The following is a 57671-nucleotide window of genomic DNA, read 5'->3' as shown; positions in this document are numbered from 1 at the left end:
CTGGAAGGCCCGTTCGATGTCCTTGCGCAACGCGGCGAATTCGCGCTGCAGGCCGGCCGTCATCTGATGGCGCAGTTCCTCGCGCAGGCCACGCAATTCGCCGGCGATCTTGCCGACCACGGCGACGCTGTCTTCCTGGCCGCGCACGCGGTCGATGTCGCGCGCGATCGCCTGATAGTTCTGGTCGAAGCCGGCCGTCACAGGGCTTTTCGGCCGCGGCGCGGGCTGCGGGTCCTCGTACCAGCGCGGCGGCGGGGCGTAGGGCTGGGCACTTGCGTAGCGCGGCTCCGGAGCGGGCCGGCGCGGATCGAAGCGCTCGGCGGCGTCCTCGCGCTTGCGCTCCAGCCGCTGCTCCAGCGTTTCCAGCGAGCGGTTCAATTCATCAAGTGTGGTGTTCGGCCTGCGCGGCCTGCCGGCGTTGAGTGTATCGAGATAGGACCGCTTGCTGTTCATCGGTGCGTCCGTTTTTCAGAATGGCCGGCTTGCTGCCAGTTTCCCAAGTCCTTGTCGGGAACGAAGGCGGCCGCGCGGCACTGCTGCGGCGGAAGACGAGCTTCCCGGGCCAGGCCCGCTCTCCGAAAACCGTGAAAAATTCGCTACAGGATAAACACGGGTGACCGACATCCGCACATTTCACCCATCGTGGTAAACAAGGTGTTAACCAAGCTTAAGAAGTTACGGCATTGCTGAAATACAGGCGGTGCCCGTTCGGACCCGGCGCCGGGGGTGCGGCATAAGGTTTCGCAATCCCAGAACGCCCTTGCGTCATGCGGCGGCTATCGATATAGAATTGACGTAAACGTAAGAGGGGCGCCGTTCGTGCCTTTTGCGATGAATTAGTTGAAACCACGACTGGAAGCATGCCCCCGCTTCCACTCAGGCGTTGCAAGGTCCGAGACCGCGATGCCACGACAGGGGAAAGCCAGTGACTATGAAACTTGTTTCGCCCGGCGAAGCCGCGGCCAACACCAACAATATGTCTGCCGAAGCCAGTGAGGAGCTCGTGCGCATCGGCGAGATGGCCAAGAAATACGGCGTGACGCTGCGCACGCTGCGTTTCTATGAAGACAAGGGCCTGCTCAATCCGAAACGCGATGGGGCAACGCGCCTCTACACGCGCCGCGACAAGGCGCGGCTGAAGCTGATCCTGCTCGGCCGCAAGGTCGGGTTCTCGCTGCGCGACGTCAAGCAGATGATGGATCTCTACGATCCCACGGGATCCAACACCAAGCAATTGCGGCTGGCTCTCGACAAGTCGGAGAAGCAGCTAGCCCGCCTGCAGAAGCAGCGCGCGCTGATCGACGACGCCATCAACGAGCTGAGCGGCTCGATGTCGGCCGTGCGCCAGATGCTGTCCGAGCGTTCGGCCCCGGCCAGCGCCGCCAGCTGATTTTGCTCCGCAGCTCCCGGCGAAAGCTTTGAACTTAAGAGCCGCGCGGCCGCCCGCGCGGCTCTTTTTGTTTGACCCCCCTCGCTTTGCACAAAGCCATGCACCGCTCGTGCCGATAGGCTGGCATAGGTAAATTTTGTCCCGGCGACAAAATTGACGTTTACGCAAACGTCAATTTTTGCTATCCCGCTTTCAACATTGGCCCGCATGCCGCCCCAACCTCATGTTTCGGGGCCCGATCTCGCGGCCAAGACCCGCATGGTGGAGGAAACACATGCCGATCTACAGGGCGCCGGTCCAGGACACGCTGTTCGTGCTCAACGAGGTGCTGGGTTATCAGCGCTACTCTAACCTTCCCGGATTTGCCGACGCGACGCCCGACGTTGTCGAGGCGATCCTCGCCGAAGGCGCCAAGCTTGCCGAAAACGTTATGCATCCTCTGAACCGCGTCGGTGACATCGAAGGCTGCGTGCGCCATGAGGACGGCTCGGTGATTACGCCGAAGGGCTTCAAGGAAGCCTACGACCAGTATCGCGAAGGCGGCTGGATGGGACTGGCGGCGCCCGTCGAGTTCGGCGGCCAGGGGCTGCCCTATGCCGTGCACACCGCGGTTGCCGAATACATGGTTTCGGCCAACATGGCGCTGATGATGTATCCCGGCCTGACTCAAGGCGCTATCGCTGCGATCATCACACACGGTACCGACGAGCAGAAGGCGACATGGCTGCCGAAGCTGGTCGAGGGGTCCTGGACCGGTACCATGAACCTGACCGAGCCGCATTGCGGCACCGATCTCGGCCTGCTGCGCACCAAGGCGGTGCCGAACGGCAACGGCACCTACAAGATCTCAGGCCAGAAGATCTTCATCTCGGCCGGCGAGCACGACATGTCGGAAAACATCGTCCATCTCGTGTTGGCCCGCATCGAAGGCGCGCCGGCAGGCGTGAAGGGCATCTCGCTGTTCATCGTGCCAAAGCTGAAGCTCGATGCCTCGGGCAATCCGGGCGAGAAGAACACGCTCTCCTGCGGGTCGATCGAGGAGAAGATGGGCATACACGGCAATTCGACTTGCGTCATGAATTATGACGAGGCCGAAGGCACGCTGCTCGGTGAGGCCAATGGCGGCCTGAAGGCGATGTTCACGATGATGAACGAAGCCCGCCTCGGCGTCGGCCTGCAGGGCCTGTCGCTGTCCGAGATCGCCTACCAGAACGCGGTCTCCTACGCCAAGGACCGGCTGCAGGGCCGCTCGCTGTCTGGCGCCAAGGCGCCGGACAGACAAGCCGATCCGATCATCGTCCATCCCGACATCCGCCGCTCGCTGATGACCATGAAGGCCTTCAATGAGGCCGGCCGCGCGCTGGCGCTGTGGACGGCGATCAAGTCCGACATCGCCCACCGCTCCGCCGACGACAAGGATCGCCAGGCGGCCGACGACTATACCGGCCTGCTGACGCCGGTGATCAAGGGCGTGCTCACCGACAAGGGTTTTGACCATGCAGTCATGGCGCAGCAGGTGTTCGGGGGCCACGGCTACATCGAAGAGCACGGCATGAGCCAGTTCGTGCGCGATGCCCGCATCGCCATGATCTATGAAGGCGCCAACGGCATCCAGGCGCTCGACCTCGTCGGCCGCAAGCTTGGTCTGAATGGCGGCCGCGCCGTGCAGGCCTTCTTCAAGGACGTCGGCGAGTTCTGCGAGGAGAACCGCGCCGACGAGAAGCTGGCGCCTTTCACCAAGGCGCTGAAGAAGGGCCTCAACGATCTGCAGGCGGCGACCATGTGGCTGGTGCAGAACGGCATGGCCAAGCCCGACAATGCCGGCGCCGCGTCGACCGATTATATGCATCTCTTCGGCCTGGTCGCGCTGGGCTATATGTGGGCGCAGATGGCCAAGGCCGCGCTCGGTAAGACCGGGGCCAATGGCTCCCAATCTGTCCACGAAAATGGGGCTTTTTACGATAACAAGATGGTGACGGCGCGCTTCTTCATGGAGCGGATCATGCCCGAGACATCGGCACATCTCGCCCGCATTTCCAGTGGTGCGGACACGCTAATGGCGCTGCCTGCGGAAGCGTTCTAGAAATGGCTGGCGTCCCCCTCCCCCTTGAGGGGAGGGTGGCCCGAAGGGCCGGGAGGGGTCCTTGCGTGCAGTGCGCCGGCTGGTTGGCGCTTTGGTAGGAGATGAGCGCAATGCCCCAAACCCGCGTCAATTCCGAAGATAAGGTCGAGCACGTCATCGGCGACCCCACCCGACCGCTTCGCGGCCACCCTCCCCTCGAGGGGGAGGGGGACGTTGGCGCGGGAGAAACGGCATGACAAATCCAGCCGAAGTGCTCTCTTTGCCGAAGCCCGCCTGGGCGGCGGACGAGGTCGGCATGCTCTACGACATGGCGCACCGCTTCATGTCGGAAGAGATCGCGCCGCGTTACGACGAGTTCGAGAAGAACGAGATGGTCGACCGCGAGAGCTGGCGCAAGGCGGGTTCCGCCGGCCTGCTCTGCGCCTCTATGCCGGAGGAGTATGGCGGCTCCGGCGGCACCTTCGCGCATGAGAGCGCCATCATCGAGGCGATCGGCCATGTCGGCGTCGACGGTTTCGGCATCGGCCTGCACAATGCGATCGTTGCCCCTTACATCCTTCATTACGGCTCGGAAGAGCAGAAGAAGAAATGGCTGCCGAAACTGGCGACCGGCGAACTGATCGGCGCCATCGCCATGACCGAGCCGGGCGCCGGCTCCGACCTGCAAGGCGTCAAGACGCGGGCCGAGAAGGACGGCAACCAGTACAAGATCAACGGTTCCAAGACCTTCATAACCAACGGCCAGCTGGCCAATTTCATCATCGTCGTCACCAAGACCGATCCGGCCAAAGGCGCCAAGGGCACCTCGCTGATCGTCGTCGAGACCGACGAGGCCGAAGGCTTCGAACGCGGCCGCAACCTCGACAAGATCGGCCTGAAGGCCAACGACACGTCGGAGCTGTTCTTCAATGATCTGCGCGTGCCGACCTCGAACCTGCTTGGCCACGAAGAGGGACAGGGCTTCATCCAGCTGATGCAGCAATTGCCGCAGGAGCGCCTGCAGATCGGCACCGGCGCGATCGCCATGATCGAACGCGCCCTGGCGCTGACCATCGACTACGTCAAGGATCGCAAGGCCTTCGGCAAAGCGATCATCGAGTTCCAGAACACCCAGTTCAAGCTCGCCGAACTGAAGACCGAGGCCACCATCGGCCGCGTCTTCTACAATGATTGCGTCACCCGCCACATCAATGGCGGGCTGGATCCGGTGACGGCGTCGATGGCGAAATACTGGCTCTCGGACCTGCAGGGAAAAGTCGTCGACGAATGCCTTCAATTGCATGGCGGCTATGGCTACATGAATGAATATCCGATCGCCCGCATGTTCCGCGACGCCCGCGTCCAGCGCATCTACGGCGGCACCAACGAGATCATGAAATTGCTGATCGGCCGCTCTCTCTGAGAGCGACGTCGGCAAAGCAAGGAGCAAGCAAATGGCTGAAGCTTATGTCTATGACGCCGTGCGCACACCGCGCGGCAAGGGCAAGAAGGATGGCTCGCTGCACGAGGTGCCGGCGGTGCGGCTTGCGGCCAGGACGCTTGAAGCGTTGCGCGACCGCAACGGCCTCGACACTGCAAACGTCGACGACATCATCTTCGGCTGCGTCGATCCGGTCGGCGAAGCCGGCTCCGTCATTCCGCGTGCCGCCGCCTTCGAGGCCGGCTACGACAACAAGGCGCCGGGCATGCAGATCTCGCGCTTCTGCGCCTCAGGCCTCGACGCCATCAATTTCGGCGCCGCCAAGATCGCTCAAGGCGCCGACGAGATCGTCATTGCAGGCGGCGTGGAATCGATGTCGCGCGTCGGCATGGGCGCCTCGGGCGGCGCCTGGTTCATGGACCCGTCCGTCGGCCTGCCCGGCTGGTTCGTGCCGCAAGGCATATCGGCCGATTTGATCGCCACCAAATATGGTTTTTCGCGCGACGACGTCGATGCCTATGCGGTCGAGAGCCAGAAGCGCGCCGGCAAGGCCTGGGCCGATGGCCGTTTCAAGAACTCCGTCATACCGATCAAGGACCAGAACGGCCTCACCATCCTCGATCATGACGAGCATATGCGGCCGTCGACCGACATGCAGTCGCTGGCCTCGCTCAACCCGTCCTTCGTCATGCCTGGCGAAATGGGCGGCTTCGACGCGGTCGCCGTACAGAAGCATCCGGAAGTCGAAGAGGTCAACCACGTCCACCATGCCGGCAACTCGTCCGGCATCGTCGATGGTGCGGCCGCCGTACTGCTCGGCTCGAAGAAGGCCGGCAAGACGATGGGCCTGAAGCCACGCGCCCGCATCCGCGCCTTTGCCAACATCGGCTCCGAGCCGGTGCTGATGCTTACCGGTCCGGTCGACGTCACCGAAAAGCTTCTGAAGCGCGCCAAGATGAAGCTGTCGGATATCGACCTGTTCGAGCTTAACGAGGCCTTCGCCTCGGTGGTGCTGCGCTACATGCAGGCATTCGAAATCCCGCACGACAAGATCAACGTCAATGGCGGCGCCATCGCCATGGGCCATCCGCTCGGTGCCACCGGCGCGATGATCCTGGGCACGGTGCTGGACGAGCTCGAGCGCCGCGATTTGAACACCGCTCTGGTGACGCTCTGCATCGGCGCCGGCATGGGCACCGCAACGATTATCGAACGCGTCTGATTTTCGGCCGGAAGGAGAGAGACATGACTTATACAAACTTCACGGTCGACACCGACGCAGACGGCATCGCGCTGGTCACCTGGAACATGCCGGACCGCTCGATGAACGTCTTCACCGAAGAGGTGATGAACGAGCTCGACAAGATCATCGACCAGGTGGTGGCCGACGCCGCCATCAAGGGCGCGGTGATCACCTCGGGAAAGGACAGCTTCTCCGGCGGCGCCGACCTGACCATGCTGCAGAAGATGCTGGCCGTATTCGCCAAGGAGAAGACCAAGGACCCGGAGAAGGCGGCACAGCTTCTGTTCGACAATGCCGGCCGCATGGGGGGCCTGTGGCGCAAGCTCGAAACGTCGGGCAAGCCCTGGGTCTCGGCGATCAACGGTACCTGCATGGGCGGCGCGTTCGAGCTGTCGCTGGCCTGTCATGGCCGCGTTGCCGCTGACTCCGAAAAGGTCAAGATGGCCTTGCCGGAAGTCAAGGTCGGCATCTTCCCCGGCGCCGGTGGCACCCAACGCGTGCCGCGCCTGACCGACCAGCAGCAGGCGTTGCAGATGCTGACCACCGGCCAGACGCTGTCGCCGCAGAAAGCCAAGGCGATGGGGCTGATCCACGAGATCGCCGAACCCGGCAAGCTGATCGAGACCGCCAAAGCGATGATCAGGAACGGCCTGAAAGCCGTCCAGCCCTGGGACGAGAAGGGCTTCAAGCTGCCCGGCGGCCTGATCTATTCGCCCGCCGGCTTCAATCTGTGGCCGCCGGCCATCGCCATCCTGCGCCGCGAGACCTACGGCAACTATCCGGCCGCCGCGGCCATCCTGAAATGCGTCTATGAGGGCCTGCTGGTGCCGTTCGACACCGGTCTGCGGATCGAACAGCGCTATTTCACCGAAATCATGCAGTCGAAGGAAGCAGCAGCGATGATCCGCTCGCTGTTCGTCTCGCTGCAGGAGCTCAACAAGGGCGCCCGCCGCCCGGCCGGCGTGCCGGAGACCAAGTTCAAGAAGATCGGTATTCTCGGCGCCGGCTTCATGGGCGCCGGCATCGCCTTTGTCACCGCCAAGGCCGGCATCCCGGTCGTCCTGCTCGACCGCGACATGGCGTCGGCCGAAAAGGGCAAGACGCATTCCGACAGCCTGATCTCCGATCAGGTCAAGAAGGGCCGCGTCAAGCCCGAGGAGAAGGACAGACTTCTGTCGCTGATCACGCCGTCGGCCGACTATGCCGATCTCGCCGGCTGCGATCTGGTGGTCGAGGCGGTGTTCGAGGATTCGGCCGTCAAGAAGGCTGCCACCGAGCAGGCCGAAGCCGTGCTGAAATCGTCGGCGATCTTCGCCTCCAACACCTCGACCATCCCGATCACCGCACTGGCCAAGAATTCGGCGCGGCCGAAGAATTTCGTCGGCATCCACTTCTTCTCGCCGGTCGACAAGATGATGCTGGTCGAGATCATTTTGGGCAAGAAGACCGGCGACAAGGCGCTGGCCACCGCGATCGATTTCGTGCGCGCCATCAAGAAGACGCCGATCGTCGTCAACGACACGCGCGGCTTCTACGTCAACCGCTGCGTGCTGCGCTACATGTCGGAAGCCTACAAGATGCTGATCGAAGGCGTTCCGGCGCCGATGATCGAGAACGCCGCCAAGGCCGCCGGCATGCCGGTCGGCCCGCTGGCGCTGACCGACGAGACGGCGATCGACCTTGCCCAGAAGATCATGAAGCAGACCATCAGGGACCTCGGCGACAAGGCCGTCGACCCCAGGCAGATGGCGTTGATCAACACGCTGGTCGACACCCATGGCCGCTTCGGCCGCAAAAACGGCAAGGGTTTTTACGACTATCCCGCCAAGCCCGCCAGGAAGAAGCTGTGGCCGGGCCTGAAGGATCTCTATCCGCAGCTGGAGGCCGAGAAGGTCGATTATGAGGAACTGCAGCAGCGCCTGCTGGTCACCATTGCGCTGGAAGCGGCCCGGGTGATGGAGGAAGGCATCGTCACCGATCCGCGCGAGGCCGATCTCGGGTCGATCCTCGCCTTTGGTTTCGCGCCATTCACCGGCGGCGCGCTGTCCTATATTGACGGCATCGGCGCCAGGGAGTTCGTCAGAATAGCCAAAGGCCTGCAGAAGAAATACGGCGCCGAGTTCAAGGCGCCAAAGCTGCTGCTCGACCTGGCCGAGAAGGGCGAGACCTTCTACCAGCGCTTCGATCCCTATGCGAAAGGCGAGGTGAAGAAGGCCGCTTGAGCTAGCGCCCCATGTACGTCTGGGGGCGCCTTGCGCGCATGATGGCCACGGCAAGGCGCCGTGGCCTTATGCGGTCGGTAGCGAAAGCCGACTGGCTTTTCGCTGCCTGCCGACCGAGATCGACTTCAACCTCCATCTCAACAACGCCCGCTACATGATGCTCGCCGACCTCGCGCATGACCCCGAAAATCGGAATCGATTTTCGGGGTCATGCGCCAAATCAAAATGCTACAGCGTCCTTGGCGCGTCCAACAGTACGCTTGCCCGCTCCGTTCAACCGCGACCGCCGACCTAGGCCGAGCGGGGTTTCATGAGCTCCGACCAGGGATTGCGCAGCCTTGCCAAGGCAGTTTGAGGCATCCATGACGACTTCGCCGCACACAGCTTTTTAGGGGATCGGGCCGCGCGCCGGTGGACAATCGGATGACCGCGCGTTAGAAGGAAAAGGTATTTTTTCCTGTTTTGAGGAGAGCGAATTGCTCTCGCATGACCGAGTTTGGGCAGCCATCGACGCTCTCGCCGAGCGCTATTCGTTGTCGGCCTCCGGCCTGGCCCGGCGAGCCGGTCTGGACTCCACCGCTTTCAACAAATCGAAGCGGCTGTCCTCGGATGGACGGCCGCGCTGGCCGTCGACCGAATCGCTGGCGAAGATCATCGAGGCGACCGGCGCCTCGCTCGACGAATTCACCGGGCTGGTCGAAGGCCGTGCCAAGGCCGCTTCGGGCTCGGTAGCCGCGCAGCGTTCGGCGGTGCCGCTGCTCGGCTTTGCCCAGGCCGGCGCCGGCGGCTTCTTCGATGATGCCGGCTATCCCTCAGGCCAGGGCTGGGACCTTGTCGAGCTTCCGGCACGGGCGACCGAAACCTCTTATGCGTTGAAGGTGCAGGGCGATTCCATGCTGCCGCTGTACCGCAATGGCGATGTGCTGATCGTCGAGCCGGGCGCCGCTACCCGCAAGGGCGACCGCGTCGTCGTCAAGACCAATGCCGGCGAAGTCATGGCCAAGGTGCTCGACCGCCAGACGACGAAATCGATCGTGCTGATTTCGCTCAACCCCGACCACCCGGACCGCGACATCGCGATGCGCGATGTCGAATGGGTGGCGCGGATCGTCTGGGCAAGCCAGTAGGTCTCGCGGTGCGTCTGCTTCAAATCCTCATAGCCCTCCTGGCGATCCCGGTGATGGTCGCCATTGTCGTCGCCGGCGGTCGCGCGCTGCATCGCGAAAGCACCGCCATCACCGTCGACCAGATCGACCCGGACACCGAGGCCGTGCCCGAGGAGCCGGCGACGTCGGCGATCCCCGAGGTCCGGCCCGTCAAGCCTCCGATGCACTCGCCTCAGGTGCATTCGAGGGCGATCGATCCCGAGGCCATCGCTCCGCCGCCGCTGCCGGTAGAAGAACTTGAACGGGTTGAGCCACGCGCGCCGCTGAGCGACCTGGCGCTGGCCGGGCCGCCCAAGCCGCGTGGGCGCAGAGCGGTCGACGACTGGGGAGGAACAAAACTGTTCCAGCCGGTCGCGGCCGCCGCCGGCCTGATCGAAGCCAATGGTTATTCCGTGACGGTCTCCGGCATCGACATCGTCAGGCAAGACGAGACCTGCACCGAGGGCGGCAAGTCCTGGGCTTGCGGTATCAGGGCGCGCACCGCGTTCCGGTCTTTCCTGCGCGGCCGGGCCGTTGCCTGCAAGGTGCCGCCGGAGGCCGACCGTGCGCTGATCGCCGCCGAATGCCGCATCGGCAAGCTGGATGTCGGCCAGTGGCTGGTCGAAAACGGCTGGGCGCGCGCCACGGCAGCCGGCCCCTATGTCGAAGCGGGCGACAAGGCGCGCGCCGCCAAGAAGGGCGTCTTCGGCGCCGCGACCGATCTTGGCGGCCTGCCACCGGCGCCAACGCCTGTTGTGGCACCGACGGCGTCGCAACCGATCCTCGATGCCCCGGCGATAGACACGCCGCTGGCCGGGACGGAAATTACGCCGCCAGCTGACCAGCCAGCGCCCGCTCAATGAGCGCGCGGGTTTCGGCGATGCCGTAGAGGGCTGCGAACGAACCGAAGCGCGGTCCGCGTTCCTGGCCGATCAGCACCTGGTAGATCATCTGGAAGAAAGCGCCCGAGACACCAGGGCCGCCGTCCGGGCTCTTCTTCGAATGGTCCTGATAGCGTTCGATCTTGCGCGCCACGTTGAGCGAAGCGTTCTGGATCGCTTCGCCGTCGGCGCCGGCCGGCAGGCCAGCAAGCGCGTTGCCAAGCGCTTCCAGCGCGACGCGTTCGACATCGTCGGCCGGCCGGAAGGTCTTCGTCGGCTTCACGAAATCGTCGAAGTAGCGGATGGCGAAACCGACCAGCTGGTCGAGTTCGGGATGCGTCGCCGGCGTCACGCCAGATGCATGGCGCGAGATGAAGCCCCACAGCACATCCTTGTTTTGCGCGTTGGAGGCGCTGACCAGGTTGAGCAGCAGCGAGAACGGCACCGGCATGTCGATGGAAGGCGGCTTGCCGTCATGCATGTGCCAGACCGGATTGCCCAGCCGNCAGCCGCTCCTTCCAGTCCTGGCGCGGATAGGCGTTGAGGAAGGTGTAGTACTCGTCGACGGCGCGTGGGATGACGTCGAAATAGAGCTTTTTCGCCTGCCTTGGCCGCTGATACATATAGAGGCCGAGGCTTTCGGTCGGCGCGTAGCGCAGCCATTCGTCGATGGTCAGCCCGTTGCCCTTCGACTTCGAGATCTTCTGGCCGTTCTCGTCCAGGAACAGTTCGTAGACGAAATGCTCGGGCGCGCGCCCGCCGAGAATGTTGCAGATGCGGTCGTAGATCACCGCGTTCGTCTGGTGGTCCTTGCCGAACATTTCGAAATCGACGCCGAGCGCTGCCCAGCGCATGCCGAAATCCGGCTTCCACTGCAGCTTGACCTTCCCGCCGGTCACCGAAAGCGTGGTCTCGGTGCCCTCATCGTCGAAGGTGATGTTGCCGGCCTTGGCGTCGACATGCTTCATCGGCACGTAGAGCACGCGCCCGCTCTTCGGCGAGATCGGCAGGAACGGGCTGTAGGTTGCCTGCCGCTCCGGCCCCAGCGTCGGCAGCATCACCGCCATGATCTGCTCATAGCGCTCGGCGGCGCGCACCAGCATCGCATCGAAGCGGCCGGCCTTGTAGTACTGCGTGGCGCTGGCGAATTCGTAGTCGAAGCCGAACGTGTCGAGGAAGCGGCACAGCATCGCGTTGTTGTGGTCGCCAAAGCTCGGATAGTCGCCGCCGAACGGATTGGGCACCGCCGACAGGGGCATATGCAGATAGGGCTCGAGCGCTGCGCGATCCGGCACATTGTCGGGGATTTTGCGCATGCCGTCCATATCGTCGGAGAAGCAGAGCAGCTTGGTCTTGACCTTGTTCCCGGTCAGCACGTGAAAGGCATGGCGCACCATCGAGGTGCGCGCGACCTCGCCGAACGTGCCGATATGCGGCAGGCCCGACGGGCCGTAGCCGGTCTCGAACAGGACGATCTCCGGGAAGTCGCCGCCCTTGTAGCGCTCGATGATCTTTTTGGCTTCCTCGAACGGCCAGGCCTTGCTTTCGGCGGCTGCCGCAAGCATTTCGGGGTTGAGATCGGCGATGTTTGATCCCGTCATGTCAAAGTTCCAGTCATGGCCGGCTTTCGCGGCTGGTAAGATTTTTCAACCGGGTCTCTAGGCGCGACAGGGCGGAGCGTCAACGATATCAGGCGTTTTCGTTGCGACGGCGCCGTGGCGTCCCTACCTTCGACCCTCACTATCAAGGAGTTTTGAATGCCGTTGCCGTCCACCCATGAAGCCCTGATCTACCTGATGGTCATCACCTCGGCTTCCGATCGCGACATGACCGATATCGAACTGGCGCGCATCGGCGACGTCGTCCGCAGCTGGCCGGTGTTCGAGGATTTCAAGCAGGACAGGCTGATCGCCATTGCGCAGGACTGCCAGAAGATGCTGCATGAAAAGGATGGGTTGGAAGGCGTGCTCGAGCGTGTCGCCGAGACTTTGCCCGAACGGCTGCACGACACCGCCTATGCCGCGGCCTTCGAGGTTGCCGCCGTCGATCTAGAAATGCGCATGGAGGAATTGCGGGTGCTGCAGTTGATCCGGCGTGAGCTCGATCTCGACACGCTGACCGCCGCAGCCATCGCGCGCGGGGCGAAGGCCCGCCTGCGCACGCTGACCTGATCCAGCCCCTAAAGGAAGCTGACCGGGACCGGATCAGAAAAAGCTGACCGGGAACCGGATCAGAAGAAACTGACCGGGAAATAGCGCAGGTAGAATTCGGCGAAGGTGCCTTTCACCGATATCTCCTGCAGCGCGTAGTCCATGGCTGCGGCCAGCGCTGGGTCGCTGGCCCGGGTGGCAATGGTCATGCCGGACCCCAGATATTCCGGCGCCAGGTAGGGTCCACCGGCGAAGCGGCAGCAACCGGCGGCGTCCGTGCCGCCCAGCCAGAAGGAAAAGCGCATGCCGTCGCCGAAGGCGGCATCGATCTTGGCGCTCTTCAAGTCGCTGTAGAGGTCTTCCGGCCGTTGAAAGCGGATGATCTGCACGGTGCCGAAATAATCGCGCAGCATCTTTTCATGCGCCGAGCCGGCCAGCACGCCGACCCGCTTCGAGCGCAATTTGTCGAGGATCGGCTCGGCGAAGGCCTTGGTCTTCGGCATGATGAAGCGCGCCGGAAACTGTAGATAGGAGCGCGAAAAGCTGTACTTCGCCCGCGTCTCCGGCGTTGCGGCGATGCCGGCGATGATCGCCTCGCCTTCGCCCTTCTGCAACGCGTCGTCGAGTTCGGCCCAGGGCAGCGCCTGGATCTGGCATTTGTCGGCGATGTCGAGTTCGGCGCAAATCGCCCGCGCCAGGTCGATGTGGAAGCCGGACAGTCGGCCCGTGCCGTCGAGAAAATTGAAGGGCGGGAAATCGGTTGTGGTGAGGAACCTGAGCCTCGGCAGCGCCGCAAGGTCCGGCTTCGGCAGCCGCTCCTTGGCATCCCAAAGCACCGGCACCTGCGGTTCCGCTGCCCGCACAGCGCCGGCAAACGGCTGCACTCCGATCAGCATCGACAGCAAGGCGATGGTTATCCAGCGTGATGTCACAAAAAACTCCGCCCGTCTTGGCCGTTGGCTTGTGATACGAAAACGGCGCAGGCACAATTGTTTTTGATTTCAAAGGGCAAATTTCGGGTTATGCTTTGGCGAGGTTGCAAATAGCCGCACAGAGTCGGCCCGGGGTTGGCGGTCGCTGGCGTTAGAAAAGCTAAGGATGTGGCTTTGCAATCCGGGGTTGATGGCTAAGTGCGGGGCAGGCACGTAGCATCGGTCTCAAGAGCGGTAGGCAACATGGGGTAGATGTTGCGATGGGTTATTTTGACCGGACACTTGAATATATTGACCGGGTGCAGCGTGCCGACACGTCGGCTGCGGTGTGCGAGCAGCTACTTAGTGTCACCTCGAATTTCGGATTGACGGCCCTGATAGCCGCAACGGTGCCGCAGCCCGGTACACCAAGCAGCCAGACGAAGGACCATGTGCTGCTCTGCGATTGGCCTAGCGAATGGCTGGAGCGTTACTTATCGCGCAACTACGTCGACCACGATCCGGTCGTCAGCCATTTGAAGCAGTTTCGGGCGCCATTCCAATGGCGCGATGCCGTTCAAAGCATGCCCGCCGACAAGAGCAGCGCCGAGGTAATGCGCGACGCCCGCCAGTTCAAGCTGCGTGACGGCCTCGCCTTCCCGCTGATCACGCTCGAAGGCCAGATCGCGCTGGTCTCGCTGGGCGGTGAGGCGGTCGAACTGTCCGAAGCCGAATTCGCAATGGTCTCGCTGGCCTCCACCTATGCCATCGGCCGCGCCATGCAGCTTCAAACGACGGCCGGCAAATCTATCGATCACATTGAATTGACGCCGCGCGAGCGCGAATGCCTGCAATGGGCGGCGGTCGGAAAATCCGAGTGGGAGATTTCGCAGATCCTCGGCATCTCGGAGCATACCTCTGAGAAACACCTTCTCAACGCCAAGAGCAAACTAGGCGCCGCCAACCGTGTGCAGGCAGTCGCCGAAGCAGTCAGGCACGGCTATATCAGCTAGGCCGGTTCTGGCGGCCCGAAATTTATGGCCGCATTGTTGGCGTCATATCTTCAGAAAAGACCGGCCCCTGTCGTCCTCTTGAGACGGCTAATGCTTTCTTAACGCCAAAAGCAGACTCGGCGTCGCCAACAGGGTGCACGCCATCGCGGAGGCGTTTAGACGCAGCTATATTAGCCATGTCGGCTGTGGCAGCCTGGAAATCCTTGCCAACACCTTCGCGCAATTTTTTCGGGAAAGCCCGGCCGTATCTTCCTCTTAAGCCCAGGAGACGGCTAATGCTATTTTCCCTTACCACTCAACAACTGATGGAACGTCCCGACCTATGGGAGGCCGTCCATCGCCTGCGTTACAAGGTCTTCGTCGATGAGATGCGGTGGACCGATCTCGATCGCCCGGACGGCCTCGAAATCGATCAATTCGACCATGATGAGGCCGAACACCACCTTGTCATACGCAATGGCGAGCTTGCAGGCTATCATCGGATGCTGCCGACCACACGGCCGCATCTCCTTAGCGATGTGATGCCGGAACTCTGCGAGGGAAAGCGCCCTTCGGGACCGAATGTCTGGGAGCTAACCCGTTACGCGGTGGCGCCAGGCTTTCGCGATGGCAAGCGCGGCGTGTCTACGGTCGGCACCGAACTGATCGCCGGCTTCGTCGAATGGGGCCTTGCTCGCAATGTCGATCAGGTCATTATCGAGGTCGAGCCGGTGTGGGTGCTGCGGACGCTGCAGTTGCACTTCCTGGCGACGCCGCTCGGGTACCAGCGCACCTATGGCAACCAGCAGGTCGTCGCCACACTGCTGACCTTCAACGAGCATACGCTGGATGTCGTGCGTTCGCGCCGCAACCATCACGCCCCGGTGTTGGCCAGAGGCACCCCCCACATGCTCGGCATGCGGCAGGCGTCGTGAGACTGTCTTCACCCGACGCGCTTTAATGCATGTCGCTCAAAGTGGCCCCGGTTTTGAGAGAACGACATGCATGAAACAAAGACCTAAAGCGCGTCGCGTGAATCCGTTCAAATGCGATGCGCTTTAGACAATGGCCACAGAGCCCACCTCCGTGTGGGGGTGGGCTCTGTAATTTCAGCCTCTGCCTATCGAGGCCAGTCTCTACTTCTCGAGAAACGACGGCCCTTCGCCGACGATCTTTTTGTCTTCCTTGCCGATGGCGTCGAGATCGCGCCCATCATAGGGCAGCGACAACAGGATGCGCCGCATGACGGCCAGCCGCGAGCGCCGCTTGTCATTGGCCCGCACGATGATCCAGGGCGCGAACTGCTTGTGCGTGCACTCGACCATCTGGTCGCGCGCCTTGGTGTAGTCGTCCCATTTGGTAATGCCGGCAATATCGATCGGCGAGAACTTCCAGTTCTTCAGCGGAGACCAGCGGCGGTCGTGAAACCGTTCGAGCTGGGTTTCGCGGCCGATGTTGAGCCAGAATTTGAAGAAATAGATGCCGTCGTTGGAGATCATCCGCTCGAAATGCGGCGTCTCGTCGAGGAATTTTGCATGCTGTTCCGGTGTGCAGAATCCCATCACCGGCTCGACGCCGCCGCGGTTGTACCAGGACCGGTCGAAGGTGACGAATTCGCCCGATGTCGGGAAATGGGCGACGTAGCGCTGGTAGTACCATTGCCCGACTTCGGTTGGGGTCGGCTTGGTCAGCGCCACATTGCGCGCGGTTCGAGGATTGAGATACTGGCGCAGCACCGAGATGGTGCCGCCCTTGCCGGCGGCATCGCGCCCCTCGAACAGCGACATCACTCTGCTGCCGGTCGCCCGGAGCCAGGCCTGCGCCTTGACCAGTTCGATCTGCAGCCGCTCCAGCGTCTCGTCATACTCCTCGCTCTTCATTTTCTTGTCGTAGGGGTAGTCGCCTGCGGTCAGTTTGTGGTCCTCGATCCAGCTGGGAAGCTCAGGGTTTTCGATGTCGAACTCCCGCTCCTTGCCGTCCACCTTGATCTTCAGCGGCCCCTTTGCCGGCTCTGCGGCGGGACTTTCCTTGGCTTTTTTCATCGAGACGAACCTTTCCAGCTTGCGGACTCATGCTATGGGGGGCCTCAAACCCGGTCCAGCGGAAGTTTCGGCGAGACCGGCACAGAAGCACGGAAAGCACGAATGGCTGACACCGGCGCAGAGCGGACAACCACGGGGCAAGCCGTCGCCGGCCGGCTGTGGAACAGCCGATGGCTGCTTGCCGCCGGTGCGATCGCCATCATGGCCGTTTATGGGTTTGCCGGTATCTCCGCCTATGTGGTCATGGCTGCGTTGACGGTGCTGCTGGCCGCCGCGCTTCTGCCAACCGGTGGCGCCAGCCGGTCCGCTGAGACCATTGCCACGATCGAGGCGAGTGGGCTGCAGCGGCTTTCCGGCGAATATCTTGCGGCTGCCGTTGCCGATCCGCTGATCATCTTCGACCGCACCGCCACCATCGTCCACGCCAATGCCGCCGCCTTTGCCGCCTTTGTCGGTATCGCGCCCGGCCTGTCGCTGTCGCTAAAATTCCGCGCGCCGGAAATGCAGGCCTTGCTGGACGGCGTGCTGTCGGGAACCGTCGCCTCCGATGCCGTCGACTACACCGAGAAGCTGCCGGTGGAACGGGCCTACCGGGTCAGCGCGTCCTCGGTCGGCCACGCCACCGATCTCTATGTGCTGGTATTCAAGGACCAGAGTGAGACGCGCCGCATCGACCGCATGCGCGCTGACTTCATAGCCAATGCCAGCCACGAGTTGCGCACCCCGCTTGCTTCAATCTCGGGCTTCGTCGAGACGTTGCGCGGCCCGGCCCGCAACGATCCGGCGGCGCGCGAGCAGTTCCTGCAGATCATGCAGAACCAGACCGGCCGCATGGCGCGCCTCATCGACGATCTCCTGTCGCTGTCGAGGCTTGAAATGAAGCCTTACCTGAGGCCGGGAACCGAGGTCGATCTGCGCCAGACCATCGACAGCGTCATCGATTCACTAGGCCCGCTCGCCAGCGAGAACGGCGTCGTCATCGAACGCGACTACGCCGAGGGGCCGCTCGACGTGCCCGGAGACCGCGACGAGCTGTTCCAGGTGTTCGAGAATCTCTTGGAAAACGCCTGCAAATACGGCCAGCCTGGCGGACGCGTCACGGTGTCGATCGCGCGGGGCGAGGCCGGCCCGGAACCGGGCATCGATGTAACCATCAGGGACTACGGCCCGGGCATCCCGGAAGAGCACATACCGCGCATTACCGAGCGCTTCTATCGCGTCGACGTGGAGAGCAGCCGCACGCAGAAAGGCACCGGTCTTGGCCTGTCCATCGTCAAGCATATTCTGACGCGCCACAACGCCCGGCTTTCGATCAAGTCGGAGGTTGGCAAGGGCGCGGCGTTCACGGTCCATTTGCCGGCAGGCTGAGGCGGTACTATCTGCTAACTGCCTGTTTCTTCTTTCTGTCATCCGGCTAGCGTATCAGCACAGGGGTCGAGGAAACGACTCAAAAGGCCAAAGATTTAAGGAAGGCATTTCGCCCATGCAGTCCGTACACATTGTCAGCGCCTATGACGAAGAGCTGAAATACCTGGCGAAGCGCATCGCTGCGACGGGCGGCCATGCCGAGCGCATGGTCGAGCAGGCGATCCAGGCGCTGGTCAATGCCGATCCCGGCCTCGCCCAGAAGGTCATCCGCGACGACATCGTGCTTGACGAGGGCCAGCGCGAAATCGACGACAAAGCCATCGTCATCATCGCCAAGCGCCAGCCCATGGCGACCGATCTGCGCGAGATCGTCGGCGCCATCCGCATTTCGGCCGACCTCGAACGGGTCGGTGACCTCGCCAAGAACGTCGCCAAGCGTGTGGTCAGCGTCATTGATGGCCGCCAGCCGACCAGCCTGTTTCGCGGCCTCGAGGCGCTGGCCGAACTCGCTTTGACCCAGCTCAAGGAAGTGCTCGACGTCTATGCCTCGCGCTCGGTCGAGAAAATAGGCTTCGTTCGCGACCGCGACGACCAGATCGATGCCATGTACACCTCGCTGTTTCGCGAGCTTTTGACCTACATGATGGAAGATCCGCGCAACATCACGCCGTGCACGCATCTGCTGTTTTGCGCCAAGAACATCGAGCGCATCGGCGACCACGCCACCAACATTGCCGAGACGATCTACTACATCGTCACCGGCGAGCAGTTGCCGGCCGAGCGTCCAAAGGGCGACAAGACCGACAAGATTGCCCTTCCGGCGCTGCCGGTGAAGTGATCGCGCGCCCCTCGAACGCTTAATCATATTGCGCTAAACTACCCGGATGTTAGCGTCTCGGTTCCTGGCCAAGGCCAGGCGCTCAGGAGGCTGCGATGGAATATGTCCGAGAGTTCAAGCCGGCGCCGGCATCGTCCGGCATCATCGCGTCGAGCGTCTACACCGCCGGCAAGCGCATCGCCGACATTCCGATCGAGGAAGCCGGTGAATGGGCCAAGAAGTCGGGCCATGTCGTCTGGATCGGGCTGCTCGAACCCGACCGCGAGCTTCTGCTGCGCGTCAAGGCGCAATTCCATTTGCATGAGCTGGCGATTGAAGACGCCGAACATCCGCACCAGCGGCCGAAGATCGAGCAATATGGCGATGCGCTGTTCATCGTTGCCCGCACTGCACAGCTGATCGACGGACGCGTCACCTTCGGCGAGACGCATCTGTTCGTCGGCTCAGGCTATATCGTCAGCGTCAGGCATGGTCCCTCGACCTCATACGCCGCCGTGCGCCAGCACTGGGAAAGCTGTCCGCACTCACTGGCCAAGGGCGAGGATTTCGTCCTCTACGCCATTCTCGACTTCATCGTCGACAACTACATGCCGGTGCTCGAGCAGATCGAGGACGAGGTCGAGGCGATCGAGGACAGGGTGCTGCTGAAGCCGATGACCGGTCCCGACATCGAGCGGCTCTATATGCTGCGCCGCGATCTGTTGCGCCTGCGCAATGCGGCGCTGCCGCTGGTCGAGGTCTGCCGCCGGCTGACCAGCGCCGACCTGCCGCAGATCCATACCGCCATGCATCCGCTGTTTCGCGATGTCACCGATCATATCCGCACCGTGCAGGAAAAGATCGACAGCCTGCGCGAGGTTCTGGCCTTCGCTTTCGAAGCCAGCCTGCTGGTCGGCCAGAGCCAGGAAACCGCGAACACCAAGAAGCTGGCCTCATGGGCCGCGATCCTGGCGGTGCCGACGGCGCTCGCCGGCATTTACGGCATGAATTTCGACGACATGCCGGAGCTGAAGATGCAATACGGCTATCCCGTCGTATTGGTCTCGATCGCGCTGATCTGCTCGTTTTTGTATTGGCGATTTCGGAAGAGTGGGTGGCTGTGATGGTAGGCAGTAGGCAGTAGGCAGTAGGCAGTAGGCAGTAGGCAGTAGGCAGTAGGCAGTAGGCAGAATAAGGTAGCGCCTCACGAGCGCTACCCCATTCCCTACTGCCCAGTCCCCAATCCCTATTCCTAACTACCGGCTTCTGCGCCGCTCTGAAGCCGGCTGGAACGCCACCCTTGCGTGGTACTTGCAGTAAGGTCCGGTTTCGGCCGCCTCGTTGCCGCAGAAGTTGAAGTCTTCCGACAGCGGGTCGCCATTCGGCCATTTGCAGGTGCGCTCGGTGAGATCGGTGAGCTGCAGATGCCGCGAGATCGGCACGACGACGTTTTCGACCGGGCGGATGTAGTGGCGCGCCACTGGCTCGGCGTCGAACTGCGCCTGCAGCGCGTTCGCCCCGATCGACGTCGTGACATGGCGCTGCGTGGTTGCGGCGCGCGGCACCGATTTCTGGATCGAAGATCCCTGCGTTGTCTTCTTCTGACGCGCCGGCGTCGCGGTCGAGCGTCCGCGGCCCGACAGCTTCAGCCGGTGCACCTTGCCGATGACCGCGTTGCGGCTGACCCCGCCGAGTTGTGCGGCGATCTGGCTTGCGCTCAAGCCCTCCGACCACAGTTTCCTGAGAAGTTCGACCCGCTCGTCAGTCCAGTTCATGAGACCGCGCTCCTGCTAAGTGTGCGGCAGCCGGAATCCGTTCCCGACCCGGCAATCTTTGCCGGGGCAGACACCACATATATTAGGTGATTAGGTCCGCCGCACGAAATCTAGTTATTTCCCGACTACAATTACCTCATGTGTTGACTCGGTGACAAGAGTCCCAGGTGCAACACGAATCGGTTTTTTAGGTTTTCCCCAACTTGCCCGGTCGCTTATGAGCCGGCGTCTCGTCGGGAGCTGGCCACGCGCCTCTGCACGACGTTTTCGTTGACTTCATGGCCGAAAAACACGATAAGCCGCAAAGGCCGCCGCTTTGGCGGCTTTTTTGATTTTTCCGGTACCGGAGACGCATATAATGAGCGGTTCGGCGCTTTACGAGACCTTTGCCCGCGCCCCTTTGGCCTTCGATCATGGCGAAGGCACCTGGCTGGTTACCGACAAGGGCGAGCGATATCTCGATTTCGCTGGCGGCATCGCGGTCAATTCGTTGGGCCACAGCCATCCGCATCTGGTCTCGGCGCTGACCGAACAGGCGGCCAAGCTCTGGCACGTCTCCAATCTCTACGAGATCCCGGGGCAGACCCGGCTCGGCGAGCGGCTGGCTGACGCCACCTTCGCCGACAAGGTGTTCTTCACCAATTCCGGCGCCGAGGCGCTCGAATGCGCGATCAAGACGGCGCGGCGCTACCAGTTCGTCAAGGGCCATCCCGAGCGCTTCCGGGTCGTCACCTTCGAAGGCGCCTTCCACGGCCGCACGCTGGCGACCATCGCCGCCGGCGGCCAGTACAAATATCTCGAAGGTTTTGGGCCCAAGGTCGAAGGCTTCGACCAGGTCGGCTTCGACGACATCGACGCCGCCGAGAAGGCGATCACACCAGAGACCGCCGCGATCCTGATCGAACCGGTGCAAGGCGAGGGCGGCATCCGCCCGGTGCCGACGCAATCCTTGAAACGGCTGCGGCAGCTCTGCGACCAGCACGGCCTGCTGCTGATCTTCGATGAGGTCCAGTGCGGTATCGGTCGCACCGGAAAGCTGTTCGCGCATGAATGGACCGGCGTGACGCCCGACATCATGGCGATTGCCAAGGGCATTGGCGGCGGCTTCCCGATGGGCGCGTGCCTCGCCACCGACGACGCTGTCGTCGGCATGACGGCAGGCGTGCATGGCACCACTTTCGGCGGCAATCCGCTGGCCATGGCGGTCGGCAACGCTGTGCTCGACGTCGTGCTGGAAGACGGCTTCCTCGAAGACGTCCAGCGCAAGGCATTGCTGATGAAGCAGGGCCTGGCGGCGGTTGCCGACGAATTTCCCGATGTCATCGAAGGCATCAGGGGCAGCGGCCTGATGCTTGGCCTGAAATGCGCCATGCCCAACACCAAGGTCAACATGGCGCTGCGCGACCAGCATCTGCTGGCGGTGCCGGCAGGCGACAACGTCATTCGTCTGCTGCCGCCGCTGACCGTCACCGACGCCGAGATCGGCGAAGCGCTCGATCGCATCCGCGCCGGCGCCAAGGGCCTGACCGACGCCATCGCCGCGGCCGCCGCGAAGTAATCCCGAGAACCATTCCCGATGAGCCTTCGCCATTTCACCGATCTTTCCGCCGTTTCCGAAGGCGATCTGCGCCTGATGCTGGACGATGCGGTTGTGCGCAAGGCGCGCCTCAAGGCCGGCGAACGGACCAAACCGCTCGAAGGCAAGGTGCTGGCCATGATCTTCGACAAGCCGTCGACGCGCACGCGCGTGTCCTTCGACGTCGGCATGCGACAGCTCGGCGGCGAGACCATCATGCTGACCGGCACCGAAATGCAGCTCGGCCGCTCCGAGACCATTGCCGACACCGCCAAGGTGCTGTCGCGCTATGTCGACGCCATCATGATCCGCACCACGTCGCATGAGCGGCTGCTCGAGCTGACCGAGAATGCCACGATTCCGGTCATCAACGGGCTGACCGACGACACCCATCCCTGTCAGCTGATGGCCGACATCATGACCTTCGAGGAGCATCGCGGTCCGGTTGCCGGCAAGACCATCGCCTGGACCGGCGACGGCAACAACGTGCTGCATTCGCTGCTCGAAGCTTCGGCGCGGTTCCGCTTCAACCTGAACGTCGCAGTGCCGGAAGGCAGCGAGCCGGCGCAAAAGCATATCGACTGGTCGAAGAGCAATGGCGGCAAGCTGCACTTCACCCGCTCGCCCGAGGAAGCCGTCGACCAAGCCGACTGCATCGTCACCGACTGCTGGGTGTCGATGGGCCAGGAACACCGCGCCCGCGGCCACAATGTCTTCTCGCCCTATCAGGTCAATGCGGCGCTGATGGCGAGGGCCAAGCCCGACGCCCTGTTCATGCACTGCCTGCCGGCGCATCGCGGCGAGGAAGTCACCGACGAGGTCATCGACGGTCCGCATTCGGTTGTCTTCGACGAAGCCGAGAACCGGCTCCACGCCCAGAAGGCGGTTTTGGCCTGGTGTCTGGGCGCTTGATCTCCAGGCGCTTGATCTCCAAGCGCTTGATCCGGGGCGGCGCGATGCCTATTTGCGCCCCATCACGCAAATCAAGCGCGTTTGGACGCATGCACCCCTCCGGGCCGCATGGCCGCGCCCTGGAGCTTTGTCATGTTGGAAACGCATCAAGTGACTGAACATCACCCCAAACTCGGCGAGTTCGGCTATGCCGGCGACGATCATGTCGTGCCCTTCGAGGTAGGCCCGCTCGACGTGCGCGGCCGCACCGTGCAGCTCGGGCCGATGCTCGACGCCATCCTCAACCGTCATGACTATCCCGAGCCGGTCGCCCGCCTGCTGGCGGAAGCCTGTGTGCTGACGGTGCTGCTCGGCACCTCGCTCAAATTCGAGGGCAAGTTCATCCTGCAGACCCGCACCGACGGGCCTGTCGACATGCTGGTCGCGGATTTCTCCACGCCCTCGGCATTGCGCGCCTATGCGCGCTTCGATGCCGACCGGCTGGAGGCCCTGGTGGCCGCAGGCCAGACCTCGCAGCAGACGCTGCTGGGCAGCGGCGTTTTGGCGCTGACCATCGACCAGGGGGCGCACACGCAGCGCTATCAGGGCATCGTCCAGCTCGACGGCGAGACGCTGGAAGACGCCGCGCGCACCTATTTCCGCCAGTCGGAGCAGATCCCGACCGACCTCAGGCTGTCGGTGGCCAAGCTGCTGACGCCCGGCCCCGGCGGTGCGCGCGAGCAGTGGCGCGCCGGCGGTATCCTGGCGCAGTTCCTGCCGCAGTCGCCCGAGCGCATGCGCGTGCCCGACATTTCGGGGGGCGACGGCGATCCGCGCGACGTGATGAACGAGCCGGCCGACAATTCTTGGCGCGAGCTGGTGGCGCTGCTCGGCACCATCGAGCCGACCGAGCTGATCGACCCGACCATCGGCGCCGAGCGGCTGCTCTACAGGCTGTTCCACGAACATGGCGTGCGCGTCTTCGGCGGCGTGCCGGTTGCCGACCAATGTTCCTGCTCAAGGGACAAGATACGCGGCATCCTCGAGGGGTTTTCCGCGCAGGAAATCAAGGACAGCACCGAAGATGGCGGCATCCACGTCGCCTGCGAGTTCTGCTCGAAGCAGTACGACTTCGACCCGGCGGAGTTTGCAGCTCAGTAGCATCTCTACCTTCTCCCCGTTCACGGGGAGAAGGTACCCGAAGGGCGGATGAGGGGCAGCGCGAACTTTGGTGAATGGCCGCGCATAGCCTAGGTCATGTGCGTGGAAGATAACCTCATGAGTCTGGCGCTGCCCCTCATTGCCCTGCCGGGCATTTCTCCCCGTATAGTGACGGGGAGAAAACCCCTAATTCACCGTCAGTCGGGTCCCCGGCAGATCCAGCGAAAACGCGGGAATAGCGACGTCGAACGTCTCGCCCTTTTTGTTGCGCATGGTGTAGTGGTCGACCATGAAGCCGGACGGCGTCGATAGCGGGCAGCCTGACGTGTATTGATAGCTGTCGCCGGGATTGAGCTCAGGCTGGTCGCCGACCACGCCGGCGCCGCGCACTTCCTCGACCCGGCCGCTGCCGTCGGTGATGTGCCAGTAACGCGACATAAGCTGCACGAAATCGTCCGACTGGTTGTCGATCGTCACCTGGTAGCCCCAGACATAACGGTTCTCCGCCGGGTCCGAGCGGTCCTCCAGGTAAAACGGTCTGACCTGCACTTCGATGTTGCGCGTGACGGCGCGGTACATGGGCTGCTCCGGTTGCGCGGCAGGGAACATTTGTCGCGCCATGCGGTTTGATACGCGCAGAGCGGCATGTCCTGCCAGCCTCAAAGCGCAGGTGCCGACAAACAATGTCATTTAAGTGACACATGACAATGTTGGTGTGCGCAAACCTTGCCGGCGACTCAAGGCCCATCTGTCGACTGACAAAGCAGCCGCGAGCGGCCTTTCCGGAGTGACCAGATCTCGATGGAACCAGCTCTCACAGCCGCCTTCGCTTCCTCCGCTTTGCTTCTTTCCAATCTCGCCAGCATCCTGCTTGCATCGTCGAAGCTGAAAGCGCGCCGTCTCATCCCTCCGCCGTCCAACGAGCAGCCGCCGGTCTCGATCGTCGTGCCGTCGCGCGGCGTGGAGCCGTTCACACAAGAGACGCTGCAGCGAGCTTTCTCGCTTGACTGGCCGATCTACGAACTGATCTTCTGCGTCGCTCACGCCGACGACCCGGTCGTCGAACTGATAAACAGGGCGATCGTCCTGTTTCCCAACGTGCCGACCCGGCTGCTGATCGGCGACGACCGCGTCAGCAGCAACCCGAAGCTCAACAACTGCGTCAAGGGCTGGGAAGCGGCGCGCTATCATTGGGTTATTCTGGCGGATTCCAACGTGCTGATGCCTAGGGATTACGTCCAGCACCTGATGGCGGCCTGGCGGACCAATACCGGGCTTATCTGCTCGACGCCGATCGGCTCGCGGCCGGATGGCTTCTGGGCCGAGGTCGAATGCGCGTTCCTCAACACGCTGCAGGCGCGCTGGCAATATGCCGGCGAGGCGCTCGGTCTCGGCTTTGCCCAAGGCAAGAGCATGCTGTGGAACAAGCCGATGCTCGATACCAGTGGCGGTATCCGCGCGCTGGCCGCCGAGATCGCCGAGGATGCTGCTGCAACCAAGCTGGTCAACGGACTGGGCCTGCACGTCAATCTCGTTGCCTCGCCTTTCGAGCAACCACTGGGGCAGCGCCGACTTGCCGACATCTGGTCGCGCCAGGCGCGCTGGGCGCGGTTGCGCCGCGTCACTTTCCCGCTGTTTTTCGCACCCGAGATCCTGACCGGCGTCGCCGTGCCGCTGGCGTTGGCGCTGGTGGCGGCCGCAAGTGCCGGCATCAGCCTGCCGGCCACGGTGTTGGCCGTGCTGACGGCGGCCTACATTCCCGAATGCGCGCTGGCCGCGGCCAAGGGCTGGCACCTGTCGCTGCGCATGGTCCCGGCGATGATGGTGCGCGACATGATGCTTCCCGCCATCTGGGCGCGCGGCTGGCTGAGCGGCGCCGTCGACTGGCGCGGCAACATCATGACCATCGGCACCAAGACGGCCGAACTGGAAGAGGTTTCGTCGGGAGCGTGACGCCTCGCGGCCTATCCGGCTGCCTTCAGCGCCTGCGCAACGTCCTCCAGCAGATCGTCCGTATCCTCAAGACCGACCGACAGCCTGAGCGTTCCCGGCCCGATGCCAAGCTCGGCGCGAGCTTCGTCGCTGAGGTTCTTGTGCGTGGTGGTCGCCGGATGGGTGATCAGGCTCTTGGCGTCGCCGAGATTGTTGGAGATCAGCACGATGTCGAGCGCGTTCTGCAAGGCGAAGGCCGCCTGCTTGCCGCCCTTGATGTCGAGGCAGATCAGCGTCGATCCGCCTGTCATCTGCTTCTTGACGATGTCGGCCTGCGGGTGGTCGGCGCGGCCGGGATAGATGACGCGGGCGATTTCCGGCCGTCCTGCCAGGAAATCCGCGATCTTGGCCGCGCTTTCAGTCTGCTGGCGCACCCGAACCGGCAGCGTCTCCAGGCCCTTGAGCAGCGTCCAGGCGTTGAACGGCGACAGGCTCGGGCCGGTGTGGCGGAAATAGTCGTGCAAATTCTCGTCGATCCATTTCTTGTCCGACAGGATGATGCCGCCGAGACAGCGTCCCTGGCCGTCAATGTGCTTGGTCGCGGAGTAGACGACGATATGGGCGCCGAGCTGCAAGGGCTTCTGCTGCAAGGGCGTGGCGAAGACATTGTCGACGATCAGCCTGGCGCCGATCGAGGTGGCGAGCGCCGCCACCGCTGCGATGTCGACCACTTCCAGCGTCGGATTGGTCGGGCTTTCCAAGAAGAACAGTTTCGTGTTCGGCCGCACCGCCTTTTCCCAGTTGGCGATGTCGGTGCCGTCGACCAGCGTTGCCTCGATGCCGTATTTCGGCGCCAGCGTCTCCACCACCCAGCGGCAGGAGCCGAACAGCGCGCGCGCCGCAACGATATGGTCGCCGGCCTTGGCGCTGCACAGGAGCGCTGCCGTCACCGCCGCCATGCCGGACGCCGTGGCGCGCGCATCTTCGGCACCCTCCAGCGCGCACATGCGCTTTTCGAACATGTCGACGGTAGGGTTGGCATAGCGCGAATAGATGAAGCCCGGCTCCTCGCCCTTGAAACGGGCTTCCGCGGCCTGCGCCGTTTCATAGACATAGCCCTGGGTGAGATACATCGCTTCCGACGTCTCGCCGAACTGGGAACGCAGTGTTCCCCCGTGCACGAGTGCGGTCTGAGGCTTCCAGTTACGCTTCTTGGTGCTCATCGCTTTTGTTCCAGACACAAAAAAACCGGCCGCGAAAGTCGCAACCGGTCCATATGGCCTTGCGGCCCGACGGTCCTTTAGCGACTTGTTTAACGTGGCTGCAAGCCGACCGGCCAAATCACCACGGGATAACGACCCTTTAGACCTCACCTGCGCTTGCGTCAATTGCCGGCTTCATTAAGAGGTTTGTACCAGGCAGGTTCCGCAATAATATCCAGCGGTTTTGCGGCAAGAACCTGCCACAAAGAGACCGACCTTGGAGCGGAGCCAGCCTTTTGCGGCAGACAGGCATTCTTCCCGATCAGGACATTTCCGCGCTGTTTCAGTCCGGCGCGCTGAAGTCGCCGCGCGCGCTCGATGTCGACCAGGTGCAGCCGGCGAGCCTCGATCTCAGGCTCGGCGACAAGGCTTTTCGCGTGCGCGCCTCCTTCCTGCCGGGTCCCGATCATCTGGTGGCCGACAAGCTTCACCGGCTGAAATTGCATGAGTTCAGTCTCGCCGAGGGCGCGGTCCTGGAAACCGGCTGCGTCTACATCGTGCCGCTGCTCGAAAGCCTGGCGCTGCCCGCAAACGTGTCGGCCTCGGCCAACCCGAAGAGCTCGACAGGCCGGCTCGACATCTTCACCCGGGTGATGACCGATCGCGGCCATGAGTTCGACAAGATCGCCGCCGGCTATCACGGGCCGCTTTATCTTGAAGTCAGTCCTCGCACCTTCCCGATCGTCGTGCGCGCCGGATCGCGACTGTCGCAGATCCGCTTTCGCACCGGCAACGCGCTGTTATCGGAGGCAGAGCTGAACGAATTGCACCGCGCCGAGATGCTGGTGGCGACCGAGCCGCCCAACATTTCCGGCGGCGGCATTGCGCTGTCGATCGATCTTGACGGCGACCAGAACGGCCTGGTCGGCTATCGCGGCAAGCATCACACCGGCTTGGTCGATGTCGACAAGCGCGCCGCCCAGGATGCCGTCGATTTCTGGGAGCCGCTCTATAAGAGCGGCGCCGGCGAACTGGTGCTCGACCCGGACGAGTTCTACATCCTGGTCAGCCGCGAAGCGGTGCACGTGCCGCCGCTCTACGCCGCCGAGATGACGCCCTTCGATCCGCTGGTTGGCGAATTCCGTGTTCACTATGCCGGCTTCTTCGATCCGGGCTTCGGCCATTCGGCCTCAGGCGGCACCGGCAGCCGGGCGGTGCTCGAAGTGCGCAGCCACGAAGTGCCGTTCATCCTCGACCACGGCCAGATCGTCGGCCGGCTGGTCTACGAACACATGCTGAAGCGGCCGCAGGCGCTTTACGGCACCGATCTCGGCTCGAATTACCAGGCGCAAGGCCTCAAGCTCTCCAAGCATTTCCGCCCCGCCGGCTGAACCTTCGATCACCATCAGGCAAAATACTTGCCTGCGCTGCCTCACCATGCTTGGCTGCCTTTCGGTGGCCGGCAAGAGAACGGCGCGCAAGGGGAACCAAAATGCAGATTTCAAGATGGATCATATCGGCAGCGGGCGCTGCCATGCTGGTGATATCGGCCGGCTCGCTGGCTGAGGCGCAGGAGAAATTGAAGATCGGCACCGAGGGCGCTTATCCGCCCTTCAACACCATCACCGCGGACGGCAAGATCGAGGGCTTCGACATCGACATTGCCAATGCGCTGTGTGCGCAGATGAAGGTCGAGTGCGAGATCGTCACCCAGGACTGGGACGGCATCATCCCGGCGCTGCAGGCGAAAAAGTTCGACGCCATCATCGCCTCGATGAGCATCACCGAGGAGCGCAAGAAACAGGTCGCCTTCACCAACAAATACTACACGACGCCGCTGGCGCTGGTGGCGCCCAAGGACAGCGACCTCACTTCCACCGAACCGGCAGCCCTTGCCGGCAAGACGGTGGGCGCGCAGGCCTCGACCACCCAGGCCGACTATGCGCAGGACGCCTATGGCAAGGCCGGCGCCGAGGCGAAACTCTACCCCACCCAGGAAGAGGCGATCACCGACTTGCAGAACGGCCGTCTCGACGCCGTCATCTCCGACAAATTCGTGCTGATGGACTGGCTGAAGAAGGCGAGCGACGGCTGCTGCAAGCTTGTCGGTGACGTCAAGGGCACCGAGACGCAAGCCGGCATCGCTGTCCGCCTGGAGGACACGGCACTTCGCGACAAGCTCAACGCGGCGATAGACGCCATCGTCGCCGACGGCACTTACAAGAAGATCCAGGCCAAGTATTTCGATTTCGATATCTATTGAGGTTGGAACTGCCAAATCTCCCCCCTTGAGGGGGAGATGGCCGGCAGGCCAGAGGGGGTCGCTGCGCATAGAATGCCAGCGCCTTTCAGCCGCGGAAGACTTTAGCGCTCCACGCGCAACGACCCCCTCTGTCGCCTTCGGCGACATCTCCCCCTCAAGGGGGGAGATTACGCTCTCAAAGCGCCTTCACCGCCACCTTCACCGGCTGCTCAATCTCCAGCGGGTTGCGCAGCGGCAGGCCGAAATCCGCGGCCTCGATCTCGAAAACGTCGCCGGCCTGAGTCTTGATGCCGTCGGCAAAGGACAGCGTCGCCGTGCCGAACATGTGCACATGCACGTCGCCCGGCTGGCGGAAGGCCGAATATTTGAAGTGATGATGTTCGAGATTGGCGATTGTGTGCGACATGTTCGCTTCGCCCGACAGGAACGGCTTTTCCCACAGCAAATTGCTGTCGCGATAGATTCGCGATGAACCCCTGACGTCGGCCGGCAGGTCGCCGATCAGGATTTCCGGCCCGAACGAGGCGTTGCGCAGTTTGGAATGTGCCAGGAACAGATAGTTCACCCGCTCGGCAACATGATCGGAAAACTCGTTCGACAGCGTGAAGCCGACGCGGAACGGCGCGCCGTCGTCGCCGATGACATAGATGCCGGCGATTTCCGGCTCCTCGCCGGCGTCCTGCGCAAAGGCCGGCGACATCAGTGCGGCGCCCGGCGCCACCGCCATGGTGCCGTTGCCCTTGTAGAACCATTCCGGCTGCACGCCGGTCTGGCCCTTGGCCGGCTTGCCGCCTTCGAGCCCCATGCGGAACATCTTCATGGAATCGGTAAGCTGCTCCTCGCCGCCATCGCTGAGCTTCTTGTGCATGGAATCGCGCGTCGCCGCCGAGCCGAGATGGGTCAGGCCGGTGCCGGTCAGATGCAGATGCGCAGGATCGGGATGGTTGATCGGCGACACCAGCCGGCCCTTCTTGTAGACGGCGTCGAGGTCTATCGCTTCACCGAACCCCTTGCGTTCGATCAGCGCGGCGAGGGCCGTTCCGGTGCGCGCGGCTTCCATGGCCAGCGAATAGACGCTGCGGGCGCCGTTGATGATCCTGGTCTTGCCGCCGCCATTGCGGGCGACGACGCGGATGGTCTCGGCGTCGTCGAGGATCTGGGAGATCAGCATGATTAAATCCTCTCTCATGTGCTTGGCCTTGGATGCCTCTTGGCAAACCTTGACCTGCGCGGCTCGGACCTAGCCGCGCCACGGGTTGAACTCTTCGTCCGGATTGCGCTCGCGAACTTGATCCCTCGGGGGACTTCTTGTGCCGACAACTTGCCGGCTGCGCCGCGATCGTATGCCTCCTGCTTGCCTCGCCTGAAGCTTGTCAGGCCTTGTTCTTGTTGTAGACGTCGAAGATCACGGCGCCGAGCAGCACCAGGCCTTTGACCACCTGCTGCCAGTCGACATTGACGCCCATGATCGACATGCCGTTGTTCATCACGCCCATGATGAAGCCGCCGACGACTGCCCCGATGACCTGGCCGACGCCGCCCATCGCCGAGGCGCCGCCGATGAACACTGCGGCGATGACGTCGAGCTCCGAGCCGAGACCCGCCGCCGGCACCGCCTGGCCGAGACGAGCCGCGATGATCAGGCCGCCAAGCGCCGACAGCACGCCCATATTGATGAACACCATCAGCGTCAGCCGCTCGGTGTTGATGCCCGACAGCTGCGCCGCCTTGGGATTGCCGCCCATGGCGTAGATGCGCCTCCCGATGGTCATGCGCTTGGTGACGAAGACGAACAGCGTGATCAGCACGCCCATGACCAGCAGCACCACCGGCAGGCCGCGGTAGCTGGCAAACTCATAGACTAGGAACAGCGCCAGCGCGCTGGCGACCAGCGTCTTGACCACGAACAGGGTGAAGGGCTCGGCCTCATAACCATGGCGTTCTCGTTTGCGCCGGGTGCGGACCCCGAAATAGGCATAGGCGAGCACGGCGATCAGCCCCAGCACGACCGTCGTCATGTGCAGGGTCACGCCGCTGCCCATGATGGTCTTGCCGGCTGCGTTCACGACCGGCGGGACGAGCGTCAGTGGGCCGATCACATCCGGGATGAAGCCGGAGCTGAGCATCTTGAAGTCGTCGGGAAGCGGACCCACCGACGAGCCGCCGCCAAGCAACGCCTGGCAAATGCCGCGGAAGATCAGCATGCCGGCCAGCGTGACAATGAAGCTCGGTATCCGGTGATAGGCGATCCAATACCCTTGCGCGGCGCCGATCAGGCCACCCGCGACCAGGCAGACGATCGAAACCACCAGGGGATTGCTCAGCGGTCCGAGTTGCCAGATGACCATCATGTTTGCCGCCAGCGCGCCAATGAAACCGGCGACCGATCCGACGCTGAGGTCGATATAGCCCGATACGATCACCAGCAGCATGCCGAGCGCCATCACGATGATGAAGGAGTTCTGCTGCACCAGATTGCTGAGGTTGACCGGCTTGAACAACGTCCCCGACGTGGTGAACTGGAAGAACAGCATGATGACGATCAGGGCTATGATCAGTCCGTATTCGCGTAAATTCGTCGCCAGCGCCGAGACGGCGATGCGCGGGCGCTGTTCGTCGGCGACGTTGCCCTGCGGGGCGGGGGCGCTTTCGGTGCTCATGCTGCTTTTCCTTCTCCCCGGACGATGGCGCGCATTATCTTTTCCTGGCTTGCTTCCGCCGCCGGCATTTCGCCCACCATGCGCCCTTCGTTCATGACGTAGATGCGGTCGGTAATCCCCAGCAATTCCGGCATTTCCGACGAGATGACCACGATCGCCTTACCCTCCGAGGCAAGGCGCGCGATGATCGTGTAGATTTCATATTTGGCGCCGACATCGATGCCGCGTGTCGGCTCGTCGAGGATCAGCACGTCAGGGTCGGCAAACAACCATTTCGACAGCACCACCTTCTGCTGGTTGCCGCCGGAAAGATTGCCGGTCATCTGATAGACGCTTGACGCACGGATATTGGTCTTCTTGCGATAGTCGTTGGCGACCGCAAGCTCGCGCATGTCGTCGATCACGCTGTGGCGCGACACGCCGTCGAGATTGGCCAGCGTAATGTTATGCTTGATATGGTCGATAAGGTTGAGGCCGTAGGTTTTGCGGTCCTCGGTGACATAGGCGATGCCGTGTTGGACCGCCTTGCTTACCGAGGAGACATCGACCGGCTTGCCCTTGAGCAGCACTTCGCCGGTGATGCGGCGGCCATAGGAGCGGCCGAACAGGCTCATGGCGAATTCGGTGCGGCCAGCGCCCATCAGCCCGGCGATGCCGACCACCTCGCCCTTGCGCACATTGATGTCGATGCCCTTGATCACCTGTCGCTCGGCATGGAGCGGGTGATAGACCGACCAGTTCTTCACCTCGAATACGACTTCGCCGATCTTGGGCTCGCGCGGCGGATAGCGGTCGTCTAGCGAACGGCCGACCATCGAGGTGATGATGCGGTCTTCGGAGATATCCTTCTTGGCCAGCGTCTCGATGGTGCGCCCGTCACGGATGACGGTTACCTTGTCGGCGACCCGGTTGATCTCGTTGAGCTTGTGCGAGATCAGGATCGAGGTCATGCCTTGGCGCTTGAATTCGAGCAGAAGATCGAGCAGCGCCTGGCTGTCTTTCTCGCTGAGCGACGCGGTCGGCTCGTCGAGGATCAAAAGCTTGACGTCCTTGCTCAGCGCCTTGGCGATCTCGACCAGCTGCTGCTTGCCGACGCCGATATTGGTGATCAGTGTCTTGGGGTCCTCCTTGAGGCCCACCTTCTTCAACAGGGCAGCGGTGCGCGCCTCGTTGGCATCCCAGTCGATGACGCCGTATCGGGCGTTTTCGTTGCCGAGGAAGATATTTTCGGTGATCGACAGCATCGGCACCAGAGCAAGTTCCTGGTGGATGATGACGATGCCCTTGTGTTCGCTGTCATGAATGCCTTTGAAGTGGCATTCCTGATCCTGAAAAATGATCTGGCCGTCATAGGTGCCCGCGGGATAGACGCCCGACAGAACCTTCATCAAAGTTGACTTACCGGCGCCGTTTTCACCGACAACGGCATGAATCTCGCCTTCCTCGACGCTGAGGTTGACGTTCGACAGCGCCTTCACGCCGGGGAAGGTCTTGGTGATGTCGCGCATCTCCAAAATCGTCGAGGCCATGGGAACTACCGCTCCTTAAGAGGTCGGCAAACACTGCCGGCGAGGTCGGTAACAATACCGGGCTCGCTGGTGAACGAAAAGGGGCCCTGCGTTGCGCAGGACCCCTGATTTTGTAACTGGGATTACTTCAGTTCGTCGGCCTTGATGTAGCCGGAGTCGACGACCAGTGCCTGGTAGTTCGACTTGTCGACATCATGCGGCGTCAAAAGGATCGAGGGAACGACCTTGACGTCGTTGTTGTAGGTCTTTTCATCGAGGCCGTCCGGCTTGCCGCCCGAGAGCACCTTGTCGACGAGTTCGACGGTGGCCTTGGCCAGTTCGCGGGTGTCCTTGAACACGGTCGAGTATTGCTCGCCCGTGATGATCAGCTTGACCGAAGCGGTTTCGGCGTCCTGGCCGGTCACGATCGGCCACGGCTGGGCGTCGGTACCGTAACCGACGGCGCGCAGCGAAGCGGTGATACCGCGCGACAGGCCGTCATAGGGCGACAGAACGCCATCGACGCGGCTGCCGTCCGAGTAGTTGGCCGACAGAAGGTTGTCCATGCGCGCCTGGGCGGTAGCGGCGAGCCAGCGCAGCGTGCCGACCTTGTCCATGCCGGTCTGGCCGGACTTGATCTTGATCGAGCCGTCATCGATCAGCGGCTGCAGCACCGAGATTGCGCCGTTGTAGAAGAAGAAGGCGTTGTTGTCGTCGGGCGAGCCGCCGAACAGTTCGACGTTCCACGGCTTGGTGTTCGGGAAGCGCTCCTTGAGGCCCTTGACCAGCGAGTTCGCCTGGATCACGCCGACGCCGAAATTGTCGAAGGTGGTGTAGTAATCGACATTGGCGGTCTTCTTGATCAGGCGGTCATAGGCGACGACGACGACGCCGGCGTCAGCGGCCTTCTGCAGCGCGTCCGACAGGGTCGTGCCGTCGATCGAAGCGATGATCAGCGCCTTCGGGCCCTTGGTGATTTCGTTTTCCAGCTGGCTGAGCTGGTTGGGGATGTCGTCCTGCGCGTACTGCAGGTCGACCGTGTAGCCGAGAGCTTCGAGCTGGGACTTGACGGCATCGCCGTCATTGATCCAGCGCTGCGAGGTCTTGGTCGGCATCAGCACGCCGACAAGACCCTTGTCGGCTGCGTGCGCCGAGTAGGTCATGGCAGCGATGCCAAGGGCCGCGACGGCGGCCAGTGTCTTGATGATTTTCACGTAAACTCTCCCTGGTTGATGGACGCGACACCTCGGGGCTTCGCGGGCCGCGCAGTCGGGCGGATGCGCCAAAGCGCCGCCGCCGTCATAATCGATCTCCGGTATCCTCCCAATCGGCCCTCAGTCTTGATTTAAATCGATACGATTTTGCTCGTCATCGACCGTCAGGTCTTGAGGACGCGCGAAAGTGTGACCCTTTGCCATAACTGTCAAATGCGATCTTCGGTGGTTGCTATACCAAAACCGGTATATGACTAAACCGGGCTGGAACAGTGGCGGAAGCGGGAAAAGGCATGGCGGCTTTACGAGGTCCTCAGGGAATTTCAAGCGGTTACGATGAATTGCCCGGCGATGGCGAGACACTTCTGCGCAGCGGCTTGAGCCTGCGTCACATGCGCATGATCGCAGCACTCGACGATCACGGTCGGGTGAGCGCTGCCGCCCAGGTGATGAACATCTCGCAGCCGGCGGCCTCGCGCATGATTTCCGAGATGGAAGCGGTGCTTGAGGTCAAGCTGTGCGAAAGGCTGCCGCGCGGCATCACGCTCACCCCTTACGGCAAGGCGCTGGCGCGGCGCGCGCGCTCGATCCTGCTCGAAATGCGCGAGGCCGACCGCGAAATATCGGAGCTCAAGGCCGGCAAGGGCGGCTCGGTGTTCCTTGGCGCGGTGACGGCGCCGGCGATCGAACTGGCGGTCCCGGCGATCCGCGAGATACGCCGCCTCTATCCGCGCATCGAGATTACCATGCAGGTCGAGACGTCGAATGTGCTGGCGCGCGAACTGATCGCCACGCGCCATGATTTCATCATCGCCCGTGTTCCCGAAGACCTCAATCCGCGCCTGTTCGAATCGCGCGTCATCGGCGTCGAGAAGGCCTGCCTGATCGTGCGCCGAGGCCACCCGCTGAGCAACGGCCATCCTCTCAACAATGGGAGGGCGGTGCGGCTGGAGGACACCGCCGCCTTCGACTGGGTGTTCCAGTCGGGCGGGTCGCCGCTGCGCCAGGCGATGGAGAGCAATTTCCTGAACCGCAACATCGCCCTGCCGGACCGCATCCTCAACACGTCTTCGCTGCTGCTGACCTTGGTGATGGTGGCGCAGTCCGACGCCATCGCCCCGGTGTCGATCCAGGTGGCAAAATTCATCCAGAACCCCGACGGTCTCGCCGGCGCCATCGACGTCGTCCAGACCGAGTTCGACATCGAGGTCAGGCCCTACAGCCTGATCACTGTGAAGAACCGCGTGCTGTCCCCGGCAGCCAAGATGCTGCACGATTTTATCTTGCGGGAAGTGGGATAGGAACTGGAGCGGGTAGAGGGAATCGAACCCTCGCGTTCAGCTTGGGAAGCTGACAAGCTACCATTACATCATACCCGCATTGGCCTCTCGATATCATGATGGGCGTGCTTCGGGCAATCGCCCTTGGACAGCTGTTCGGAAACGGCTGTTGGAAACCCGACCGATTGCGCCGGTCCGCCTGCCTTGATGCGGGCGCAGCAAGTGCGTAATCGTGGGTTTGTACCCCGAATCCGGGCACACCAATCTGGAGGCAGGCCCCTTGTCCACAGTGACGCGCTTTCTCGGTGACTCGCCCGTCAGGGTGATCGTCAAGCTGCTGGTCGTGTCGTTCCTCGTCGGCCTGGTCATGAATGCGTTCGGCTGGACGCCGATGGACGTCTTCTACCGCATCCAGGTTTTCTTCATCGATCTGTGGAATCTCGGCTTCAACGCGGTCTATCGCTTCTTGGGCTATATCCTGCTCGGCGCCGCGATCGTCGTGCCGGTGTTCATCCTGCTCAGGCTCGCGAACTACCGGAAGTGAAGCGGAGCACGATCCCGAAAAGTGGAAACCGGTTTTCGGAAAAGATTGTGCTCAAACCAAAGGACACTCAGGCAAAGTCCGACGCCACCTCGAACAGGATGGCGTGGCGCGCCGCGAGCGCTGCGACATCGGTCGAATAGCCGCCGCCGATGACACCGCAGACCGGGATGCCCAGCGCGCGGAAATGACCGATCACCATGGCGTCGCGGGCACGCACGCCGTCATCGCTGAGCGATAGCCGGCCGAGCCGGTCCTCGGCATGCACGTCGACACCGGCATTGTAGAAGACGATGTCCCAGTGCGCCTTGGCCGAGAGTTCCGGCAGGAGGACACCCAGCCGTTCGAGATAGGCGCCATCGCCGGTGCCGTCCGGCAGCGCAACGTCGAGATCGGAGGCAATCTTGCGCACCGGATAATTGCGCTCGCCATGCATGGAAAAGGTCAACGCGCGTGGCTCGTCTTTCAGGATGTCCGCGGTGCCGTCGCCCTGATGCACATCGAGATCGACTATCAGGATGTTTTGGGCGGAACCTTCGGCTAGCAGCACCAGCGAAGCGACGGCGACATCGTTGAAAGTGCAGAAGCCCGCGCCTTGCGCACGCCGCGCATGGTGGCTGCCGCCGGCGCTGTTGCAGGCAATGCCATTGATAAGCGCCAGTCGCGCCGCCAGCACCGTACCACCGGCGGCGAGTTGCGCCCTGAGCGAAACGCGCGGTCCCACGGGAAAGCCGATCTCGCGCTCGATCTTTTCAGGCACCGAACACGTGATGACTTGGTCGACATAATCAGCCGCATGGGCGAGCTTCAGCCAGGAGGCCGGCGCCGGCTCGGGCATCGCCAGCGCCTCGGCATGGATCAGACCCCTGATATGCAAGGCCTGCATCAGCAGCGGATATTTGCTCATCGGAAAGCGATGATTGACGGCGAAGCCGGCATCGTAGTCGGGGTGATGGACGATCTGCAGGGGCATGGCTAAAGCAATTCCAGCAAAAGTGTGCAGCGGTTTTCCCGGGAGAAGCGCATAGCGCTTCCCCTTGGGAATTGCTTAAAACCAGTACTCAGGTCCGGCGGGCTCGCGCCTGAAGAACATTTCGGTTGGCCGTCACGGCAAGAGTGATTGCGCGGTGGCGGGAAAATGGGGCACATCGGCTGTTCGATCAAGCCGCAATCAGCAAGGCAGCAATCCCCTGGACACGGGCGCAACCCCAGCCGACGCGAGACCCTTCGCCGTCACCAACCGTTCGGTGCTCGCCATCGCCGTGCCGATGACGCTCGCCTATCTGACGACGCCGCTGCTCGGCATCGTCGACACGGCGGTGGTCGGGCAGTTCGGCGATGCCGCCCTGCTCGGCGGCCTGGCGGCTGGGGCACTGATCTTCGACGTCGTCTTCAGCACCTTCAATTTCCTGCGCTCCGGCACCACCGGCCTCGTCGCCCAGGCGTTCGGGCGCGGCGACGAACTGGAGGAGCAGGCGGTGTTCTGGCGCGCCGTGCTGATCGCGGTCGCCGCCGGCATCGTGCTTGTCGTTCTTGCGCCGCTGATTGCCATCGCCGGCCAGAAATTCATCGGCGGCGAAGCGCGCGTCAGCGAGGCGATGGGCGTCTATATCCACATCAGAATGCTCGCCGCCCCCTTCACGCTGATCAACTACGCCATCCTCGGCTATGTCCTTGGACGCGGCGAGGGCGGGCTTGGGCTGATGCTGCAGGCGGTGCTCAACGGCATCAACATCGTGCTTTGCATCCTGCTCGGCCTGAAGCTTGGCTGGGGCGTCGCCGGCGTGGCCTGGGCGACCGTCACCGGCGAATGTCTGGCCATGCTGCTGGGTCTCGCCATCGTTGTCTGGCGCTTCCGGGCCGCACCCCGCCTGCCGCGGCATCGCCTGCTCGACATGCCCGCTTTCCTGCGCATGCTGTCGCTCAACCGCGATATCATGATCCGCTCGTTCTCGCTGCTCGCCGCTTTCGCGCTGTTCACCCGCCAGGGCGCGCAGTTCGGCACGCTCACGCTGGCCGCCAATGCCGTGCTGATGAACTTCTTCCTCGTCGCCGGCTATTTCCTCGACGGTTTTGCCACAGCCGCCGAGCAGTTGGCGGGACGCGCGATCGGCGCACGCGCCGAGACGGCGTTCCGCCGGGCGGTACGTCTGACCTTATTCTGGGGGTTCGGCCTCGCCGGAACCGCCACGCTGATCTTCTGGCTCGGCGGCGCCGGCCTGATTTCGTTGATTACCACGTCGCAGGATGTTCGCGCTATAGCCGACATTTATCTGCCGTGGGCGGCACTGACACCGCTGAGCGGCGTGCTGGCCTTCCAGATGGACGGCGTCTTCATCGGCGCCACCTGGTCGCGCGACATGCGCAACATGATGCTGGTGTCATTCCTGGCCTTCAGCGCCGCATTGTTCAGCTTGGCGCCGTCTCTCGGCAATCACGGCCTGTGGGCGGCTCTGCACGTCTTCCTGCTGGTGCGCGGCTTCAGCCTGCTGGCCATCCTGCGGATGAGAATGCGCACGGCGTTTTAGAGCGGCTTGGCAGCCCACTCATCGAGCTTGGTATCGCGCAATACGCGCAACGATTTCAGCCCTTCCTTGTCGGCAAAGCGCACCATTCCGGCAAGGATGCGGCCCGGCAGTGCCGGCCCGGCATAGATCATGCCGGTGTAGAGCTGGACGAGATCGGCGCCGGCGCGGATTTTTTCCAGCGCGGCATCAGTGGAATCGACGCCGCCGACGCTGATAATGGCGCGCTCCGGCCCGAGCAGCCGACGCATCTTGGCCAGCACGATGGTCGAGCGCTCGAACAGTGGTTTTCCCGAGAGCCCGCCGGTCTCGCTGGTGGTGTTACGCAATCCCGTTCGCGCCAGCGTCGTGTTGGAGACGATGACGCCGTCGATCTGCTTCTCGCTGACTTCGGCGGCGATGTCTTCAAGCTCGGCCTCGACCAGATCGGGCGCGATCTTGAGGAAGAGGGGCGGCTGCGCCGAAGCTGCTGCACGCACCGACATGACCCGAGACAACAGTTCGCCGAGCTGTTCGCGCGCCTGCATGGTGCGCAGGCCGGGCGTGTTGGGCGACGAGATGTTGACGGTGAGATAGCTGGCGTATTTCGCAAAGCGGGAAACGCCCAACTCATAGTCACGGACACGATCGGCGCTGTCCTTGTTGGCGCCGATGTTGACGCCGACAATGCCGCCGCGTCCCTGGCGCGCGGCAAGGCGTTTTTCCGCCGCCTCGTGGCCCTCATTGTTGAAGCCCAGTCGGTTGATCACCGCGTCATCCTGGGTCAGCCGGAAGATGCGCGGCTTCGGATTGCCCGCTTGCGGCAGCGGCGTCACGGTACCGACTTCGGCAAAGCCGAAACCGAGCCCAAGCAGCGCGTCCGGTACCTCGGCGTTCTTGTCGTAGCCGGCGGCCATGCCGAGCGGATTGGGAAAGGCGATGCCACAGAGGCTGACCTTCAACCTATCGTCGCGCACCACCCGTGCGCCGACCGGCAGACCGCATCGCAGCGCCGCGATCGACATGCCATGCGCCGTTTCAGGGTCGAAGGTGAACAGCAGTTTCTGGCCGATGCGGTCGAACACGCTCATTCGGCCTCCAGCGCCGGGAATTGATGCGTGCCGTCGGCGCCCAGCGGCAATGGCCGCACCCACAGGACTGTCTTCAGGTCGAGCTCGCCGTAAAGATGCGGAAACAGCGCGCCGCCCCGCGAGACCTCGTACTTCAGCGCGTCACCGAGCAGCGCCCCGTCGATGGCGATCAGCAGCAAATCCGTCTGGCCGGCGAAATGCTTCGCCGCCGTCTCCTTGGCCTGATCAGCGGTGGAGAAATGGATGAAGCCGTCGGCGATGTCGATCGGAGCTCCGGTGAAGCGGCCGTTTTTCTCGGCCGCGCGCCAAAGCGCTTCGGGCGCGATCTTGTAGATAATCTGAGACATTGTTGCGCTATAAAGCAATTCCAGGAAAAGTGTGAAGCGGTTTTCCGTCCGGAATTGCGTCAAAACAAGGAGATAGAGCGGAGCGCCGTGGAACGGCGACCCGCTCTGGTCCGGATGGCTCATGCAGGGAAGGGCAACTCGTCCGCATTTACGGCGCAAAGCTGTGATAGGTTGCGCACACTGGCTCGTGGAGGATGAACATGCGTCTGCAGCACATACTGATCCCCGCCGCACTGGTCTCGCTGGTCGCGGCATCGGCCTGGTCCGAGGAGACCGACCGCTACCGGCTGGAAAAATCCGCCAACGGTTATGTCCGCATGGATACCCAGACCGGCGCCATGTCGATCTGCGAGGAGCGCTCCGGCCAGCTCGTCTGCAAGATGGCCGCCGACGAACGCGCCGCCTTCCAGAACGAAGTCGACCGTTTGCAGGCCTCGATGAAGGCCATGGACGAACGCGTCGCCAGGCTCGAGAACTCGCTGTCCGCCCGCCTCGAATCGAAGCTGCCGAGCGAGGAGGATTTCGACAAGACGATGAGCTATATGGAGCGCATGCTGCGCGGCTTCATGGGCATCGTCAAGGAGTTGGACAAGGACAATGGCGACGGCGCCAAGCTCAACTCGCAAAAGACCTGAGCTGCCCGGCGCAAAGTGCCGTCCGGCCATTGCCGCTTGAAAACAAAGCGCTTCGCCGCATAATCGTCCGATCCCGGAAAGCCGTCAATCGATAACGAAGTTTGGGCAACAACGGGATTTGGGGAGGAACATTTGCCGTCGGGCTACACCTTCGTCATTGCCGACGACCATCCGCTGTTCCGCGGCGCCTTGAAAGAGGCGCTTGCCGGCGTCGGCGATGTCGCCGCCATTCACGAGGCCGGCGATTTCGAAAGCGCCAAGGCGCTGGTCGTGGCCCATGAGGATGTCGACCTCGTGCTGCTCGATCTGTCGATGCCGGGCGCCAGCGGCCTGTCCGGCTTGATCGCGCTGCGCGGCATCCACCCGGCGGTGCCGCTGGTGGTGGTGTCGGCCCACGACGACCCGGTGACCATCCGGCGCGCGCTCGATCTCGGCGCATCCGGCTTCATCTCCAAATCGGCCAGCATGGAGGAAATCCGCAGCGCTGTGCAATCGGTGCTGGCAGGCGATATCGCAGCCCCCGTCGGCATCGACCTCGGCGTCGAGCGCGACCCGGAAATATCGGACCTGATCAAGCGGCTGCAGGCGCTGACACCGCAGCAGACGCGTGTCCTCGGCATGCTTGCCGAAGGCCTGCTCAACAAGCAGATCGCCTACGAGCTCAGCGTCTCCGAAGCGACTGTAAAGGCGCATGTCTCGGCCATCCTGCAGAAACTCGGCGTCGACAGCCGCACCCAGGCGGTGATCCAGCTGTCCAAGATCGGCAGCGATCCGCTGCAGCCGGCGGGCTAAAGCTATTCCAGGAAAAGTGCGTAGCGCTTTCCCTTGGGAATTGCGTAAAACAAAAAGATAGAAACTCTACTCGGCCGCCGACGCCAGCGGCCTGACCCTTGCCATCATCGAACGCAGCACCGCCGGCTTCAGCGGCTTGTTGATCACCGGCACGTCGAGCGCGGCGGCAGCGGCACGGACCTCAGTGGAGCGGTCGGCGGTGACCAGCACGGCCGGCAGGTCGGAACCATGGATGTCACGCAGGCGGGCGATGATGTCGAGGCCGCTTCTGCCATCGAGATGATAGTCGGCAAGCACGATGTCGGGACGATCGGCCTTGGCGAAATCCTCCGAACCCGAAAACGTGCCGATGCTGCAGCCCCAGCCCTCGAGCAGAAGCCGCATGCCGTCGAGGATGCGGGCGTCGTTGTCGATGCACATGACGCGCAGGCCGGCCAGCGAATTCGCGGTGCGGGCAGGCGCCTTCGGCTCGACCTCGCGCCGCGGCGCCTCAACCGCCGCAACCGGCAGGATAACGGAAAAGCGCGTACCCTTGCCCGGGTTGGAAAAGATCTGGATCTCGAGCCGCAGCACCCGCGCGATGCGGTCGACGATGGACAGGCCAAGGCCGAGACCTTCGGCCTCGCGCACGCCTTCGTCCAGCCGGGTGAACTCGTTGAAGACCGTGTTCAGCTTGTCGCCGGCAATGCCGATGCCAGTGTCGATCACCTGGATTTCGGCGAGTTCGCCGCGCCGTCGCACGCCGACCAGGATGCGGCCATGGGGGGTGTATTTGATGGCGTTGGAGACCAGGTTCTGGATCAGCCGGCGCAGCAGGTTGCGGTCCGTCAACACGCTGAGCGACGAGGCTATGATCGTCAGATCGAGTTTCTTTTCGGCGGCGAGCGGCTGAAAATCATTGCCGATCTGGCGCAGCAGCCCGTCCAGGCGGAAGGCGCTGTCATCGGGTTTCATCGCGCCGGCGTCGAGACGGGAAATGTCGAGCACGGCGCCCAGGATCGTCTCGACCGATTCCAGCGAGGATTCGATGTTGATAGCAGCCTTCCCGGCCGGGCCCTTGCCGGCCTTTTCGATCAGCGACGAGCAGTAGAGACGGGCGGCGTTCAGCGGCTGCAGGATGTCGTGGCCAGCGGCGGCGAGGAAGCGCGTCTTGCCCAGATTGGCCTCCTCGGCCAGCATCTGCGCCTGCGCCAGCTCCTCATTGACCCGGGTCAACTCCTCGTTAACCCTAGTCAGTTCGATGGTCCGCGTCTTGACCCGCTGCTCCAGCGATTCATTGGCCCGCTTCAGCGCCAAATCCTGTTCGACGCGTCCTGATATGTCGGCATAAGTGGCGACGATTCCGCCGTCCGGCATCGGGTTGGAGCGCAGTTCGAGGATACGGCCACTGGTCTTCAACTCCATCTGCCATGGGCTGACGAAGCTGGTCAGCCGGTTGAGCATCGCCACGCGCTGGTCGGCCGGAATATCGCCGCGCTCGGCGAGGTGGCGCAGGATGCGGTCGAGCGACACGCCGACCTGGCCCATCTCGTCGGGCAGGTCGAACAGCGCGCGATATTGTCTGTTCCAGCAGATCAGACGAAAATCGCGGTCGAATACGGTGATGCCCTGCTCCATCTGGTCGAGCGCGATCTGCAGCAGGTCGCGATTGTGCTGCAGCGCTTCGGTGGCGTCGTCGAGCAGGCGAAAGGCGTCCTTGGACTCGCGGTCGTTGCGGCGAAACAGCAGCGACAGGATCAGCCGCGCCGAAGACGAGCCGACCGCGCTCGCCAGCAGCTGCTCGGAAAAGCGGATGACATCCATGCTGGCCTGCTCATTGCCGTGCAGCGAGACGCCATTGCTTTTCTCGAAGGATTGGAAGGAGCGCTCGGTGCGCTCGACGCCGAGGTAGCGCGAGATGGTGTCCTTCAGCACGTTGACGGTGATGGCGGTGCGGAAGCGGCGCAGGCTGGGCATCGGGCCGGATTCGCGCGGCACGAAGATCGACGCCTGGATCCGCTCCAGCGGCACTGACGCGCGCGACAGCGAGCCGAGCACGAAGAACAGCGTGTTGACCGACAGGCTCCAGAGCACGCCGTGGTTCAACGGTTCGGCGACGGTGCCGAACAGAGCCTGCGGCCGCAGCGCCTCGAAACCGAACAACCCCTGCACGACGATGTCCGCGTCGGCTGCCGAGAGCGACGGCAAAAGCAGCGTATAGCCCCAGACGAGGATGCCGGCGACCATGCCAAGGGCCGCGCCGCGGCCATTGGCGCCGCGCCAGATCAGCCCGCCGATCAGCGCCGGCGCGAATTGGGCGATTGCCGCGAACGACATCAGGCCGATCGACGACAGCCGCGCCGAGTTGGTGCTTTCGCGGTAGTAGAGGAAGGCGATGAACAACAGGATGAAGATGGCGCCGCGCCGCACGTTGAGGATCAGCGTCGACCAATCCTCATTCTCAGAGGTCGTGGTCTTGAGCAGGCGGCGCACGAACAGCGGGATGACGAGGTCGTTGGAGATCATGATCGACAGCGCCACGCTTTCGACGATCACCATGGCGGTCGCCGCCGACAGCCCACCGATGAAGGCGGCCATGGCGAGGAAGTCATGGCCGCCGAACAAGGGCAGCGCCAGCACATAGAGGTCACTGGTGGTTTTGGCGCCGACCAGCGCCAGGCCGGCGAAGGCGATCGGCAGCACGAACAGGTTTATCGCCACGAGATAGAGCGGAAACACCCAGGTCGCGGTGCGCAGTTCGGCCTCGCCGCGGTTCTCGACGATGGTGACGTAGAACTGGCGCGGCAGCATGATGATGGCAAAGCCGCTCAGGCAAGTCAGCACCAGCCAGGTGGCGAGCGAGGTGTTGTAGCCCATGGCTTGCCGCACCTGGCTGTTTTCGGCCAGCTTGTCGATCATGTCGCCCGGGCCGCCGAAGATCAGGAAGGTGACCATCAGGCCGATCGCCAGGAAGGCGGCGAGCTTGACTACGGTTTCGACCGCCACCGCCAGCACCAGCCCGTCCTGGTGCTCGGTGGCGTCGGCATGGCGGGTGCCGAACAGCACCGCAAACAGCGCCAAGAGCATGGCCACCACCAGCGAGATGTCGCTGACGAAGGGATCGAAGGAGGGCGGCGATCCCGTATAATGCTCGACCATCAGGCCGACCGAACCGGAGATCGCCTTCAATTGCAGTGCGATATAGGGCACCGCGCCGATGGTGGCGATCAGCGTGGCGATCGCCGAGACGGCAAAGCTCTTGCCGTAGCGCGCGCCGAGGAAGTCGGCGATCGAGGTGATCTTCTCGCTCTTGGCCAGCCGCACGATGCGATTGAGCAGCGGAAAGCCGAACACGAACACCATCACCGGCCCGGTGTAGATGCCCAAAAATTCGAGGCCGCGCTCGGACGACAGGCCGACCGAGCCGAAGAAGGTCCAGGAGGTGCAGTAGATGGCGAGGCTGAGCGCATAGATGAAGGGCCGGGCGCGGCCGGGTCCCAGCGCCGTTGAACGCCGGTCGCCGAGGCTGGCGATGACGAACAGCAGCGTTACATAGGCGACCGCAATGATGACGATGAACCAGCCCTGCACGGCCCGAAAATCCTCCTCGGCCAGCTTTCACCCCGGCCTGCCCAGAGGCAATCACAGCTCTAAGGTCAAGTCCATCGCGGCTTTCCGGCGCATGGCCGCGACGCCGCCCTGTCGAACCGTGACCCAAGGTAAGGAGAAAGCGGTGTTTTCCAGCTTTTGCTTCTGTTGCAACCGCAGGTTTTTGTTATGGTGCGCACGGGCCGACGCCGGAGGGACGGCGGCAGCGCGGTCCGTCATGACAAGGAGGGTCGAATGCTGAAAGAATTCCAGGAATTCATTTCCAAAGGAAATGTGATGGACCTTGCGGTCGGCGTCATCATCGGCGCGGCCTTCAGCAAGATCGTCGATTCTCTTGTCAACGACATCATCATGCCTTTCATCGGCGCACTTGGTGGCGTCGACTTTTCCAACTACTTCATAGGCCTCTCATCAACAGTGCATTCGACCAATCTTGCCGACGCGCGTAAGGAAGGCGCGGTGTTCGCCTACGGCAATTTTATCACCGTGGCGCTGAATTTCGTCATCCTGGCTTTCATCATCTTCCTGATGGTCAAGGCCGTGAACAACATGCGCAAGCGGCTCGAGCGCGAGAAGCCGGCCGCACCTGCGCCTCCGCCACCGGCCGACGTCGCTTTGCTCACCGAAATTCGCGATCTCCTCGCCAGGAAATAGACAAGGCCAGATTTCTGGACCAAAACCCCGGTCGTTCGCGGCCGGGGTTTTCTGTTGCCGCATCTGCTAAGAGCATCCGCCAATGCATGTCGCCCACAAGTGCGCAGCGGTTCTGGATAATGACATGCATCAAAGCAGACATCAAAACGGACCTGTTCATGACCCTGATCGATAGCTTGCGCGCCGAAGCGGTGGCCGCCCCCGAAAGCGGCATTGTCGCCGTCGTCAATTACGGCCGTACGCGCGAGGGCATGATCCCGCTCTGGGCCGGTGAAGGCGATTTGCCGACGCCCGCCTTCATTTCGGAAGCCGCCGCCAAGGGGCTCGCCAATGGCGAGACCTTCTATACCTGGCAGAAAGGCATTCCGGAGCTGAGGCAAGCGCTTTCTCGCTACTATGCCAGGCATTTCGGCAAGAGCTTCGCCGAAGAGGAATTCATCGCCACCGGTTCCGGCATGCATGCCATTCAGTTGGCATTAGCAGCGGTCGCCGGCAGCGGCGACGAGGTGGTCTATCTCTCCCCGGCCTGGCCGAATTTCGCCGCCGCCGCCGGTATTTCCGGCGCTACCCCGGTTGCGGTCACGCTCGACCAGTCCGGCAATGGCTGGTCCTGCGATGTCGACAAGATTGCAGCTGCGGTGACGCCGCGCACCAAGGCGCTGTTCGTCAACACGCCATCGAACCCGACCGGCTGGACGGCCGATAAGGAAACGCTGCAGGCGATCCTGAATCTCGCCCGCGAAAAGGGCCTGTGGATCATCGCCGACGAGATCTATTCGCTGTTCCACTACGGCCACGGCCGTGCGCCGTCCTTCCTCGACATTTCGACCGCGGAAGACCGCATCCTGTTCGTCAACTCCTTTTCCAAGAACTGGGCGATGACCGGCTGGCGCGTCGGCTGGATCAAGACCCATCCCGAGCTGCAGCAGGTGTTCGAGAACCTGATCCAGTATTCGACCTCAGGCGTCGCCCAGTTCATGCAGCGCGGCGCCGTCGCGGCGCTGGACCACGGTGATGCCTTCATCGTCGAGCAGGTGGAGCGCGCCAGGAAAGCGCGCGACCTGGTCTGCGATATTCTCGGCGCAACCGGCAAAGCGCGCTTCACCGTGCCGCAAGGCGCGTTCTATTTGTTTTTCACGGTCGACGGCATCACCGATCCGCGCCGGGCTGCTTTCGACATCGTCGACAAGGCCAATGTCGGCCTGGCGCCGGGCACCGCCTTCGGCCCTGGCGGAGAGGCGTTTTTGCGCCTGTGCTTCCACCGCCGCCTCGACCATCTCGAGGAAGCGGCACATCGCTTGGCGGGATGGATGAGGACGGTTTGAGATAAATGGCCGGCGGCTTCAGCCGCCCGACTTCGGCACCAGCAGCGGCACAATCCGGTCGCTCTTGGCGACAGTGGGCCGTCCGGCGGAGCCGTAGGGAATGCCGAGCGCATCCCATGTCTCGATCAGCGCGTCCTGAAGTCCCGCAATCAGCGCATCGGTATGGAACGGCGTCGGGGTGATGCGCAGCCGCTCGGTGCCGCGCGGCACGGTCGGATAGTTGATCGGCTGGATGTAGATGCCGTGCACGCCGAGCAGACGGTCGCTGGCCATCTTGCAGAGTTCGGGGTCACCGACCAGCACCGGCACGATGTGTGTCGGCGATTCCATCACCGGCAGGCCGGCTGCAGACAGAACCTCCTTGGTCCGCGACGCCTGGCGCTGCTGCGCATCGCGCTCGGCTTGCGACCGCTTGAGGTGGCGGATGGACGTGGTGGCGGCGGCGGCGATCGCCGGCGGCAGCGCCGTGGTGAAGATGAAGCCCGGCGCATAGGAGCGTACCGCGTCGATGACTGCGCTGTTGCCGGCGATATAGCCGCCCAGCGTGCCGAACGCCTTGGCCAGCGTGCCTTCGATGATGTCGATGCGGTCGGCCAGCCCCTCGCGCTCGGTGATGCCGCCGCCGCGCGGTCCGTACATGCCGACGGCATGGACCTCGTCAATATAGGTCATGGCGTTGTAGCGTTCGGCGAGCTCGACGATCTGCTTGATCGGCGCGATGTCGCCATCCATCGAATAGACGCTCTCGAACACGATCAGCTTGGCGCGTTCGCGGCCCGCCACCTGTAGCAGGCTTTCGAGATGCGCGACGTCGTTGTGGCGGAAAATCTTCTTTTCGGCACCCGAGCGCCGCACGCCTTCGATCATCGAGGCATGGTTGAGCTCGTCCGAAATGATCAGGCAATTGGGCAAAAGCCGCGCAATGGTCGAGATCGAGGCCTCGTTGGAGACGAAGCCGGAGGTGAAGACGAGCGCGGCTTCCTTGTCGTGCAGGTCGGCCAGTTCCAGCTCAAGCTCGACCAACGGGTTCGAGGTGCCGGAAATGTTGCGGGTGCCGCCGGCGCCCGAACCCATCTTGCCGGCCGCGTTCTGGAAAGCGGCGATGACATCGGGGTTCTGGCCCATGCCGAGATAGTCGTTGGAGCACCAGACGGTGATTTCCTCGGCGCGGCCGTTGGAACGCCAGATAGCGCGCGGAAACTTGCCGACAATGCGCTCGAGATCGGCGAAAACCCGGTAGCGCCGCTCGGCGTGGAGCTGATCGATCGCTTCCTCGAAGAACCGCTGATAGTTCATGTCGCCTTCCCAGTTTTGCGCGGGATCATAATCGTTGGCCCATTCGTCGTCCACCGGGCCGTTTTGGTCAAAATGCCACGCCCCAAGCCTGTTCCTAACGATGCCAGATCGTGGCCTATTCCCTTGATGTGGATCAATTTTGTTTCCGTACGATGCCACAGGCCGGTGAGACTGTTACGGATTTAACATTCAGGCGTTTCTAATGGCCTTGCCGCAGGCTTTCCAGTAAGGCGGTGATTGAGACAGTTTCCGATAAATCATGAGTAAAAGAGGACACGGATGACGGTTTTGGTAACGGGCGGCGCCGGTTATATCGGCAGCCACATGGTCTGGGAACTGCTGGATGCCGGCGAGAGCGTCGTCGTTCTCGACCGCCTTTCCACCGGCTTCGAATGGGCGGTAGCGCCGGAAGCCAAGCTTGTCGTCGGCGATGTCGCCGATAGGGAATTGGTCGGCCAGATCATCCGGGATAACGAGGTCGACGCGATCATCCACTTCGCCGGTTCCATCGTGGTGCCGGAGTCGGTTGCCGACCCGCTCGCTTATTACGAGAATAACACCTCCAAGACCCGCACGCTGATCGAAACCGCGGTGCGCGAGGGCGTGCCGCATTTCATCTTCTCCTCGACCGCCGCCGTCTATGGCGGCGCCGGCCTGGAGCCGGTGCGCGAGGATGCCCGCCTGGCGCCGGAATCGCCCTACGGCCTGTCCAAGCTGATGAGCGAATGGATGCTGCGCGATGCAGCGCTTGCGCATCCCTTGCGCTACACGGCCCTGCGCTACTTCAACGTCGCCGGCGCCGACCCCAGGGGCCGGACGGGTCAGTCGACGCCTGGCGCCACGCATCTGATCAAGGTCGCCTGCGAGACCGCGCTCGGCAAACGCCCCTTCATGCAGGTGTTCGGCACCGATTATCCGACGCCGGACGGCACCTGCATGCGCGATTATATCCATGTCAGCGACCTGGCCGCGGCCCACCGGCTGGCGCTGCAGCGCCTGCGCGCCGGCGGCGGCAGCCTCGTCGCCAATTGCGGCTACAGCCACGGCTATTCGGTGCTCGAGGTCATCGACAGCGTGCGGCGCGCCTTCGGCCGGGATTTCGAGGTCAAGACGGGCGACCGGCGCCCCGGCGACGCCGCCGCCGTGGTTGCCAATTCGGACCTTGCACGCGCCGAACTCGGCTGGACCCCGCAACGCGACGACCTTGACCAGATCGTCGCCGATGCGCTCGCCTGGGAGCGCATCCTCACCGGCAAGAACTCCGCGCGAGGCTGAGCCGGGCACTTCCGAGGGCTCGCAAGGCGCGCGGCGAAGCGCTATTGAAGGCATTGGCGATGCGGCGTGGAGGCGCTGCGCCGCGAAGAGGGGGTGGCATGAAGATAACGGTGCTTGGAGCCGGTGTTGTCGGTACCGCGGCCGCGTATTATCTGGCCGCCGACGGCCATGAGGTCACCGTGATCGAGCGCCATCCGGCGCCGGCGCGCGGCACCAGCCAGTCCAATGCCGGTCTGGTGTCGCCGGGCGACGCCACCGCCTGGGCCTCCCCGGCGGCGCTGAAGACCTTCCTGCGCGCGCTCTGGAACCATGATCTCGGCATCAAGGTCAGGCTGCGCTTCGATCCCTATTTCCTCGCCTGGAGCCTGCGCTTCCTGCGCCAGTGCACGGTGGCGCGCCTGCGCGCCAACAGCCAGGTCAAACTGCGCCTGGCGCTCTATTCGCGCGACTGCATCAACGCGCTCTCCGACGCCACCGGCATCCACTATGACGAGCGCAAGAAGGGCATTCTTTATTTCTTCCGCTCGCAGCACAGTCTCGACACCGGCACCGACAACTACCAGTTTCTGGCGAAGCATGGCCTGCAGATCGAGATCGTCGGCCGCGACCGGCTGGTCGAACTTGAGCCCGGGCTCGCCGGAGTGAAGGAAAAGATCGCCGGCGGCGTTTATTCGCCAATCGACCAGACCGGCGATTCCAGGATATTCGTCGATGGGCTGGCCGCCTATGCCGCCGAAAAGCTCGGCGTCAGATTCCTGTTCGACACCACGGTCGAGGGGCTCGACATAGAAGGCGATCGGGTGCGTGCGGTCATGACATCGGCCGGCCCGGTGACGGGCGACGCCGTCGTCATCGCCATGGGCCCCGAGAGCGGCCTGATCGGCCGCCGCTACGGTATCGACCTGCCCGTCTATCCGGTTAAAGGCTATAGCGCGACCATCCCGCTGGAGGACGAGAGCAAGGGACCGACCATGGGCGGCGCCGACGAGGACCGGCTGGTTGGTTACTCCAGGCTCGGAAACCGCCTGCGCATGTCCTCGACAGCCGAGTTCACCGGCTTCGACCGCAGCTTCAAGCTCAGCGACTTCAAGTCCATGCTGAGCACCGGCAAAGACCTTTTCCCCGGCGCTTTCGACGAGAAGAAGGCGCTGTTGTGGGCAGGTCTGCGACCGATGATGCCCAACTCGGTGCCGGTCATCGGCAAGGCGAAATACAAGAACCTTTACCTCGACACCGGCCACGGCCATGTCGGCTGGACCATGGCCTGCGGCTCGGGCAAGTTCCTGGCCGACCTCGTCGCCGGCCGCAAGCCGGAGATCGACCCGCAAGGGCTGGTCTACGGGAACTGAGGGAGCTCTAGTCGTCGTGTTGGCATCGAGTCCATTCGTCGTGCACCCATTCGGCAAGCCATCCGCGCTCAAGCTGGCCAATCTGTGCCAAGTTTTCCTGCCTGGCGGTCAAATGGCCGAGACCGATAACTTCGAAACCTCCGCAGTCCGCGGGATGATCATGTTCGCCGCAGGTCAGTTGCCACTCACCATCGAAATGATGAACGACCAGCGTCACCGGCCTCTCCGATCGAAAGACGTGCCCACATACAATTGCTCTGGTTTCCAACATTGAGACCGTCACTGCGCAAAGTTTGACAAATATCGTACGACGATCTGGAAGATGCATCCGACTGACAGATTCTACAAACCCTGAGTGACGAAATGTCGGGACCGCAAGTCGCTATCGACCTTGGCCGCATCGAGCGCAACGCCCGCACCATCGTCGAACGCTGCGCATTGTCTGATATCAAGGTATTCGGTGTCACCAAGGGCACATGCGGCATGCCGCAGGTGGCGCGGGCCATGCTGCGCGGCGGTGTTGCCGGCATCGCGGAATCGCGTTTTGAGAACATTCGGCGGCTGCGCGACAGCGGCATCAATGCGCCGGTCATGCTGCTGCGCAGCCCGCCCATGGCGCGCGTCGAGGAGGTCGTGCGCACCGTCGACATCAGCCTGCAGTCGGAACTGACCACCATCCGCGAGATATCGCGCATTGCCGAGCGCATGGGCCGCGTCCACGACATCATGCTGATGATCGATCTCGGCGATCTCCGCGAAGGCATCTGGCCAAGCGACCTGATCCCCACCGTCGAGCAGATCCTGGAATTCAAGGGCGTGCGCATCGCCGGCATCGGCACCAATCTCGGCTGCTTCGGCGCCATAATGCCGACCCCGGAGAACCTTGGCCAACTCGTCGCCCATGCCTACAAGACTGAGCGCCTGTCCGGCAAAAGCCTCGACTTCATTTCCGGCGGCGCCTCGTCATCGCTGACGCTGCTGCTCGAAGGCAAGCTGCCGCCCGGCATCAACAATCTGCGCGTGGGCGAGGCGATCCTGCAAGGCGGTGTCGAAACCTTTCGCGACGTGCCGTGGCCCGAACTCGAACCCGATGCCTGCCGGCTGACCAGCGACATCATCGAGGTCAAACTCAAGCCTTCGCGGCCGATCGGCACATCCGGCTACGACGCCTTCGGCAACCAGCCGGTCTTTGCCGACGAGGGCGACCGGCTGCGCGCCATCGCCAATATAGGCCGCGAGGACGTGCTGGTGGAAGGGCTGACGCCGATCGCCAAAGGGGTGAGGGTGCTCGGCGCTTCCAGCGACCATCTGCTGCTCGATGTGCAGGATGCCGATCCGCGACCCACCGTCGGCGACCGCGTCGCCTTCCGCATGAATTATGGCGCCATGCTTCTGGCGATGACCTCGGAATATGTCGAGAAGGCGCCGATGCACGACGTCGCGGATTTCTCCGGCCGCAAGATGGTGTCGATCTCGGCCGAACCGGAAGCCGGCGGGATTATCGCCCGCGAGGGAACCGGCGCGCGGCTGGAGGCAATGAATTTCGACGTGGTCGAACTCGCCGACGTCGAGCGGCCGCCCTCGGGCCTCGTCCGTCTCGCCGCCGGCGCAGATCGCCGTATCGCCCACAAGGCGCTGACCGCAACGGCGCGGGCGACGCATTCCTTTGGCCTGATCTGGATCGATTCCCTCGCCGCCCTGATGCCCGAGGACGAGGAGGCCGAAGACATGCCTGAAGTCTCGGTGCTGGCCCGCGCGCTCGGTCTCGATCACAAGCCCGGCGCGCTGCAGCCGCAGCTGTCGCCGGAAAATGTCGTCATCGTGGGCCTGCGCCATGCCGATCCGGCGGAGGCAAGGGTGCTCAAGGATTCGCGTGTCTCGGCCTTCACCATGACCGACATCGACGCCATGGGCATGCGCGACCTCATGCACGAGGCGATCCGCATCGCCACCTCGGGCACGCAAGGCTTCCATCTCAGCTATTCGCCGACGGCGACCGAATTTACCGGCTGGGCTGCGGGCTCGGGCGGGCTGACGGTGCGCGAGACGCATCAGGCAATGGAGGCGATCTCGCTGTCCGGCGGTCTGCTGTCGATGGATGTTTCCGGGCTGACCGCCGGTCTGGAGCCGCGGATCGGCGCCGACGCCGTCAACTTCGTCATGTCGGCCTTTGGCAAGCGGATTTTGTGATCAGCCTTGCGCGTCGACTGCCGCGCGCCACGCGGTGACATAGGCCGCCCAGACCGGGTCGGTCTGCGGCTCAATTCTTTCGCCCTTGCCGTGCGTCACTGGCTGATCGGATGCGAGCAGTGCCGCGCCGATGCTGGTGCCGGTGGCCGCCTCGGAGGCGATGACGATGCGCGCGGTCGCTGCCGCCAGCATGCCGACAAAGAGCCGGTTGCGAGCAAACGGTCCTTCCACGGTGGTCGGGCCGTCGGCGCCGATCAGCTCGAGGCAGGTCGCCGTCATCAGTGCCAGATAGAAGGAAATGGCGGCGAACCGCTCGCCTTTGCTGATGCCGTCGGCATCAAGCCATGCCGCGGCATGGTGCGGGAACGGTCCCGATCCCTGCTGCGTAGAAGGTAAAAGCAGCATTTTTCCGGTCAGAACGGCCAGCACCTCGCTGCCGCTGCAGTCCTGCGGCTTGTCCTTGGTCAGCTGGGAAAACTCGCGGCCACCCATGAACCGCGCCGAGGGCACGGGAGCGCCAAGCGCGCTGACATTGACCAGCGTGTCGCGCGCAGCATCGAGCGCAATCTCTCTGCCGCCGACCGCCATCGATACCACCCAGGTGCCGGTCGAGACGACCGAGAAGGGCGGCTCGTCGGACAGAAGATGCGGCAATAGGGAGGCGTTGGAATCGTGCAGGCCACAGAATACCGGGGTCTGCGGATCGAGCCCGGTGCGCGCGGCAAGCGCCGGCAGGATCGGGCCGAGCTGGTCCCTGGCCGGCCGCACCGGCGCCATCAGCCTGCGCCAATCCAGCCTGTCGACCATCGAGGAAAAGTCCGCCTCCCAAGGGCTCCACAGATCGGTGTGGCAGCCGAGCGAGGTTACCTCGTTGGCGGCAACGCCGGTCAGGCGCAGCGCCCAGTATTGCGGATACATCAGCATCGCGGCGGCCTTGGCGAATTCGGTGGGGAAACGCTTCTCAAGCCAGAAGAATTGCGCGCCGAGATTGAGACCGACCGGCAGGCGCGGTGTACCGGTTTCGGCGAAGGGCGGACGAACAGCATCATACTCCGCCGCCAACCTGTCGGGGCCATCGAACTCATAGTCTAGGACAGGCAGCACCAGCTCGCCCGAGGCGTCGACCAGCACGCCGGTCGCACCATGCGTGGTGATCGAAATCGCGTCGATACGCTGTTCGCGGTCGAGGCTGGCAAGGCTGTTGAGGATAAACGTCCACAGCGCCTCGACATCGTGATGCGGATAGGGCGCTTGTCGCAGCGGCGCGTTCGCCATGCGGCGCAACCCCACCTCGCTCAGCGTGACGAGATCGACCAGCGCCACCTTGGCGTTGGTCTTGCCGATGTCGATGACGGCGATGTGGCGCAGCGCACTCATGCCATATGGAACATTGTTTCCAGGGGGATGGCCACCGGTTGGTTGTCCGGCCTGGTCTCCATGATGTCGGCCATGTGCGCCCACCAGCGCTGCATCACCGGATGCTTCGGCAGGTCGGCCATGCCATGGTCGTCGCGCCGCCACAGCACGCCGAACAGGATGTTGGTGTCTTCATCGAGATGGATCGAATAATCGGCGACGCCGGCCTCTCTCAGCAGCGCCACCAGCGACGGCCAGATCTCATCGTGGCGCTTTTTGTACTCGGCTTTCATGCCGGGTTTGAGCTGCATCTTGAAGGCGTATTTCTCGGGCATCAGCTGTTACCACGCAGCCGTCGCCAGATGATCGGCAGCGCGATGACGAAGATCAAGAGCAGGCCGATGAAGATCGACATGACGATGCCGGGCACGTTGAGCAGGCCGAGGCCGAAGGTCACCAGCCCCATGATAAAGGCGGCGAGCACGACGCCAACAATGCTGCCGGAGCCGCCCAGAATGCTGACGCCGCCCAGCACCACCATGGTGATGACCTCAAGCTCGTAACCCTGCGCGATGGACGGTCGCGTCGAGCCGAGCCGCGAGGTGATCAGCACCGAGGCGATGCCGGCCATCAGCCCTGTCAGGCAAAACAGGATGAATTTGATGCGGCCGACGCGAACGCCGGAAAACTGTGCCGCGACCGGATTGTTGCCGATGGCAAAGACACGGCGGCCGAAGCTGGTGCGATGCAGCAGGAACCAGTAGGCGACGGCCGCGAGGAGGAAGAGCACCAGTTCGAACGACACCACCCACCAGACGTAACCCTGGCCGAAGAAGGCGAAGCTCTCGGGATAGCCCTTGTAGGCCTGGTCACCGAGGATGATGAAGGCAATGCCGCGAAACAGGCTCATCGTGCCGATGGTAACGACGATGGACGGCAGGCCGAGCCTCGTCACCAACAGCCCGTTGAAGGCGCCGCAACCGAGCCCGACGACGATGCCGATAGCCACCAGCACCGGCGTGTCGGCGCCGGCCTGTACCGCCATGCCCATCATGGTCGAGGCGAGCGCGATGATGGCGGCGACCGACAGGTCAATCTCGCCCGAAATGATCAGCAGCGCCATGGCGAAGGCGATCAGGCCTTTTTCGGTGAAATTGAAGGTCAGGTCCGACAGCGAATAGGCATCTAGGAAATAGGGTGAGGCGAAACTGTTGATGGCGAAGATGGCGACGGCCACGACGACCAGCAGCGCTTCCCAGGAAAAGATCGCTGAGGAGAGCGGCCTGTCGAGCCGGTCGGGAATGTGGCGCGGGGCGGGGGTGTCGGTCATGCAGCTTCCGCTTTCCTCAGGATGATCCGTCCCTGCTGGCGTTCGCCGCGCGCGTTGAGCACGACGGCCAGGATGATGGCGCTGCCTGAAATCGCCATCTGCCAGAAGGGCGAGATGTTGATCACCGGCAGTGCGTTGGAGATGATGCCGAGGAACAGCGCCCCTAACACCGCGCCCCCGACCGAGCCGATGCCGCCGGCAATCGAAATGCCGCCGATGACGCAGGCGGCGATGATATTGAGTTCATAGCCATTGGCGACCTCGACCGAGGCGATGACATAACGAGAAATCCAGAGATAACCGGCGAGCCCGCCGATCATGCCGGAAATGCAGAAGACGATGAATTTGGTTCGGCCGACATCGATGCCGGCATAGACGGACGCCGTCGGGTTGACGCCGATGGCATAGATCGAACGGCCAAGCGCGGTTCGCGTCATCACCACGAAGAACAGCGCGATGACCAGTATGGCGATCCAGGACAGAACCGGAATGCCCAGGAAAGCTGCGCGCTGGAAGCCGATGAAGTCCGGGCTCATCTTGTCGGCATTGACCCAGGCGCCGCCGGAGAGGACGAAGGTGGCGCCGCGATAGATGGTGAGCGTGCCCAATGTCACCACGATCGAAGGGATGTTCAGCCGCCACACCAGCAGGCCGTTGATGGCGCCGAGCACCAGTCCGACGGCCAGCGCAATGACGATCAGCAGCGGGATCGGGATCGCCGGATGCGCGGCGTTCAGCATCGCCACCACCATGCCGGTGAAGCACAGGTTGGAGGCCATCGACAGGTCGATCGAGCGGGTCAGGATGACGACCATCTGTCCCAGCGCCAGGATCATCAGGATCGAGGTGTCGTTGAACACCTGGGCGAGATTGCCGGGGTCGGCAAAGGCCGGGAAGCGCGTCGAGATCAGAGCAATCAAAACGACGATCGCCGCTGCCAGCCAGATCTCGCGGAATTTCAGGAGAGCCTTCATGCCGCGATCCCCGCTGCCGTCCGGACCAGCGTTTCGGCGTCCAGCCCCTTATTATCGTAGACCGCCGCAACCAGCCCTTCGCGCATGACGACGACGCGGTCGGACATGCCCAGAATCTCCGGCAGTTCCGACGACACCATGATCACCGACAGGCCCTGCGCGACGAGCTCCGCCATGAAGCCGTGCACGGCGGCCTTGGAGCCGATGTCGATGCCCTTGGTCGGCTCGTCCAGGATGATCACCTTGGGCGCTGTCGCCAGCCATTTGGCGATGACGATCTTCTGCTGGTTGCCGCCCG

General features: G+C 63.1%; 50 protein-coding genes, 1 tRNA gene, 1 pseudogene and 1 riboswitch (1 of these 53 running past the window's edge). Of the genes and pseudogenes, 29 read left to right on the top strand and 23 right to left on the bottom strand.

Translation table 11 applies throughout. The features are described 5' to 3' along the window. Positions 1-453 carry the beginning of a peptidoglycan-binding protein gene (locus tag X771_RS147620; protein WP_023688702.1) on the bottom strand. It extends 3540 nt beyond the left edge of the window, so only the first 453 of its 3993 coding nucleotides appear in the window; it begins with the start codon at positions 451-453; its stop codon lies beyond the left edge, outside the window. Positions 454-931: 478 nt separating this feature from the next. Here X771_RS147620 and X771_RS147625 point away from each other — a divergent pair, with 478 nt between their 5' ends. From X771_RS147625 to X771_RS147655, 7 genes are all read left to right on the top strand, one after another. Further along, positions 932-1390 (top strand): MerR family DNA-binding transcriptional regulator, encoded by a 459-nt coding sequence (locus X771_RS147625; protein WP_023669610.1) that lies wholly within the window; start codon positions 932-934, stop codon positions 1388-1390. Positions 1391-1664: 274 nt separating this feature from the next. Beyond that, on the top strand, positions 1665-3473 hold the full coding sequence (locus X771_RS147630; protein WP_023688701.1) for an acyl-CoA dehydrogenase: 1809 nt from the start codon (positions 1665-1667) through the stop codon (positions 3471-3473). A 232-nt stretch (positions 3474-3705) separates the two neighbouring features. Next, positions 3706-4875 carry an acyl-CoA dehydrogenase family protein gene (locus X771_RS147635; RefSeq protein WP_023688700.1) on the top strand — a complete coding sequence of 390 codons (1170 nt, stop codon included), beginning with the start codon at positions 3706-3708 and terminating at the stop codon, positions 4873-4875. Between the two features lie 31 nt (positions 4876-4906). Then, entirely contained in the window at positions 4907-6115 is a 1209-nt protein-coding gene (locus X771_RS147640) for an acetyl-CoA C-acetyltransferase (RefSeq protein ID WP_023669613.1), read from the top strand. 23 nt (positions 6116-6138) lie between these two features. Beyond that, the gene (locus X771_RS147645) at positions 6139-8358 is read left to right on the top strand and encodes a 3-hydroxyacyl-CoA dehydrogenase NAD-binding domain-containing protein (RefSeq protein ID WP_023688699.1); all 2220 of its coding nucleotides are present in this window, start codon (positions 6139-6141) and stop codon (positions 8356-8358) included. A 476-nt stretch (positions 8359-8834) separates the two neighbouring features. Next, entirely contained in the window at positions 8835-9485 is a 651-nt protein-coding gene (locus X771_RS147650; RefSeq protein WP_023681959.1) for a helix-turn-helix transcriptional regulator, read from the top strand. An 8-nt stretch (positions 9486-9493) separates the two neighbouring features. Next, on the top strand, positions 9494-10366 hold the full coding sequence (locus X771_RS147655; protein WP_023688698.1) for a thermonuclease family protein: 873 nt from the start codon (positions 9494-9496) through the stop codon (positions 10364-10366). Here the strand turns inward: X771_RS147655 and X771_RS01000000165110 are convergent. After that, positions 10329-11985: pseudogene (locus tag X771_RS01000000165110) on the bottom strand (lysine--tRNA ligase). The gene X771_RS147655 and the pseudogene X771_RS01000000165110 overlap by 38 nt on opposite strands. 156 nt (positions 11986-12141) lie before the next feature. Here X771_RS01000000165110 and X771_RS147660 point away from each other — a divergent pair. Next, a complete protein-coding gene (locus X771_RS147660) occupies positions 12142-12555 on the top strand; it encodes a tellurite resistance TerB family protein (protein ID WP_023688697.1) in 414 nt (137 codons plus the stop codon). 59 nt (positions 12556-12614) lie between these two features. Here X771_RS147660 and X771_RS147665 read toward each other — a convergent pair whose 3' ends face one another. Then, positions 12615-13466, bottom strand: a complete 852-nt coding sequence (locus tag X771_RS147665) for a transporter substrate-binding domain-containing protein (protein ID WP_023730967.1) — start codon at positions 13464-13466, stop codon at positions 12615-12617. A 260-nt stretch (positions 13467-13726) separates the two neighbouring features. On the opposite strand from X771_RS147665, the gene X771_RS147670 reads away from it, so the two are divergent. Together X771_RS147670 and X771_RS147675 are read left to right on the top strand one after the other, a co-directional pair. Next, entirely contained in the window at positions 13727-14458 is a 732-nt protein-coding gene (locus X771_RS147670; protein WP_023669621.1) for a LuxR family transcriptional regulator, read from the top strand. A 275-nt stretch (positions 14459-14733) separates the two neighbouring features. Next, entirely contained in the window at positions 14734-15372 is a 639-nt protein-coding gene (locus X771_RS147675; protein WP_023681954.1) for a GNAT family N-acetyltransferase, read from the top strand. A 201-nt stretch (positions 15373-15573) separates the two neighbouring features. Here the strand turns inward: X771_RS147675 and ppk2 are convergent, their stop codons facing one another. Then, positions 15574-16479: a polyphosphate kinase 2 gene (gene ppk2 / locus X771_RS147680; RefSeq protein ID WP_023688696.1), complete on the bottom strand. Its 906-nt coding sequence runs from the start codon at positions 16477-16479 to the stop codon at positions 15574-15576. A gap of 102 nt (positions 16480-16581) precedes the next feature. On the opposite strand from ppk2, the gene X771_RS147685 reads away from it, so the two are divergent. The 3 genes from X771_RS147685 (at position 16582) to X771_RS147695 (ending at position 19788) form a co-directional block, all read left to right on the top strand. After that, complete coding sequence (locus X771_RS147685; protein WP_023688695.1) at positions 16582-17847, top strand: ATP-binding protein; 1266 nt, start codon at positions 16582-16584, stop codon at positions 17845-17847. A gap of 115 nt (positions 17848-17962) precedes the next feature. Then, positions 17963-18685, top strand: a complete 723-nt coding sequence (gene phoU / locus X771_RS147690; protein WP_023688694.1) for a phosphate signaling complex protein PhoU — start codon at positions 17963-17965, stop codon at positions 18683-18685. A gap of 95 nt (positions 18686-18780) precedes the next feature. Further along, the gene (locus X771_RS147695; protein ID WP_023669626.1) at positions 18781-19788 is read left to right on the top strand and encodes a magnesium and cobalt transport protein CorA; all 1008 of its coding nucleotides are present in this window, start codon (positions 18781-18783) and stop codon (positions 19786-19788) included. 132 nt (positions 19789-19920) lie between these two features. Here X771_RS147695 and X771_RS147700 read toward each other — a convergent pair whose 3' ends face one another. Next, the gene (locus X771_RS147700; RefSeq protein ID WP_023669627.1) at positions 19921-20439 is read right to left on the bottom strand and encodes a GcrA family cell cycle regulator; all 519 of its coding nucleotides are present in this window, start codon (positions 20437-20439) and stop codon (positions 19921-19923) included. Between the two features lie 358 nt (positions 20440-20797). Between X771_RS147700 and X771_RS147705 the strand changes: the two genes are divergently transcribed. The 3 genes from X771_RS147705 (at position 20798) to X771_RS147715 (ending at position 24067) form a co-directional block, all read left to right on the top strand. Beyond that, positions 20798-21997: an aspartate aminotransferase family protein gene (locus tag X771_RS147705; protein ID WP_023669628.1), complete on the top strand. Its 1200-nt coding sequence runs from the start codon at positions 20798-20800 to the stop codon at positions 21995-21997. An 18-nt stretch (positions 21998-22015) separates the two neighbouring features. Then, entirely contained in the window at positions 22016-22927 is a 912-nt protein-coding gene (gene argF / locus X771_RS147710) for an ornithine carbamoyltransferase (RefSeq protein WP_023669629.1), read from the top strand. Between the two features lie 108 nt (positions 22928-23035). Beyond that, positions 23036-24067, top strand: coding sequence for an Hsp33 family molecular chaperone (locus X771_RS147715; RefSeq protein ID WP_031202777.1), 1032 nt, complete (start codon positions 23036-23038; stop codon positions 24065-24067). Between the two features lie 186 nt (positions 24068-24253). On the opposite strand, the gene apaG is transcribed toward X771_RS147715, so the two are convergent. Continuing rightward, a complete protein-coding gene (gene apaG / locus X771_RS147720) occupies positions 24254-24646 on the bottom strand; it encodes a Co2+/Mg2+ efflux protein ApaG (protein WP_023688692.1) in 393 nt (130 codons plus the stop codon). A gap of 222 nt (positions 24647-24868) precedes the next feature. Here apaG and X771_RS147725 point away from each other — a divergent pair, with 222 nt between their 5' ends. Further along, on the top strand, positions 24869-26020 hold the full coding sequence (locus X771_RS147725; protein WP_023688691.1) for a ceramide glucosyltransferase: 1152 nt from the start codon (positions 24869-24871) through the stop codon (positions 26018-26020). Positions 26021-26031: 11 nt separating this feature from the next. On the opposite strand, the gene X771_RS147730 is transcribed toward X771_RS147725, so the two are convergent. After that, the gene (locus X771_RS147730) at positions 26032-27222 is read right to left on the bottom strand and encodes an O-succinylhomoserine sulfhydrylase (protein WP_023688690.1); all 1191 of its coding nucleotides are present in this window, start codon (positions 27220-27222) and stop codon (positions 26032-26034) included. Between the two features lie 57 nt (positions 27223-27279). Then, positions 27280-27357: riboswitch (SAM riboswitch) on the bottom strand. Positions 27358-27497: 140 nt separating this feature from the next. Here X771_RS147730 and X771_RS147735 point away from each other — a divergent pair. Together X771_RS147735 and X771_RS147740 are read left to right on the top strand one after the other, a co-directional pair. Further along, a complete protein-coding gene (locus tag X771_RS147735; protein ID WP_023688689.1) occupies positions 27498-28592 on the top strand; it encodes a 2'-deoxycytidine 5'-triphosphate deaminase in 1095 nt (364 codons plus the stop codon). A 101-nt stretch (positions 28593-28693) separates the two neighbouring features. Then, positions 28694-29464 (top strand): ABC transporter substrate-binding protein, encoded by a 771-nt coding sequence (locus X771_RS147740; protein WP_023688688.1) that lies wholly within the window; start codon positions 28694-28696, stop codon positions 29462-29464. 175 nt (positions 29465-29639) lie between these two features. On the opposite strand, the gene araD1 is transcribed toward X771_RS147740, so the two are convergent. The 4 genes from araD1 to chvE all read right to left on the bottom strand — a co-directional run bounded on the left by araD1 (position 29640) and on the right by chvE (position 34846). After that, positions 29640-30635 (bottom strand): AraD1 family protein, encoded by a 996-nt coding sequence (gene araD1, locus X771_RS147745; protein ID WP_023688687.1) that lies wholly within the window; start codon positions 30633-30635, stop codon positions 29640-29642. A 202-nt stretch (positions 30636-30837) separates the two neighbouring features. Further along, the gene (mmsB, locus tag X771_RS147750; protein ID WP_023669637.1) at positions 30838-32124 is read right to left on the bottom strand and encodes a multiple monosaccharide ABC transporter permease; all 1287 of its coding nucleotides are present in this window, start codon (positions 32122-32124) and stop codon (positions 30838-30840) included. Next, a complete protein-coding gene (gene mmsA / locus X771_RS147755; protein ID WP_023688686.1) occupies positions 32121-33653 on the bottom strand; it encodes a multiple monosaccharide ABC transporter ATP-binding protein in 1533 nt (510 codons plus the stop codon). The genes mmsB and mmsA overlap by 4 nt, the downstream gene beginning before the upstream one ends. A 122-nt stretch (positions 33654-33775) precedes the next feature. Further along, on the bottom strand, positions 33776-34846 hold the full coding sequence (chvE, locus tag X771_RS147760) for a multiple monosaccharide ABC transporter substrate-binding protein (protein WP_023688685.1): 1071 nt from the start codon (positions 34844-34846) through the stop codon (positions 33776-33778). Positions 34847-35139: 293 nt separating this feature from the next. Between chvE and X771_RS147765 the strand changes: the two genes are divergently transcribed. After that, positions 35140-36147 carry a LysR family transcriptional regulator gene (locus tag X771_RS147765; protein ID WP_023669640.1) on the top strand — a complete coding sequence of 336 codons (1008 nt, stop codon included), beginning with the start codon at positions 35140-35142 and terminating at the stop codon, positions 36145-36147. A 4-nt stretch (positions 36148-36151) separates the two neighbouring features. Here the strand turns inward: X771_RS147765 and X771_RS147770 are convergent. Then, a tRNA-Gly gene (locus X771_RS147770) sits at positions 36152-36225 on the bottom strand. Between the two features lie 181 nt (positions 36226-36406). Between X771_RS147770 and X771_RS147775 the strand changes: the two genes are divergently transcribed. Further along, complete coding sequence (locus tag X771_RS147775; protein ID WP_023688684.1) at positions 36407-36670, top strand: DUF6460 domain-containing protein; 264 nt, start codon at positions 36407-36409, stop codon at positions 36668-36670. Positions 36671-36737: 67 nt separating this feature from the next. On the opposite strand, the gene X771_RS147780 is transcribed toward X771_RS147775, so the two are convergent. After that, positions 36738-37640, bottom strand: coding sequence for a histone deacetylase (locus X771_RS147780; RefSeq protein ID WP_023688683.1), 903 nt, complete (start codon positions 37638-37640; stop codon positions 36738-36740). Between the two features lie 217 nt (positions 37641-37857). Between X771_RS147780 and X771_RS147785 the strand changes: the two genes are divergently transcribed. Beyond that, on the top strand, positions 37858-39195 hold the full coding sequence (locus tag X771_RS147785; RefSeq protein ID WP_023688682.1) for an MATE family efflux transporter: 1338 nt from the start codon (positions 37858-37860) through the stop codon (positions 39193-39195). Here X771_RS147785 and X771_RS147790 read toward each other — a convergent pair. After that, on the bottom strand, positions 39192-40262 hold the full coding sequence (locus tag X771_RS147790; RefSeq protein WP_023688681.1) for a quinone-dependent dihydroorotate dehydrogenase: 1071 nt from the start codon (positions 40260-40262) through the stop codon (positions 39192-39194). The genes X771_RS147785 and X771_RS147790 overlap by 4 nt on opposite strands. After that, the gene (locus X771_RS147795) at positions 40259-40609 is read right to left on the bottom strand and encodes a DUF952 domain-containing protein (protein ID WP_023688680.1); all 351 of its coding nucleotides are present in this window, start codon (positions 40607-40609) and stop codon (positions 40259-40261) included. Before X771_RS147795 ends, X771_RS147790 begins: the two co-directional genes overlap by 4 nt. Before the next feature lie 200 nt (positions 40610-40809). Between X771_RS147795 and X771_RS147800 the strand changes: the two genes are divergently transcribed. Together X771_RS147800 and X771_RS147805 are read left to right on the top strand one after the other, a co-directional pair. After that, positions 40810-41244: a hypothetical protein gene (locus tag X771_RS147800; protein WP_023688679.1), complete on the top strand. Its 435-nt coding sequence runs from the start codon at positions 40810-40812 to the stop codon at positions 41242-41244. Between the two features lie 132 nt (positions 41245-41376). Then, positions 41377-42036 carry a response regulator transcription factor gene (locus X771_RS147805; protein ID WP_023688678.1) on the top strand — a complete coding sequence of 220 codons (660 nt, stop codon included), beginning with the start codon at positions 41377-41379 and terminating at the stop codon, positions 42034-42036. Positions 42037-42102: 66 nt separating this feature from the next. On the opposite strand, the gene X771_RS147810 is transcribed toward X771_RS147805, so the two are convergent. Continuing rightward, positions 42103-45606, bottom strand: a complete 3504-nt coding sequence (locus X771_RS147810; protein WP_023688677.1) for a PAS domain-containing hybrid sensor histidine kinase/response regulator — start codon at positions 45604-45606, stop codon at positions 42103-42105. A 252-nt stretch (positions 45607-45858) separates the two neighbouring features. Here X771_RS147810 and mscL point away from each other — a divergent pair, with 252 nt between their 5' ends. Both mscL and X771_RS147825 read left to right on the top strand, forming a co-directional pair. Continuing rightward, on the top strand, positions 45859-46278 hold the full coding sequence (gene mscL / locus X771_RS147820) for a large conductance mechanosensitive channel protein MscL (protein WP_023688675.1): 420 nt from the start codon (positions 45859-45861) through the stop codon (positions 46276-46278). A 158-nt stretch (positions 46279-46436) separates the two neighbouring features. Beyond that, positions 46437-47603 (top strand): pyridoxal phosphate-dependent aminotransferase, encoded by a 1167-nt coding sequence (locus X771_RS147825; RefSeq protein WP_023688674.1) that lies wholly within the window; start codon positions 46437-46439, stop codon positions 47601-47603. A gap of 18 nt (positions 47604-47621) precedes the next feature. On the opposite strand, the gene hemA is transcribed toward X771_RS147825, so the two are convergent. Next, a complete protein-coding gene (gene hemA / locus X771_RS147830; protein ID WP_023688673.1) occupies positions 47622-48899 on the bottom strand; it encodes a 5-aminolevulinate synthase in 1278 nt (425 codons plus the stop codon). 279 nt (positions 48900-49178) lie between these two features. On the opposite strand from hemA, the gene galE reads away from it, so the two are divergent. Further along, positions 49179-50174: a UDP-glucose 4-epimerase GalE gene (gene galE / locus X771_RS147835; protein ID WP_023688672.1), complete on the top strand. Its 996-nt coding sequence runs from the start codon at positions 49179-49181 to the stop codon at positions 50172-50174. 98 nt (positions 50175-50272) lie between these two features. After that, positions 50273-51523, top strand: a complete 1251-nt coding sequence (locus X771_RS147840) for a D-amino acid dehydrogenase (protein ID WP_023688671.1) — start codon at positions 50273-50275, stop codon at positions 51521-51523. Positions 51524-51530: 7 nt separating this feature from the next. Here X771_RS147840 and X771_RS147845 read toward each other — a convergent pair whose 3' ends face one another. Further along, positions 51531-51740, bottom strand: a complete 210-nt coding sequence (locus X771_RS147845) for a hypothetical protein (RefSeq protein ID WP_023688670.1) — start codon at positions 51738-51740, stop codon at positions 51531-51533. Positions 51741-51886: 146 nt separating this feature from the next. Here X771_RS147845 and X771_RS147850 point away from each other — a divergent pair, with 146 nt between their 5' ends. Continuing rightward, on the top strand, positions 51887-53713 hold the full coding sequence (locus X771_RS147850) for an alanine racemase (RefSeq protein WP_023688669.1): 1827 nt from the start codon (positions 51887-51889) through the stop codon (positions 53711-53713). Here the strand turns inward: X771_RS147850 and X771_RS147855 are convergent, their stop codons facing one another. The 5 genes from X771_RS147855 to X771_RS0134305 all read right to left on the bottom strand — a co-directional run. After that, the gene (locus X771_RS147855; RefSeq protein ID WP_023688668.1) at positions 53714-55090 is read right to left on the bottom strand and encodes an FGGY-family carbohydrate kinase; all 1377 of its coding nucleotides are present in this window, start codon (positions 55088-55090) and stop codon (positions 53714-53716) included. Next, positions 55087-55404, bottom strand: a complete 318-nt coding sequence (gene rhaM, locus X771_RS147860) for an L-rhamnose mutarotase (protein ID WP_023681927.1) — start codon at positions 55402-55404, stop codon at positions 55087-55089. The genes X771_RS147855 and rhaM overlap by 4 nt, the downstream gene beginning before the upstream one ends. Then, positions 55404-56399: an ABC transporter permease gene (locus X771_RS147865; protein ID WP_023688667.1), complete on the bottom strand. Its 996-nt coding sequence runs from the start codon at positions 56397-56399 to the stop codon at positions 55404-55406. The genes rhaM and X771_RS147865 overlap by 1 nt, the downstream gene beginning before the upstream one ends. Further along, positions 56396-57373, bottom strand: coding sequence for an ABC transporter permease (locus X771_RS147870; protein ID WP_023681925.1), 978 nt, complete (start codon positions 57371-57373; stop codon positions 56396-56398). Before X771_RS147870 ends, X771_RS147865 begins: the two co-directional genes overlap by 4 nt. Next, positions 57370-57671 (bottom strand): ATP-binding cassette domain-containing protein (locus X771_RS0134305; RefSeq protein ID WP_031202773.1); only part of this gene is annotated, 302 nt, incomplete at its 5' end. The genes X771_RS147870 and X771_RS0134305, both read right to left, overlap by 4 nt.

This window comes from Mesorhizobium sp. LSJC269B00, assembly GCF_000502815.1.
Classification (GTDB): domain Bacteria; phylum Pseudomonadota; class Alphaproteobacteria; order Rhizobiales; family Rhizobiaceae; genus Mesorhizobium.
The sequence above is the reverse complement of the archived record's forward strand: the minus strand, read 5'-3'. Positions and strand labels throughout refer to the sequence as shown.

What these genes read in the sequence shown, in the direction of transcription:
- X771_RS147625 (WP_023669610.1), top strand. Translation starts at nt 932, where the DNA reads ATGAAACTTGTTTCGCCCGGCGAAGCCGCGGCCAACACCAACAATATG.
- X771_RS147630 (WP_023688701.1), top strand. Translation starts at nt 1,665, where the DNA reads ATGCCGATCTACAGGGCGCCGGTCCAGGACACGCTGTTCGTGCTCAAC.
- X771_RS147635 (WP_023688700.1), top strand. Translation starts at nt 3,706, where the DNA reads ATGACAAATCCAGCCGAAGTGCTCTCTTTGCCGAAGCCCGCCTGGGCG.
- X771_RS147640 (WP_023669613.1), top strand. Translation starts at nt 4,907, where the DNA reads ATGGCTGAAGCTTATGTCTATGACGCCGTGCGCACACCGCGCGGCAAG.
- X771_RS147645 (WP_023688699.1), top strand. Translation starts at nt 6,139, where the DNA reads ATGACTTATACAAACTTCACGGTCGACACCGACGCAGACGGCATCGCG.
- X771_RS147660 (WP_023688697.1), top strand. Translation starts at nt 12,142, where the DNA reads ATGCCGTTGCCGTCCACCCATGAAGCCCTGATCTACCTGATGGTCATC.
- X771_RS147670 (WP_023669621.1), top strand. Translation starts at nt 13,727, where the DNA reads ATGGGTTATTTTGACCGGACACTTGAATATATTGACCGGGTGCAGCGT.
- X771_RS147675 (WP_023681954.1), top strand. Translation starts at nt 14,734, where the DNA reads ATGCTATTTTCCCTTACCACTCAACAACTGATGGAACGTCCCGACCTA.
- ppk2 (WP_023688696.1), bottom strand. Translation starts at nt 16,479, where the DNA reads ATGAAAAAAGCCAAGGAAAGTCCCGCCGCAGAGCCGGCAAAGGGGCCG.
- X771_RS147685 (WP_023688695.1), top strand. Translation starts at nt 16,582, where the DNA reads ATGGCTGACACCGGCGCAGAGCGGACAACCACGGGGCAAGCCGTCGCC.
- phoU (WP_023688694.1), top strand. Translation starts at nt 17,963, where the DNA reads ATGCAGTCCGTACACATTGTCAGCGCCTATGACGAAGAGCTGAAATAC.
- X771_RS147695 (WP_023669626.1), top strand. Translation starts at nt 18,781, where the DNA reads ATGGAATATGTCCGAGAGTTCAAGCCGGCGCCGGCATCGTCCGGCATC.
- X771_RS147700 (WP_023669627.1), bottom strand. Translation starts at nt 20,439, where the DNA reads ATGAACTGGACTGACGAGCGGGTCGAACTTCTCAGGAAACTGTGGTCG.
- X771_RS147705 (WP_023669628.1), top strand. Translation starts at nt 20,798, where the DNA reads ATGAGCGGTTCGGCGCTTTACGAGACCTTTGCCCGCGCCCCTTTGGCC.
- argF (WP_023669629.1), top strand. Translation starts at nt 22,016, where the DNA reads ATGAGCCTTCGCCATTTCACCGATCTTTCCGCCGTTTCCGAAGGCGAT.
- X771_RS147715 (WP_031202777.1), top strand. Translation starts at nt 23,036, where the DNA reads ATGGCCGCGCCCTGGAGCTTTGTCATGTTGGAAACGCATCAAGTGACT.
- apaG (WP_023688692.1), bottom strand. Translation starts at nt 24,646, where the DNA reads ATGTACCGCGCCGTCACGCGCAACATCGAAGTGCAGGTCAGACCGTTT.
- X771_RS147725 (WP_023688691.1), top strand. Translation starts at nt 24,869, where the DNA reads ATGGAACCAGCTCTCACAGCCGCCTTCGCTTCCTCCGCTTTGCTTCTT.
- X771_RS147730 (WP_023688690.1), bottom strand. Translation starts at nt 27,222, where the DNA reads ATGAGCACCAAGAAGCGTAACTGGAAGCCTCAGACCGCACTCGTGCAC.
- X771_RS147740 (WP_023688688.1), top strand. Translation starts at nt 28,694, where the DNA reads ATGCAGATTTCAAGATGGATCATATCGGCAGCGGGCGCTGCCATGCTG.
- araD1 (WP_023688687.1), bottom strand. Translation starts at nt 30,635, where the DNA reads ATGCTGATCTCCCAGATCCTCGACGACGCCGAGACCATCCGCGTCGTC.
- mmsB (WP_023669637.1), bottom strand. Translation starts at nt 32,124, where the DNA reads ATGAGCACCGAAAGCGCCCCCGCCCCGCAGGGCAACGTCGCCGACGAA.
- mmsA (WP_023688686.1), bottom strand. Translation starts at nt 33,653, where the DNA reads ATGGCCTCGACGATTTTGGAGATGCGCGACATCACCAAGACCTTCCCC.
- X771_RS147765 (WP_023669640.1), top strand. Translation starts at nt 35,140, where the DNA reads ATGGCGGCTTTACGAGGTCCTCAGGGAATTTCAAGCGGTTACGATGAA.
- X771_RS147780 (WP_023688683.1), bottom strand. Translation starts at nt 37,640, where the DNA reads ATGCCCCTGCAGATCGTCCATCACCCCGACTACGATGCCGGCTTCGCC.
- X771_RS147790 (WP_023688681.1), bottom strand. Translation starts at nt 40,262, where the DNA reads ATGAGCGTGTTCGACCGCATCGGCCAGAAACTGCTGTTCACCTTCGAC.
- X771_RS147795 (WP_023688680.1), bottom strand. Translation starts at nt 40,609, where the DNA reads ATGTCTCAGATTATCTACAAGATCGCGCCCGAAGCGCTTTGGCGCGCG.
- X771_RS147800 (WP_023688679.1), top strand. Translation starts at nt 40,810, where the DNA reads ATGCGTCTGCAGCACATACTGATCCCCGCCGCACTGGTCTCGCTGGTC.
- mscL (WP_023688675.1), top strand. Translation starts at nt 45,859, where the DNA reads ATGCTGAAAGAATTCCAGGAATTCATTTCCAAAGGAAATGTGATGGAC.
- X771_RS147825 (WP_023688674.1), top strand. Translation starts at nt 46,437, where the DNA reads ATGACCCTGATCGATAGCTTGCGCGCCGAAGCGGTGGCCGCCCCCGAA.
- hemA (WP_023688673.1), bottom strand. Translation starts at nt 48,899, where the DNA reads ATGAACTATCAGCGGTTCTTCGAGGAAGCGATCGATCAGCTCCACGCC.
- galE (WP_023688672.1), top strand. Translation starts at nt 49,179, where the DNA reads ATGACGGTTTTGGTAACGGGCGGCGCCGGTTATATCGGCAGCCACATG.
- X771_RS147840 (WP_023688671.1), top strand. Translation starts at nt 50,273, where the DNA reads ATGAAGATAACGGTGCTTGGAGCCGGTGTTGTCGGTACCGCGGCCGCG.
- X771_RS147850 (WP_023688669.1), top strand. Translation starts at nt 51,887, where the DNA reads ATGTCGGGACCGCAAGTCGCTATCGACCTTGGCCGCATCGAGCGCAAC.
- X771_RS147855 (WP_023688668.1), bottom strand. Translation starts at nt 55,090, where the DNA reads ATGAGTGCGCTGCGCCACATCGCCGTCATCGACATCGGCAAGACCAAC.
- rhaM (WP_023681927.1), bottom strand. Translation starts at nt 55,404, where the DNA reads ATGCCCGAGAAATACGCCTTCAAGATGCAGCTCAAACCCGGCATGAAA.
- X771_RS147865 (WP_023688667.1), bottom strand. Translation starts at nt 56,399, where the DNA reads ATGACCGACACCCCCGCCCCGCGCCACATTCCCGACCGGCTCGACAGG.
- X771_RS147870 (WP_023681925.1), bottom strand. Translation starts at nt 57,373, where the DNA reads ATGAAGGCTCTCCTGAAATTCCGCGAGATCTGGCTGGCAGCGGCGATC.